The sequence below is a fragment of the Tabrizicola soli genome, assembly GCF_015999335.1.
In the GTDB taxonomy this organism is placed as follows: domain Bacteria; phylum Pseudomonadota; class Alphaproteobacteria; order Rhodobacterales; family Rhodobacteraceae; genus Tabrizicola; species Tabrizicola soli.
The window spans coordinates 115,343-168,978 of record NZ_JAEACP010000004.1 but is presented as its reverse complement, the minus strand read 5'-3'; the positions used below and the strand labels follow the sequence as shown (position 1 = coordinate 168,978).

Genomic DNA, 53,636 nt, shown 5'->3' with positions numbered 1-53,636 from the left:
CCGGCATCCCGCTGACCCGCCGCCAGCATGCGCAGCGCGTCCAGTTCATCACCGCCGCCGACGTGACCGGAGAATTGCCGCCCGGCCTGAACATGGCAGCCCTCGCCGATCCCGGCGTAACCACCGTGATCTACATGGGCAAGCGCACCTTTCCCGCACTGGCCGCGGCGCTGGTCGCCCATGGCCTGCCGCCCGAGACCCCCGCTCTCCTCGCCGAATCCGTCAGCACGCCCGAGCAGATGCTGCATCGCTCCACTGTGGCCGAGCTTGCCCGGCGGCTGGAGGGGGACCGCTCGCCCCTGCCGGGCCTGATCCTCGTCGGTCGTCTGGCCGAGGGCGTCGCGGATTGATCGCCCCGCGTCGCCTTCCGCATTGACCGGGGGGCGGCGAAGGCGCAGACAGGGCGGGCAAGGTGTCCCATCAAGACGCAAAGCGTCGGGACTGAAACGGGAATGAGGAGCGGGCGAACCCCAGCGGGCGCCCGTGACATCAGCCGCCCCCGCGACTGTCAGCGGTGAGCGGGCCCATCTGCGCCACTGCCCCGAAGGGCGGGAAGGCAAGGGCCCGCCGCGATCCGCCAGCCAGGAGACCGGCCCTGCATGGACAGCAACCGCCGTCGGGTGTGACGGACAGGAGGACAACATGCATATCGAACCGGGCCTCGTCGACGGGGCCAAGATCGCGCTCAGCTACGCCACTGCCACCGCCGCGGGCGGCACCGCGCTTTACCACATCGCCCAGGCCAGCCGGCAAAGCGGCATCGCCTCGGTCGCGCTCCGCTCGCTGATCGCGACGGCGGGCGTCTTCACCTTCTTCGAGATCCTGCCGCATTTCCCGGTCGGCGTATCGGAGGTTCACTTCATCCTCGGCTCGACGCTGTTCCTGATCCTGGGCGCAGGCCCGGCCGCCATCGGCCTGGCGCTGGGCCTTCTGATCCAGGGCCTGTTCTTCGCGCCCTTCGACCTGCCGCAATACGGGATGAACCTGACGACGCTTCTCGTCCCGCTCTTCGCCCTGCACGAGGTCGCCAAGCGCGTCATCGCGCCCGGCACGGCCTATGTCGATCTGCAGTACAAGCAGGTCCTTGCCCTTTCGACCGTCTATCAGGGCGGGGTCGTCGCCTGGGTCGCTTTCTGGGCCGTCTACGGCGCCGGCTTCGGCGCGGCGAACCTGGCTGCGATCGGTACCTTCGGCGTGGCCTACATGGCCGTCGTCCTGTTCGAGCCGCTGGCCGATCTTGCCATCCTCGGCCTTGCCAAGTCGCTGAAGGGCCAGGGCTCGGCCCTTGTCACCCCGCGGCTTTACGCCTGAACCCAAGGGGCGCGGCCTTGCACAGGGCCGCGCCACTACCTAAAGCCCAAGGCATGATCACGCTTTCCCTCATCGGCATCGGCACCGGCAACCCCGACCATGTTACCGGCCAGGCCATCCGCGCGCTGAACGCCGCCGACCTCATCCTGATCCCGAGGAAGGGAGAGGCGAAGTCCGACCTTGCCGACCTCCGCCGCCAGATCCTGTCCCAGGTCCTGACCGCCCCGGTCCCGGTCGCCGACTACGACGTGCCGCAGCGTGCCGATCAGGACGACTACCTCGGCGCCGTGAACGACTGGCACGACGCCATCGCGCAGACCTGGGCCGAGACCATCGCAGCCCACCGCCCCGACGCGGCCAATGTCGCGCTGATGGTCTGGGGCGATCCCTCGCTCTACGACAGCACGCTGCGCATCGCCGCCCGCCTGCCGGGCCTGGGCGTCAGGGTCATCCCCGGCATCACCAGCCTTCAGGCCCTCACGGCCGCCCATGCCATCCCGCTGAACACCCTCGCCGCGCCCGTCACCATCACCACCGGCCGCCAGTTGCGCGACCACGGCTGGCCCGAGGGCGCGACGACCCTGGCCGTGATGCTGGACAAGGGCGGGGCCTTCACCAGCATCGCCGCCGAAGATACGGAAATCTGGTGGGGCGCCTATGTCGGCATGCCCGAGGAAACCCTGATCCACGGCCCGCTCGCCGAAGTCTCCGGCCATATCCTCGCCACCCGCGCCCGGCTGCGCAAGGAACATGGCTGGATCATGGACATCTACCTGTTGCGGCGCGGGGGCGATGTCTGACCTTTTGCGCCGCGCGCTCCCGGTTTACGGTCTGCCCGAGGACACGCCGCTCACCCTCCTCAACCGATCCGAGAACGAGACCTGGCGCGCCGGCCCGCTGGTCCTGCGGCTGCATCGCCAGGGCTACCACCGGCCCGAGGAAATCGCCTCGGAACTCGCTTGGCTGACCGCCTTGCAAGACCTCCCCGGCCTGAACGCCGTCCGCCCGGTCCCCGGCGCCGAGGGCTTGGTGACAGAACGCGACGGCCGTTATCTCGTTGCCTTCGCTCCGATCCCCGGGCAGGAGTTGCAGCCCGGCGACGACCTCCCCCGCTGGTTCGCGCCGCTCGGGGAGATCACCGCCCGGCTGCACCTGCAATCCCGGCAATGGACCCCGCCGTCGGGCTTCAACCGCAAGCGGTGGGATGTGGAGACGATCCTTGGCCCCGCGCCGCACTGGGGCCACTGGCGCCAGGCGCAGGGCCTCGACCGCGACGGCGAGGCCCTGCTGGCCCGCGCGACCCAGGGCCTTGCCGAAGGGCTGCACGCCTATGGCACCGGGCCCGAGACCTTCGGCCTGATCCATGCCGACCTGCGGCTGGCCAACCTGATGACCGATGGCGAGAGCCTGACCGCCATCGACTTCGACGATTGCGGCTTCGGCTGGTGGGTCTATGACCTTGCTGCCGCGCTCAGCTTCATCGAGACCGACCCGAGGCTTCCCGACCTCATCGCCCGCTGGTGCGACGGCTATGCGCGGGTCGCCCCGCTGCGCGCCGAAGACCGGGCGATGATCCCGGCGCTGATCTTCCTGCGCCGGGTGCTGCTGACCGCCTGGCTGGCGACCCGTGCCGACAGCGACACCGCGCAGGCGCTGGGCGGGGCGGGCTATACCGGGGGCACGCTGGACCTTGCCGAGGGTTTCCTTCTCGACGGGCTGGCACGGTTCCGCCCCTGACCCCTCCTCGTTCGACTTCGTCTCCTCGTCGGAGAACCCGGCGAGAAGGGACGAAGTCACCGACGAGCGTCCCCCTCACTCCTTCAGAAGCATTCCCAGCGCCAGCGCGGTCAGGGCCACCCCGGCCAGCACCAGCCCCGGCGGCACCGCGCCATGCAACGCGATCTCCCACAGGATCACCCAGCTGGGCACCAGGTAGGTATAGGCCATCACCTTCGCCGCCGGCAGCCGCAGCGTCGCGTATTGCAGCAGGACGAAGGTCATCGCGCTGGCCGCCACCGCAACATAGACCAGCGCGACCCAAACGATCCGGGGCAGGGCGGCCCAGTCCGTCGCCACGACCTCGGGCCAGGCGTAAAGCAGCAGCAACCCCGTCCCCGCCACCATCATTCCGAAACTGAAGACCACCGCGGGCTCGCCCCGGTTCAGCTTGCGCACCAGCGGCGTATAGGCGGCATGGGCGACGCAGCCCGCGAAATAGATCGCCTCGCCGCGCCCGATCTCCAGCGCCATCAGCGCGGCGAGGTTTCCCCGGAAGATCACCCACAGCGCCCCCACCGCCCCGATCGCCAGCGCGGCGGCCATCCGCGCGCCGAGGCGCTGGCGCAGGAATAGCCAGCCGAAGCCCGCCGCCATCACCGGCGTCAGGGTGAAGACCGCGGCGGTCGGGACCGGAGCAGCGGTGCGCAGCCCCTCGAACATCAGGACGAAATAGGCCGCCATCAGCGCGCCCAGCACCAGATAGCGCCAGGGTGCCCGCCAGGCGCTGCGCGGGATGCCCGTCGTCGCCAGAGCCGCCACGCCGACCAGCGCCCCGGCCAGAAGGAAGCGCAGGACGGTCAGCGCCGCCGGATCGACATGCGGCGCGGCCAGCGCCCCCAGCGAGAAGGACCCCGCCACCAGCGCCGAAAAGGCCAGCATCGCAAGGTGGCCGCGCTGGCCCTGACTCAGCGCCACGCCGTCACCCGCAGCATTTCCAGTCCTTCGCCGCCTCTTTCAGATGCGTGAGGAAGGCCTGCACCTTCCGCGTGCGGTGCAGGTCCACATGGGTCACGATCCGCAGCGGCGCCTCCCATTCGGGGCGCGAGGGCAGGATCTCGACCAGGTCGGGGTCGCCTGCCGCCCGGAAGGAGGAGACGAAGCCCAGCCCCGCACCCCCGCGCACCGCCTGTTCCAGCGCGGCGGGCTCGGTGGCGGTATAGACGATCTGGTCGGGCCGGACCGTCGTGCGCAGCCATTTGTGAAACGGCGCCCGGGTGGTCTCGCTGTCCGAGCAGACAAAGCGGTGCGAGGTGAAATCCGCCTCGCTTTCGGGCTGGCCGAAGCGCGCGATATAAGAGCGCGCCGCGTAAAGCCCGGTCATCATTCGCACCAGCGGCTGCACCACATTGTCCGGCTCCTCCGGCGCGGCCCCGGCGCGGATCGCGACATGCGCCTCGCCATAGTCCAGCCGGAACACCCGCATGTCGGTCAGGAAGCGCACCCGCACCTCGGGCCAGAGTTCCTGGAACGAGACCATCACCGGGGTCAGCAGGTCCGCCATTCCCGCGATCGAGGTCACCACCAGCTCGCCCGAGACGGTCTCGCCCTGGCCCTTGATCCGGCTGGCGAGATGGGCGAACTGCTCTTCGGTGGTCTGCGCCACCGCGAGAAGGTCGCGCCCTGATTCCGTCGGCGTATAGCCCCGGGCATGCCGCTGGAAGAGCTTGACCCCCAGCCGCTTCTCCAGCGCGTCGATATGGCGGATCACCGTCGCGTGGTGAACCCCGAGCACCTCGGCCGCGCCCGAGACCGTGCCCAGCCGTGCGACCTGGAAAGCGGTGCGGATCTCGTCCCAGTTTTCCATCTCTCGGCCACATCCCTTGTGCATTCATGCACAGGGAACGCCAAGCCGCCGCCGGGTGCAAGCCCCCACGGCTCTTGTTGACTCTGCAGCGCCGAAGGCGTATCCGCGACTGGAATTCCCGGAGGCCGCAATGCTTCCGGTCCCTTGGGCATTGCCCGGGATCGCCATCCGTCAGCGCGTTTGCGCCCACGGGTGCCATTCCGCTTTGCCGCCGGGGCCGGATTGCCGCAAGACTCCGGCCGCTCCATATCGGGGCAAAGCAACGAAAGGGTGACGCGATGTTCGAAAGCCTCTCCGAACGCCTTGGCGGCGTGTTCGACCGTCTCACCAAGGCCGGCGCGCTGACCGAGTCCGATGTCGTCACCGCGCTGCGCGAGGTCCGCACCGCGCTCCTCGAGGCCGACGTCTCGCTGCCCGTCGCCCGCGACTTCATCAAGCGCGTCACCGAAAAGGCCACCGGCTCGGCTGTCACCAAGTCGATCACCCCCGGCCAGATGGTCGTGAAGATCGTCCATGACGAGCTGATCCGCGTGCTGGCGGGCGATGGCCCCGCCGAGGCGCTGAAGATCGACAACCCGCCCGCGACGATCCTGATGGTGGGCCTCCAGGGCTCGGGCAAGACCACCACCACCGCCAAGCTCGCCAAGCGCCTGAAGGAGCGGAACGGCAAGAAGGTTCTCCTCGCCTCGCTCGACACCAACCGCCCGGCCGCCATGGAGCAGCTGGCGATCCTCGGGACGCAGATCGGCGTGGACTCGCTGCCCATCGTCAAGGGCGAAACCGCCGTCCAGATCGCCAAACGGGCGAAGACCCAGGCGAACCTCGGCGGCTATGACGTCGTCTTCCTGGATACGGCCGGGCGTCTGCATATCGACGAAGTCCTGATGGACGAGGTGCAAGCGGTGCGCGACATCGCCCAGCCGCGCGAGACGCTGCTGGTGGTAGACGGCCTCACCGGCCAGGACGCGGTGAACGTCGCGACCGAATTCGACGGCAAGGTCGGCATCTCGGGCGTGGTCCTCACCCGGATGGACGGCGACGGCCGCGGTGGCGCGGCGCTGTCGATGCGCGCGATCACCGGCAAGCCGATCCGCTTCGTCGGCCTCGGCGAGAAGATGGACGCGATCGAGCCCTTCGAGGCCGAGCGCGTCGCGGGCCGCATCCTGGGCATGGGCGACATCGTCGCACTCGTGGAAAAGGCGCAGGAGACCTTCGAGGCCGAACAGGCCGAACGCATGGCCAAGCGCTTCGCCAAGGGCCTGTTCAACATGAACGACCTAAGGATGCAGCTCGACCAGATGCTGAAGATGGGCGGGATGCAGGGCCTGATGGGCATGATGCCCGGCATGGGCAAGATGTCCGCCCAGGCCGAGGCTGCGGGCCTGAACGACAGGATGCTGCACCACCAGATCGCGCTGATCAACTCGATGACCAAGAAGGAACGCGCGAATCCCGATCTCTTGCAGGCCAGCCGCAAGAAGCGCATCGCCGCCGGTGCGGGTCTGGACGTGGCCGATCTCAACCGCCTCTTGAAGCAGCACAAGCAGATGGCCGACATGATGAAGAAGATGGGCAAGGGCGGGATGATGAAGCAGATGATCCGCCAGTTCATGGGCAAGGGCGGCATGCCGGACCCGTCCAAGATGTCGCCCGAGCAGCTTTCCGAACTGGCCAAGGGCGTCCAGCAGGGCGCGGGCGGCATGGGCGGCGCGCTGCCGCCGGGCCTTGGCCTGCCGCGCGGCATCACCCTGCCGGCGGGCCTTTCGGGCCTGATGCGGAAGAAGTGATGACCCGCCCCGCGCACCAGATCAGCCTTGCGATCCCGGTCCTCGAGACCGAGCGGCTGGTCCTGCGCGAACCGCGCGAGGCCGACCTTCCCGCCATGCTCGCCTTCAACTCCGGCCCCCGCTCCTCCTTCATCGGCGGCGGAATGCAGCGCCAGCAGGTCTGGCGCGGGCTTCTGGCCAATATCGGCCACTGGGTGCTGCGCGGCTATGGCTTTTACTCGGTGGACACGCTTCAGGGCGAGTTCATCGGCCGCGTCGGCGTGATCTTCCACGACGGCTGGGACGAACCCGAGCTTGCCTGGCACCTCTACGACGGGTTCGAGGGCCAGGGCTATGCCGCCGAGGCCGCCCGTGCAGCCCGCACGGATTATCACGCCCGGATCACCTCGCGCCCGCCGATCAGCTACATCGACCCGGCCAACACCCGGTCCGAGGCGCTGGCGCTGCGCCTTGGCGCGGTGCTGGAACGCACCCTCCACGACGACCGGGGCAGCCACCACGTCTACCGCCACCCGCAGCCACGCCCTCCAGCCGCAGAGACCCCCGCATGACCGACGCCGCCGCCCGCGCCGCCGCGCTTCTGAAGGACCATCGCGAGTCGATCGACCGGCTGGACGCGATTCTGGTCTTCACCCTGGCCGAACGCTTCAAGCGCACCCAGGCGGTGGGGCGGCTCAAGGCCGAACACGCGCTGCCGCCCTCGGACCCGGCGCGCGAGGCACGGCAGATCGACCGGCTGCAGCGTCTGGCCGAGGAGGCCGACCTCGACCCGGAATTCGCCCGGAAATTCCTGAACTTCATCATTTCCGAAGTCATCAGGCACCACGAAACCTTCCAGAAATGACCGGGATCCCCCCGGCACCCAGCCATCCAAAGGAGTAACATCATGGCTATGAAGATCCGTCTTGCGCGCGGTGGTTCCAAGAAGCGCCCGTTCTATTCCATCGTCGCCTCCGACTCGCGCATGCCGCGCGACGGCCGCTTCCTGGAGAAGCTCGGCACCTACAACCCGCTCCTCGCCAAGGACGACGAAAAGCGCGTCGTCATGAACATGGAGCGCGTGCAGCACTGGCTGAGCCAGGGCGCCCAGCCGACCGACCGCGTCGCCCGCTTCCTGGAAGCCGCCGGCGCGCGTCCGAAGACCGTTCGCAACAACCCGAAATCCGCCCAGCCCGGCAAGGCCATGGCCGAGCGCGCCGCCAAGAAGGCCGCCCGCGCCGCCGAACCGGCTGCCGAGTGACCCGGTGACCGGCCAGTTCAGCCCTGCCTTCCGGGAAGAGCTGGCCGCTCTCATGCGGTGGCGGCGCGACGTGCGCCGCTTCCGCGCCGACCCCGTGCCCGAGGATAGCCTCGCGCGCGCCCTGCAGGTCTTTGCGCTGGCTCCCTCGGTGGGCCTTTCCGAACCCTGGCGCCTCCTGCGGGTCGAAAGCCCCGCCCGTCGCGCCGCCTGCCTTGCCAATTTCCGCGACTGCAACGCCCGGGCCCTGGACGGCTTCGACGGCGACCGCGCCGCGACCTACAGCCGCCTCAAGCTCTCGGGCATGGCCGAGGCCCCGATCCAGCTTGCCGTCTTCTGCGACGACACCACGACCAAGGGCGCGGGCCTCGGCGCCGCGACCATGCCGGAGACCCGCGCCTATTCCGTCGTCGGGGCCATCATCCACCTCTGGCTCGCGCTCAGGGCCGAGGGGCTGGGTCTTGGCTGGATCTCGATCCTCGATCCCCTCCGGCTGGCGACGGAGCTTGACGTTCCCGACGGCTGGCGTTTCATCGGCTATCTCTGCATCGGTTGGCCCGAGGAGGACGACATCGTGCCCGAACTGGAACGCGCCGGCTGGGAAAGCCGTTCGCCCGCCCTGCATATGGAGAGGCGCTGATGTCCGACCGCATCTGCATCGGCGCCATCGCCGGGGCCTTCGGCGTCGGCGGCGAGGTGCGGCTGAAAAGCTTCTGCGCCGAGCCTTCCGACATCGCCACCTATGGCCCGCTGACCTCCGAGGACGGCAGCCGCGCCTTCCAGATCGCCCTGACCCGCCCCGTCGCGGGCGGTTTCGGCGCCCGGATCCAGGGCATCGCCACCCGCGAGGAGGCCGAAGCCCTGCGCGGCACCAGCCTTTACGTCACCCGCGACCGCCTGCCCAGTCTGCCGGATGACGAGTTCTACCATGCCGACCTGATCGGCCTTTCCGCCTTCGACACCGGCGGGGTGCTTCTGGGCAAGGTCACGGCGGTGCATAATCACGGCGCGGGGGATATCGTCGAAATATCTCCACCCGGTCACAAATCGGCCCTGCTTTTGCCCTTTACCAAGGCAATCGTGCCCAATGTCGATCTTTCGGCCGGTCGATTGATCGTCGACCTGCCCGAGGATGTTGAATAGCTCGGCCCGCCATGGCCAGGTGGTGCGGCAAGGGGGATCAGGATGCCCAATCGCATGCGGCTTCTGAAAGGGGCAACGGCGCTTCTCTACATCGGCCCGCTTTTCGCGGGGATGTGCGGCTTCGGCTGGGGCCTCGTGCTGCCCTTTTCGGCGATCTTCGTGGTCTGGCTGATGATCCTGCGCCCCGAGCAATGGCCCGCCTCACCGGAGGAATGGCTGACGGGCAGCGCCTGGCTTGCCGCGCTGGCGCAGGTCCTGTCGCAGGTCGCGCTGGTCGCAGTCCTTTTCGGCATCGGCCGGGGCATCGGTGCCGTCGCCGGGGTCTTGCCGGTGGTGAACCCGGTGCTGCCGCTCTCGGTCTCCTTCCTCGCCATCCCGATCTGCCGCATGCTCTGGGACGCGCGCGAGGCCGCCGACCAGGGCATCTTCCTGGATGACGAGGCCGCCGCCGCCCATCTTCCCCGCGTCGCGGCCGAGGCCGGCAATGCCGTCACCCCGCTGCTGAACCTGCCCGACGATGCCCCGGACTCCCAGATCTCCGAGGCCGTCGCCCGCATCCTGGGCGGGACGGGCGGCGATGTCCGGCTCAAGGCGCTGGCCGCCGCGCTGTCCAATCCCGCCCGCAGCCATGCCGCCTTGCGCCGTGCGCTGGTGATGTGGGCGACCGAGCCCGAGATCATCGCGCCCGGCCGCGTCCCCCATGCCGCCGCTTCCGCCTTCGCCATCGCCGAAGGCAATCCCGATCTTTTGCGCCTCTTCGTGCCGCGCGCGCTGGCGCTGGTCGCGGCCTTCCCCTTCCGCGCCCAGGGGTTCCCCACCGCCGCCCGCCTGCGCCAGGCCGCCGCCGCCGGGATGAGCGCCGATCCGAACGCCGACCTTCCGGCGCATCTGCGCGACGACCTGCGCGACGGGTTGCGCGCGCTGGCCCGCGCGGTCGAGGCCGCCCTTCAGGACGCGCCCGAGCCCCCTGCCGCAGAACCCGTCCGCGCCTCCACCGCCCGGCACGCCTGATCCCTTTCCCGGCGCAGGGTTTCGCGCTAAAGCCGGGCCATGTCCGACGATCCGCCCAAAAGCCACGGCCGCCTGTCGATCCGCGCCAGCCTGCAACCCCGCGACCTGATGGAGGAACCGCGGCTGGTGAAAGGTGCCTGGATCGCCAGGGTCATCACCCTCTTCCCCGAGGCTTTCCCCGGCACGCTGGGCCTGTCGCTGACCGGCAAGGCGCTGGACATGGGCCGCTGGCGGCTGGAGACGATCGACCTGCGCCCCTTCGGCGAAGGCCGGCACCGTAACGTCGACGACACGCCCGCCGGCGGCGGCGCGGGCATGGTGCTGCGCGCCGATGTGGTGGATGCGGCCTTCCGTGCCGCCGGCGAAGGCACGCCCGCCGACCGCGCCCGCTGGCCGGTCGTCTATCTCTCGCCGCGGGGGCGGCCTTTCGACCAGGCCACCGCCCGCCGTCTTGCCGCCTGCGACGGCGTGACCCTCCTCTGCGGCCGGTTCGAGGGGGTGGACCAGCGCGTTCTCGACCGTCACCGGGTCGAGGAGATCAGCCTCGGCGATTTCGTCCTGACCGGCGGCGAGATCGCGGCCCAGGCGCTGCTGGACGCGACCGTGCGCCTTCTTCCCGGCGTCCTCGGCAATGCCGCCTCGACCGAGGAGGAAAGCTTTTCCGACGGCCTGCTGGAACATCCGCAATACACCCGTCCCGCCGTCTGGGAAGGGCAGGAGATCCCCGCCGTCCTGCAATCGGGCAACCATGCCGAGATCGCGAAATGGCGCCGCGCCCAGGCCGAGGAACTGACCCGCGCCCGCAGGCCGGACCTCTGGAACAAGCGTAGGGTGCGCTAAAGCGCACCTTCCGGCCCCCTTGACCGGACCCCGCCTTCCTCCTATACGCGGCCGGTCCGGGGCGGAATGCCCGTCGGACCCGATTCCCCTTGCCTGCCTGCCTTCTTCCGCAGGGTCGCCGCAGGGGGGCGGACCACACCAAGCAGGCGCCACCTGCGGCGGGCTCCCTGGCCTTCAGGGGGGACCCGGACGAAGACCGAAAGCTCTGGCGCGGCATCACCTCTGCGGCACACCGCAGGCAAAACGGAGACAGCGCATGAACCTCATCGCGCAGATCGAGGCGGAGCAGATCGCCGCCCTCGGCAAGACCATCCCAGATTTCAAGGCCGGCGACACGGTTCGCGTCGGCTACAAGGTGACCGAAGGCTCGCGCAGCCGCGTTCAGGCCTATGAAGGCGTCTGCATCGGCCGCAAGGGCGGCGCGACCCTGTCCGCCTCGTTCACCGTCCGCAAGATCTCCTTCGGCGAAGGCGTGGAGCGCGTGTTCCCGCTCTACTCGACCAACATCGACTCGATCGAGGTCGTCCGTCGCGGCAAGGTCCGCCGCGCCAAGCTGTATTACCTGCGTTCGCGCCGCGGCAAATCCGCCCGGATCGCCGAAGACGCGACCTACAAAGCCAAAGCCGAATAAGGAGCGGGACGATGAAAGCCGAGATTCACCCCGATTACCACACGATCACCGTCAAGATGACCGACGGCTCGACCTACCAGACCCGTTCGACCTGGGGCAAGGACGGCGACACCATGTCGCTCGACATCGACCCCTTGGCGCATCCGGCCTGGACCGGCCAGCAGGCCAAGCTGATGGACACCGGCGGCCGCGTGTCGAAGTTCAAGAACAAATACGCCGGCCTGGGCTTCTGATCCCGCCGGCGTTTCGGAAAAAGGGGCGCGTGGCGACACGCGCCCCTTTGCGTTTGCGCCGCTGAAATCGCCCGGCCGACCCCACCTATCCACAGCTTCCCGCTTCCGTCCACCATCCCTTGCGCATATGACGACATCCGGGAAGCATGGGAAGCGGTATGGCGCATATCATCGTCGTCGGGAACGAGAAGGGCGGCTCGGGCAAGTCCACCACCTGCATGCATGTCGCCACCGCTCTTGCGCGGCTGGGGCAGCGCGTCGGCGCGGTCGATCTTGACCTGCGGCAACGCTCCTTCGCCCGCTACCTCGAGAACCGCCGCGCCTATCTGGACCGGGCCGGTCTCGATCTGCCCACCCCCGAATACCGCGACCTGCCCGAGGGCGAGGTCCAGGATGCCCGCCTGACCCAGGCGGTCGAGGAGCTGGACGCGCGCTGCGAGTTCATCGTGATCGACTGCCCCGGCAGCCATACCCGGCTGTCGCAGCTGGCGCATACGATGGCCGACACGCTGATCACGCCGCTGAACGACAGTTTCGTGGATTTCGACCTGCTTGCCCGCGTCGATCCCACCACGGGCAGGGTCAAGGGCCCTTCGATCTATGCCGAGATGGTCTGGGGCGCGCGGCAGATGCGCGCCGAGGCGGGGCTGAAGCCGATCGACTGGATCGTGGTGCGCAACCGGCTGGGCACCCAGGCCATGCACAACAAGAAGAAGGTCGGCGCCGCGCTGGAGGAACTGTCCCGCCGCATCGGCTTTCGCGTCCTGCCCGGCTTTTCCGAGCGCGTGATCTTCCGCGAGCTGTTCCCTCGCGGCCTGACGCTGCTCGACCTCAAGGATACCGGGATCGACCAGCTGAGCCTGTCGAACATCGCCGCCCGGCAGGAATTGCGCGACCTGATGGCCGGGCTCAGGCTTCCGGGTCCGATGGGCGGCTTCTGAACACCGGCCCGCCAAGGCCCGCCTGGTTCACCACCCGCGCCCGGTTCACCATCTTCAGGCGCTTGTCGAAGATGCTCAGTTCCTCCTCCGCGGGCTTCTCCTTCTTCAGACCGATCTTCCGCAGCAGGGTCAGGGCCTTTTCCATCATCGCGTCCTCTTGCCGTTGCCCCCCATATCCTGCGCAAGCAGGGCAGGACTGTGGCAAGCCGTGGCTGGTTCTGGGACATGTCTGCAGCAGACAGAAACGGATTGTTTCGTCTGGTATTCAGAGCCCGTCGTCCGGCTCCGGCTGTAACTCCACCGCAAGGAACCGCTCGAAGGCGTCCAGGTCCAGCGGCTCGAACTGGCCGAAACCGCGCATCCAGACCGAGGCCGCCCGCAGCGCGTCCGGCTCCAGCTTGCACCAGATCACCCGGCCCCGTTTCTCGCGGCTGATCAGCCCGGCCTCGGCCAACACCGCCAGATGTTTCGAGATCGCGGCAAGGCTGACCCGGAACGGCTCGGCGACATCGGTGACGGCCATGTCGTCCTCCAGCAGCATGGCCAGGATCGCCCGCCGGGTCGGGTCGGCCAAGGCAGAGAAGACGGCATCCAGACGGTCGCTCATCGCGCGACTATCCGCCGCCCGCGGCGGATCGTCAACCTCGCGGTTGAATATGCCAGGGCCGCCCCGCCGGACTGCCGCCAGAAAAGACAGCACGTTTTCAAAGGCTTGCCTCGCGACCTGCCCGCTTGACTCTGCGCCCTCCGGCCCCTAGTTTCCGCCGCGACCGTAAAGGGCCTGCCCATGGAGTCTGAACCCGATCCCGACCGGCTGCGCGCGCTTGAGGCGCGGCTGGAACAGGCGAAGGAAAAGCCCGGGGTGGAAAGGTCCGCCACGGGCAAGGGTTTCTCGCAGGGCGAGGTGGCCTGGAGGATGGTGATCGAGCTGGCGACCGGCATCATGCTGGGGGCCGCCATCGGTTACGGGATCGACGCTCTCGCGGGCACGCTTCCCATCTTCCTGATCATCTTCTCGCTCTTCGGCTTCGCCGCGGGCATCAAGACGATGCTGGGCACGGCGAGGGAACTGGGACGAAAGGCCGGCAAGGCCGGGAACGACGAAGGGAACTGACGATGGCGACGGAAGAGCACGGCAGCGGGCTGCAGATCCACCCGATGGATCAGTTCGTGGTCAAGCCGCTGTTCGGCGACGGTCCGGTCGAGTGGTATACCCCGACCAACGTCACCCTCTGGATGGGCATCGCCATCCTGGCCGTGGTGGCGCTTCTGGTCCTGTCCACCCGCCGCCGCGCCATCGTCCCCTCGCGCGGGCAATCGGTGGCCGAGCTGTTCTACGGCTTCATCCACAAGATGGTGGAAGACGTCACCGGCCATGAAGGGCTGAAGTACTTCCCCTATGTCATGACCCTCTTCATGTTCGTCTTCCTGTCGAACATGCTGGGCCTGATCCCGATGTCCTTCACCACCACCTCGCATATCGCGGTGACCGCGGTGCTGGCGCTGCTGGTGTTCCTGACCGTCACCCTGGTCGGCTTCTACCGCAAGGGCATCGGCTTCCTGGCGATGTTCTGGGTCTCCTCGGCGCCCCTGGCGCTGCGCCCCGTCCTCGCGCTGATCGAACTGATCTCCTATTTCGTGCGTCCGGTCTCGCACTCCATCCGTCTTGGCGGCAACCTGATGGCCGGTCACGCCGTGATCAAGGTCTTCGCGGGCTTCGCCGGCGTGATGGGCGTGGCCTCGATCGTCCCGATCGCCGGGATCGCCGCGATCTACGGGCTGGAAATCCTCGTCGCGGCCGTCCAGGCCTATGTCTTCACCATTCTGACCTGCGTGTATCTGCGTGACGCCGTCGGCGACGCGCACCACTAGGCCCGAACCCCAACCATCAACATTCCATTCCATAGGAGATACATCATGGAAGGCGAACTCGCGCTCCTCGGCAAATACATCGGTGCCGGCCTGGCCACCATCGGTCTCGGCGGCGCCGGCATCGGCGTGGGCCATGTCGCCGGCAACTTCCTGGCCGGCGCCCTGCGCAACCCCTCGGCCGCTGCCGGTCAGACCGCGACCCTCTTCGTCGGCATCGCCTTCGCGGAAGCTCTCGGGATCTTCTCGTTCCTGATCGCTCTGCTGCTGATGTTCGCCGTCTGATCTTTCCCGCCTGATTTCCGGGCCAGTCCGCGGGCTGGCCCTGGTTCCAAGGGTTCAGGAGAGACGAGATGGCAACCGAAGCAACTGCCGAGGCGGGAAAGGCAGTGGGCATGCCCCAGCTGGATTTCTCGACCTGGCCGAACCAGATCTTCTGGCTTCTGGTCACGCTGGTCGTGATCTACCTCGTGCTGTCCAAGGTCGCCCTGCCGCGCATCGGCGCGGTGCTGGCGGATCGGAAAAGCACGATCACCAACGATCTCGCTGCGGCGGAAGAGCTGAAGCAGAAGGCGGTCGCGGCCGAGAAGGCCTATAACGACGCGCTGGCCAATGCCCGTACCGAAGCGGCCAAGATCATCGCGGCCGCGAAGGCCGAGATCCAGAAGGACCTCGACGCCGCAACCGCGAAAGCGGATGCCGAGATTTCGGCCAAGGCCGCCGAGTCCGAGAAATCCATCGCCGCGATCCGCGACGGCGCCGCTGCGGCGGTCGCCGAAGTGGCCCGCGACACGGCGGCGGAGCTGGTGGCGGCGCTTGGCGGCTCGGCCGATGCGGCGGCCGTCGGCGCGGCGGTCACCGAACGGCTGAAAGGGTAAGACGATGAAACGGCTTTCCATCCTCTTCGCCCTGCTCGCCAGCCCCGCGCTGGCGGCCTCGGGCCCGTTCTTCTCGCTGCAGAACTCGAACTTCGTGGTTCTGGTGGCGTTCATTGCCTTCGTGGCGCTTCTGGTCTACGTCAAGGTTCCCTCGCGGCTGACCGGAATGCTCGATGCCCGCGCGGCGGTGATCAAGTCCGAACTGGACGAGGCGCGCAGCCTGCGGGAAGAAGCAAAGACGATCCTCGCGACCTATGAGCGTCGCCAGAAAGAGGTTCAGGAACAGGCCGAGCGCATCGTCGCCCAGGCCCGGGACGAGGCTCTGTCGGCGGCCGAACAGGCCAAGGCGGACCTCAAGGCCTCGATCGCCCGTCGGCTGGCTGCGGCGACCGAACAGATCGCCTCTGCCGAGGCCGGCGCCATCCGCCAGGTCCGCGAACAGGCGGTTTCGGTTGCCGTCGCGGCGGCCGGGGACGTGTTGGCCAAGCAGATGACCGCCGATGCGGCTTCGGCTTCGATCGACGCGGCCATCGCCCAGGTCGAAGCCCGCCTGCACTGACGGCCGAAGACAATATCCTTGAAGCGGCGGCCTCCGCAAAGGGCCGCCGTTTTCATATGGAGCGGCAAATCTTTTCGAAAAGATTTGCAAAATCCTTCGAAGGATTTTGGCCCCCCGGCCCTAGCGCCGCGCCTCATGGTCCAGCCGCTGCCGCGCAATCGCCTCGTGCTTTTCCGCGCGCAGCTGTTCGGCGAAGGCCTGCTCGACATAGGCAAGATGCGCCTCGACCGCCGCCCGCGCCGCCGCCGGGTCGCGCGCCTGCAGCGCCGTGTTCATCGCCCGGTGCTGGTCCAGAAGCTGGTCGCGCGTCATCCGGTTGCGGAACAGCATCTGCCGGTTGTAGAATACTCCCTGCCGCAGAAGGTCGAACATCGACCGCAGCATGTGCAGCATGATGACATTGTGGCTCGCCTCGATGATCGCCATGTGGAACTCGGCGTCCAGCTGCGCCTCGTCCGAAGGATCGCGCTTCTGGTGCGCGGCCTCCATCTTGCGGAAGATCGTGTCGATCACGCGCAGGTCGGTCTCCGAGCCCAGCTTCGCCGCCCGCTCTGCCGCCAGGCCCTCGATGTCGCGGCGGAAGGCGATGTAGTCCGACACCGCCTCGTCATGGGAGGCGAAGAGCTGGATCAGCGCCGGCGAGAAGGCCGAGCCCAGCACATCCGCGACGAACACGCCCGAGCCTGCCCGGCTGACCAGCAACCCCCGCTCCGACAGATCCGCCAGCGCATCGCGCAGCGAGGGACGCGAGACGCCCAGCTCCTCTGCCAGGTCACGTTCCGAGGGCAGGCGCTCCCCCGGCCGCAAGATGCCGCGCAGGATCAGTTGCTCGATCTGCCGCACGACGGTCTGCGACAGCTTCTCGGGGGTCACTTTTACGAAGGGCATGGCGCAATCCGGCTGATTGGTTTGAAATTATGACCAAAACGCGGGATGCACAACGGAAAAGGGGCCGGCCAGCCGGCCGGCCCCTTCTCGGTGTAAGGCCGCCGATCAGCGCGTCGGGCGGATGATGATCTCGACCCGGCGGTTCTTGGCGCGACCGTCCGGCGTCAGGTTCGACGCGATCGGCTGGTCCTCGCCCCGGCCATAGGCCGCGATCCGCGCGCCCGGCACGCCGCTTTCGCGCAGTACGCCCGCCACCGCCACGGCGCGGCGCTGTGACAGGTCCTGGTTATAGGCGGCCGACCCGGTGTTGTCGGTATGGCCGATCACCTCGATCCGGCTGTTGGGATATTTCATCAGGCTCGACGCCACGGTGTAGAGGTCCGAGCGCAGGTCCGGCCGGACCGAGGCGCTGTCGACCGCGAACAGCAGATCCTGCGGCATCTGCACGACCAGATAATCGCCATGGTTGATCACGCTGATGTTCGAGTTGAGCGAGCCGCGCAGTTCCGCCGCCTGGCGGTCCAGGTCCGCGCCGATCAGCGCCCCGGTCCCCGCGCCGAGCGCCCCGCCGATGATCGCGCCCTTCAGCCTGTCGTCATCGCTCGAGACCGCGGCCCCGGAGACCGCACCCACGATGCCGCCGATAACCGCGCCGCTGCGCTGGCGGGCGTTCGGATCGTCGGGATAGGCATTCGGATCGACGCAGGCGGTCAGGAACAGGGTTCCGGCCGCAGCCAGGATCAGGGGGGTCTTCATCATCATTCTCGCTCTCGCCTCGATGTTGCCGTCGGGCCGGTTCGCCGGTCCCGCGCCATATTACATGAACGCCCGCCGGACGAAGCCGGTTCCCTGCGATTTCGGCAGGGTTCCGCGCATCACAAACCCGTGCGCGCGGCCTCCCAGGCCAGCATCGCGCGCTTGCGCGGCAGACCCCAGTGATAGCCGCCCAGCCCCCCGTCACGGCGCAGCGCCCGGTGGCAGGGAATCAGGAAGCTGATCGGGTTTCGTCCCACGGCAGTCCCCACGGCCCGGTGCGCCTGCGGATGGCCGATCGCGCCCGCGATGTCGGCATAGGTCGTCACATGGCCCGAGGGGATCGACAAGAGCGCCTCCCAGACCTTGATCTGGAACGGCCCGCCCAGAAGATGCAGCCGCGTCGCCTCGCCCCGGAAGGCCGCCTCCACCATCGGGCGGATCGCATCGGGGTCCTCGACGAATTCCGCCCCCGGCCAGCGCCGCATCATGTCCTCCAGCGCGGCCGGATCGCCGATTTCATCGGCAAAGCCCATGCCGCAGATGCCCCGGTCTGTCGCCATGGCAAGGGCCGGGCCGAAGGGGCTCTCGAACCAGCCCCAGCGGATCACCAGCCCCGCGCCGCCCCGCGCGTACTCGCCCGGCGACATCGCCTCCCAGGTCAGGAACAGGTCGTGCAGGCGGCCCGGCCCGGAAAGTCCAGCCGCCAACGCCGTTCCCAGCATCGTATGGCGCTCCGCCAGCAGGCGGCGGGCATGGCCCAGCACCAGATATTGCTGATACCGCTTCGGGCTGACCCCGACCCACTGGCTGAACAGCCGCTGGAAATGCGCGGGACTCATCTGCATCCTTGCGGCCAGATCCTCAAGGCCGAGCGACGGCCCTTCGGCGTCGATCACCTGCAGGGCGCGGCCGATCACCTGGTAGTGGTAGGAGGGGGAAAGGTCGTTCATGGCTTTTGTCCGGCTGGGGGGCTGCTCCTCGTTCGACTTCGTCTCCTCCTCGCGCGGGGTCCCCTGCGAGGAGTGCACAAAGTGCTCGACGAGCCTCCTGCAATCTAGCCCCTCGCCTTGCCCGCCGCGACCCGTTTCCTGCGCCTTGTCCGGCGCCGCGTTTCATGCTGCAAGGGGCGCATGACCCCACAGCTTCCTTATGCCACGCTGAAACAGATCTTCGCCCGCTTCGCCGAGGCCGAGCCGCACCCGAAGGGCGAGCTGGAGCACACCAACGCCTTCACCCTGCTGGTCGCCGTGGCGCTTTCGGCCCAGGCCACCGATGCCGGCGTGAACAAGGCCACCCGCAAGCTTTTCCAGATCGCCGACACGCCGGAAAAGATGCTGGCCCTTGGCGAGGAGGGGCTGATCGAGCACATCAGAACCATCGGCCTCTACCGCAACAAGGCGAAGAACGTCATCAGGCTCTCGCGCCTGCTGATCGAGAATTTCGGTGGCGAGGTGCCAAGCTCCCGCGCCGCGCTCACCACCCTGCCGGGGGTGGGGCGCAAGACCGCGAATGTGGTGCTGAACATGTGGTTCCACCACCCGGCCCAGGCGGTCGACACCCATATCTTCCGCGTCGGCAACCGCACCGGCATCGCGCCGGGCAAGGACGAGGCCGCCGTCGAGCGCGCGATCGAGGACAATGTCCCCGCCGAATACCAGGGCCACGCGCATCACTGGCTTATCCTGCACGGCCGGTATATCTGCACTGCGCGCAACCCAAAATGCGGCATCTGCCCGATCCGGGACTGGTGCCTTTACCCGGAGAAGACCGCATGAAGTCCTACCAGGTCGTCGGCATCGGCAATGCCATCGTCGATGTGTTCTCCTCGGCCGACGACAGCTTCCTCGACCTGATGGGCATCCAGAAGGGCATCATGCAGCTGGTCGAGCGCGAGCGGGGCGAGCTTCTGTACAGCGCGATGACCAACCGCCAGCAGGCGCCCGGCGGGTCGGTGGCGAACACGCTGGCGGGACTGGGCAACCTCGGCCTGACCACCGCCTTCATCGGCCGCGTCCATGACGACGCGCTGGGGCGGTTCTACGCGCAGACCATGGCGCAGGAAGGCACCGATTTCGTCAATCCGCCGGTTCGGGGAGGGGAGCTTCCCACCTCGCGCAGCATGATCTTCGTCGCGCCCGATGGCGAGCGGTCGATGAACACCTACCTCGGGATTTCGTCCGAGCTTGGCCCCGACGACGTGTCGGATTCGGTGGCGGGCAAGGCCGAGATCCTGTTCCTCGAGGGCTATCTCTACGACAAGCCCAAGGGCAAGCAGGCTTTCGAGCGCGCGGTCGAGCTTTGCCACCGCGCCGGAGGCAAGGCCGGGATCGCGCTCAGCGACCCGTTCTGCGTCGATCGCCACCGCGACGACTTCCGCCGCCTGGTGAAGTCGCTGGACTATGTGATCGGCAACGAGCACGAGTGGTCCTCGCTCTACCAGACCGACCTTTCCGGCGCGCTGGAGCAGGCGGCGCGCGATTCGGGCCTCGTGGTCTGCACCCGGTCGGGCCATGACGTGATCGTCGTGCGCGGGGCGGAAGAGGCGGTGGTCCCGGTCCGCCGCGTGGTGCCGGTGGATGCCACCGGGGCAGGGGACCAGTTCGCTGCCGGGTTCCTCTATGGCCTGGCGACCGGCCAGCCGCTTGCCACGGCGGGCCGGATGGGCTGCGTCGCGGCGGCCGAGGTGATCAGCCATTTCGGTGCAAGGCCCGAGACCGACCTGAAGGCGCTGTTCCGCAAGGAAGGGCTGATCTGACGATCCCTGGGTGGGTGAATCACCCACCCTACAGGTCCGCCCATCTTACTCGCCAAGACAGGACGCGATCGTCCCGGCCATCCCGGTCAGCAGCGCCGCATAGGCCCCCGGTCCCGGCTCCAGCGACGAGCCGACCGGATCCAGCGCCCCGCCGATCTTCACCCCCGTCCCCTCGGCCATCCGCTCGATCAGCGCCGGGTCATGCTGCGCCTCGGGGAAGATGCAGGGGACCTCGCCCGCCTCCAGCACCGCCCGCAGGTCCTGCAACCGTGCCGCGCCGGGCGCGGCCGCATCGCCAAGCGCCACGCTGCCCGCGACATCCAGCCCGTAATGCGCGGCGAAATAGCCATAGGCGTCGTGGAAGGTGACCAGCGGCTTGCCCTTGACCGCAGCCAACCGTGCCGCGATCCCGGCATCCAGCTCCTTCAGCTGCCCCGCCGCCTGCGCCGCATTGGCCGCATAGGCTCCGGCATTCTCCGGGTCCAGCCGCGCCAGTTCCGCCGCGATCAGGTCCAGCCAGACCAGGCCGTTGCCTGGGTCCAGCCAGGCATGCGGATCCATTCCGGCGTGATCGTGGCCTTCATGCTCCCCCCCATGCGCTGCGTCCGCGCCATATTCCCGCAGCGCGGTCCCTTCCGCATCCAGCAGCCCCAGCGCCGCCGCGCCCTCGGGCCGTGTCTTCAGTGCGCTGGCCAGCCAGGGCGTCAGTTCCGGCCCGATCCAGACCACCAGATCCGCATCCGCCACCGCCCCCGCCTGGCTGGGCCGCAGTTGAAAGTCATGCTCGTCCGCGCCCCTGGCCAGCAGAAGGTCCGGTTGCCCCAGATCCCCCATCACCTGCGCCACCAGCGCATGGACCGGCGGGATGTCGGTCACCACGCGCGGGACCTCGGCCATGGCAGGGGCGCTGGTCAACAGCAGAGTTATGATATAACGCATGGCGGAGCCTTCCATCTGGTTCGGGGAAGGTCTATGTATGTAATATCATAACAGGTCAAGCCCCGATGCCCCAGACCCATCCCCCCGACTGTCCCGGTTGCGCTGCGCCGGATCTCGCCTTCGCGGCGCATGACCATGCCCATTGCGCCGCCGATGCCCTGGCCCGGGCCGAGGCCGTCACCGCGGCGAACAACAGCCGCCTCACCCCCGTCCGCCGCCGCGTGCTGGAGATCCTGCTGGAAGATCACCGCGCGCTGGGGGCCTATGACGTGCTCGCCCGCCTGGCGGCCGACGGCTTCGGCAACCAGCCCCCCGTCGCATATCGCGCGCTGGAATTCCTTGTCGAACAAGGCCTTGCCCACCGCATCCAGCGCCTGAACGCCTTTACCGCCTGCGCCCATCCCGGCGAGGCGCACGCCCCCGCCTTCCTGATCTGCCGTGCCTGCCATTCCGTCGCCGAGGCCGAGGCCGCCCCGGCTCGCGAGGCCCTTGACCGTGAGGCCGGCCGCCTGGGCTTTGCCATCGAACGCACCACGCTCGAGGCCCTCGGCCTCTGCCCCAGCTGCAAGGCTGCCGCATGAGTCTCGTCACCGCCAGCCACATCTGCGTCCGCTTCGGTGCCGAGGAGGTCCTGCACGACGTCAGCCTGTCCCTCGCCCCGGGCGAGATCGTGACCATCCTCGGCCCGAACGGCTCCGGCAAGTCCACGCTCCTGCGCGCGCTTCTCGGCATCGTCCCGGTGGCCGAGGGCAGCGTCACCCGCGCGCCAGGCCTGCGGCTGGCCTATGTGCCGCAGCGCCTGATGATCGACCGGACCATGCCTATCACCGTGCGTCGCTTCCTGTCGCTTCCCGTCCGCACCACCGACACGGCGGCGGCCGAGGCGCTGGCCCGCGTCGGCATGGCGGGGCGCGAGGCCGACCAGATGACCCAGCTGTCCGGCGGCCAGCTTCAGCGAGTCCTTCTGGCGCGGGCGCTTCTGGGCCAGCCGCAGGTCCTGATGCTGGACGAACCCACCCAGGGGTTGGACCAGCCCGGCGAGGCCGCCTTCTACCGCCTGATCGAGGAGGTCCGCCACGACACCGGCGCCGCGATCCTGATGGTCAGCCACGACCTGCATGTCGTTATGGCGGCATCGGACCGGGTGATCTGCCTGAACGGCCATATCTGCTGCGAGGGAACACCCCGCGTCGTCTCGACCGCGCCGGAATACCGCGCGCTCTTCGGCCTGGGGACGCAAGGCGCGCTGGCGCTCTACCGGCACGAGCACGACCACGACCACCCGGCCGACGAGCCGCATCCCCACCACCATCACCACGACCACCACCATGCTTGACGACTTCCTGACCCGCGCCGCCCTGGCCGCGACCGGCCTCAGCCTCGCGACCGGACCCCTGGGCTCCTTCGTCGTGTGGCGGCGGATGGCCTATTTCGGCGATGCCACTGCCCATGCCGCCATCCTCGGCGTCGCGCTGGCGCTGGCCACCGACCTGCCCATCGGCCTTGGCACCCTTGTCGTGGCGCTGGCCATGGCCGTCACCGTCGCCGCGCTTTCGTCGCGGGGCTGGGCGATGGACACCACGCTTGGCGTCCTTGCCCATTCCGCGCTGGCCTTCGGGCTGGTGGCGGTCAGCTTCTTCCCCACCGTCCGCACCGATCTTTCCGCCTGGCTCTTCGGCGACATCCTCGCTGTCAGCCGCACCGATCTTGCCGTGATCTGGGGCGGCGCGCTGCTGGTCCTGGCGCTTCTGGCCTGGCGCTGGCAGGCGCTCCTCACCGCCACGCTGAGCGAGGATCTCGCCCATGCCGCCGGCATCCGCCCGGATCGCGAGCGTCTGGTGCTGGTGATCGCACTCGCCCTGGTCGTCGCGCTGGCGCTCAAGATCGTCGGTGCGCTGCTGATCGCCGCCATGCTGATCATTCCCGCCGCCGCCGCGCGCGCCCTCGCCCGCACGCCCGAGGCGATGGCGCTCGGCGCGGTGGTGATCGGCATGGTCGCGGGGCTGGGCGGGCTTGGCCTCTCGCTCTGGCAGGACACGCCGGCCGGGCCGTCGATCATCGTCGTGGCCTCCGGCCTCTTCGCCCTGACCGCGCTGCGGCAGAGGGGATAAGACGGGCAGGGCGGCAAATTGCCCGCCCTCTGCCCGAAGCTTGCCAGAATTCGCCGCCAAGCCTTTGAAAGACAACCTGGGAACGTACCGCCTTGTTGCGCCTGATCCGTATCGTGGTTTTCCTTGTCCTGGGGGTGAGCGGCTTTCTCGCCCTCGACTACTCCCTGTCCGGCCGCTGGACCGGGCGCGCGGTCGAGGGGCTGACCTTCGCCGAATACCTGCGCGCCATGATGCCCCTGCCGCGCGGGGCGGACCGCCCGCAGGGCCTTCAGGCGATGCTGCCGAAGCCGCCCGAAGGCTGGACCGTCCATCCGACCGAACCCGGCGATCTCGACGCTTTCCTGCCTGCAGACCGCACCTCCCTGCCGGACGAGGTGCTGGCCCTGCTTGAGGCCGGCGCCGCCCCGAATCCCGGCAGCGGCGTCCAGACCGCGATCCTCACCTACAAGCGGGGAGGGCGGCAGGTGATCGTCCAGGCCATCCGCCATCCCGCCCCGCCCCTGGCGCAGATGCCCCTTTCCGACGCCATCCCCCTGACGCCCGCCATGACCGTCCGCGGCCTTGACCTGGCCGAGGCCGCCTTGCCCGGATCCGCCCGCGCCCGGCTGTTCCTGGCCGATATCGGCGGGCAGATCCGGCTCAACCTCCTGGTCTCCGCGCGGATGAAGGACCGGGATCTGGTTCCCTTCCTCCAGACGCTCGATGTCGCGGCGTTGAATGACAGCGTCTTCGACCGGCGGCCGGGCCTGGGCCAGGTGCCGATGATTGTCCTCGCCTCGGCCCTGGGCAAGGAGGCCCGCGCCGCGTTCGAGGCCGACGTCGCCGCGCGTGCGGCCGCGCGCCCGACGGCAGAGCCTGCGACGGCAGCCGCCCCCCGCGACCGGGGCGGCAGTCTCTTCGGTACGATCTTCGGCTGGGACGGGGCCGAGGCCGCCGCGCGGTAGCCCCCGGCTGTCCACGCCGATTGGGTCCTAGAAACGCAGCCCCGAAAAGCGCGACGGCGCCTGCGGCACGCCCGGCAGGACGCAGAGCATCTCGTACAAGAGGTTCGCCCCGATCAGCGCCGTATTGCCCGACGGATCCCAGGGCGGCGAGACCTCGACCAGATCGCCGCCGACGATCTTCAGCCCGGCGCAGCCCCGGATGATCTCCAGCGCCTGCCAGGTGGTCAGCCCGCCCGGCTCCACCGTGCCCGTGCCCGGCGCGAAGGCCGAATCCAGGCTGTCGATGTCATAGCTGAGATAGACCGGCGCATCCCCGATCCTTTGCCGGACGATCTCCATCAGCCCGGTCAGCGACTTCCACCAGCATTCCTCGGCCTGGACCACCGTCCAGCCCTGGCCGCGCGCCCAGTCGAAATCCTCGGGCGCATAGCCGGTGCCGCGCAGCCCGATCTGGAACACCTTGTCATTCTGCAGGCAGCCCTCTTCCCAGGCCCGGCGGAAGGGGCAGCCATGCGCGGCCGTCTCTCCGAACATGGTCTCGTTGATGTCGGCATGGGCGTCGACATGGATCAGCGCGACCGGCCCGTGCCGTTCCTTCATCGCGCGCAGGATCGGCCAGGTCAGCGTGTGGTCGCCGCCCAGGGTCAGCGGGATCGCGCCCTGCGCCAGCACCTGCCGGTAGTGGTCGGCGATGATCTCGACCGATTTCTTCAGGTCGAAGGTGTTGATCGCCACATCGCCCAGGTCCGCCACCTGCAGATGGTCGAAGGGCGCCGCCCCGGTCGCCATGTTGTAGGGCCGCAGCATCCGGGACTCGTCCCGGATCTGGCGCGGCCCCAGCCGCGTGCCCGGCCGGTTGCTGGTGCCATGGTCCATCGGAATCCCGATGAAGGCCACGTCCAGCCCCTCGGCGGTGGCGGCGGCAGGCAGCCGCATCATCGTCGCGGGCCCGCCGAAGCGCGGCATCTCGTTGCCGCCGAGCGGCTGGTTGAACTGGCTCATGTCTCTCCTCCTGTCGGCCCGGGCTGCGGCCCGGCGGTGAGGATAGCCTGCACATCGGCATCCTCAAGCTGCGGAAAGCTGGCGTAATGCCGCCCGACCGCCGTGAACCCCGCCGGCGCCCGCAGGCAGACCACCCGGTCCGCCAGCCGCCCCAGCGCCTCCAGCGTGTCGGGGGCCGCGACCGGAGCCGCCACGATCACCTCGGCCGGACCATCGGCCCGCACCGCCCCGATGGCGGCCCGCATCGTGGCCCCGGTGGCGATCCCGTCATCCACCAGGATCACCCGCTTGGCCCGCAGCGCCCCCGGCTGCAGGCGCGAGCCCCAGAGCGCGCGGCGGCGCCGCAGTTCCGCCCGCTGCGGGGCCGCGCGCGCCTCGATCCCGGCCCGGTCGAGGCCGCAGAGGCGGACCAGTTCGTCGTTCAGAACCATGGTCCTGCCCTCCGGCCCGGCAATCGCCCCCAGCGCCAGCTCGGGGTTTCCCGGCATGCCGATCTTGCGCACCAGGACGATGTCCAGCGCCGCCCCCAGCGCCCGCGCCACCTCATCCGCCACCGGCAGCCCCCCGCGCGGCAGGCCCAGCACCACCGTATCCGTCCCCCCGAAGGCAACCAGCCGCTCGGCAAGCGCGCGCCCCGCAGCGCGGCGGTCGGCAAATGGCTCCATCTCCTCCTCCTCCCGGCCCCTCCTCGTTCGACTTCGTCTCCTCGTCGGCGCGCCGCGAGGAGTGACGAAGTCATCGACGAGCGAATCCCGGCGCCCACCGGACAACCTCAGCCAGCACGGCTCTTGCGCCGGAATCAGGTTACCCTCCCGCTCCGTCCTCTCAAGCCGGCAAAGCCCGCCCTTCGCGGAAAGGCATGTCGTTTTCTGACGCCAAATGTCGGGCAGACTTGCCCGGTTTGCCGCGCCTCTGTCAGATAGGGGCAAACCATTGCGGGGAGTCCCAGAATGAAAACCCACGTGAAAGCCCTTGTCGTCGGCGGCGGCGCAGTCGGCACCGGGATCGCCTATCACCTGGCCAAGGCCGGCTGGGACACCATGCTGGTCGAACGCGACGAGCTGACCTCCGGCTCCACCTGGCACGCCGCCGGTCTCCTGCCGCTCTTCAACATGAGCTATGCGACGACCCATATCCACAAGTATTCGGTCGACTTCTACAAGGGGCTGGAGGCCGAGACCGGCCTCAACGCCGGTTTCTACGTCGTCGGCAACCTGCGGATGGCGCAGCACCAGCAGCGGATGGACGAGTACATGCTCTACTCCTCCGTCGCCGAAACCGCCGGGGTCTACCACGAATTCCTGACGCCGAAGGAGATCAAGGAGCGCTGGCCGCTGGTACGCACCGAGGACCTGATCGGCGCGCTCTACCACCCGCAGGACGGCTACATCAACCCGGCCGACGTGACGCAAGCCATGGCCAAGGGCGCCCGCCAGCACGGCGCGACCATCGAACGCAAGGTCCAGGTCGACGGCTACCGCTGGACCGGCAGCGAATGGATCGTCTCCTGCACCCGGCTTGAAGAACGCGGCGGCAACCTCGTCGCCACCGACGACAAGTTCGACATCACCGCCGAACATGTCGTCACCGCCACCGGCAACCACGCCCAGCGCACCGCCAAGCTCCTCGGCATCAAGACCCCCGCCGTCGTGGTCGAGCACCAGTATATCGTGACCGAGCCCGACCCCGCCCTTGTCGAATGGCGCAAGACCAACCCGCAGCATCCGGTCCTGCGCGACGCCGACGCCAAATGGTATGTGCGCGAGGAACGCGGCGGCTGGATCCTTGGCCCCTACGAAAAGGGCGCCCCCGCCCGCTTCCAGTACGGCGTCCCCGACAGCTTCCGCGCCGACCTGTTCCCGCTCGACCTCGAACGGATCGAGCAGGAATACATGTCCTTCATCCACCGGATTCCGTCCTCGGAAACCGTGGGCCTCAAGGACGATTACAACGGCCCGATCTGCTATACCCCTGACGGCAACCCGCTGGTCGGCCCCGCCCCGGGCCTGCGCAACATGTGGCTGGCCGAGGGCTTCTCCTTCGGCATCACCGCCGCGGGCGGCACCGGCTACTACCTCGCCCAGCTGATGACCCAGGGCGAGGCCGAGATCGACATGGCCTCTCTCGACCCCAAGCGCTTCGGCGGCTGGATGACCACGGAATACGCCTCGCGCAAGAACGAAGAGTGCTACGACCACGTCTTCATCCTGCACCACCCGGACGAAGAGCGTGAAGCCTGCCGCCCGCTGCGCACCGCCCCGGCCTATGACCGCCAGAAGGAGATGGGCGCGCAGTTCGGCCAGGTGAACGGCTGGGAACGCCCGAACTACTACGGGCCGAAGGACGCCCCCGCTGACTTCGACCACAATAGCCGCAGCTTCCGCCGCGGCGCCTGGTGGCAATACGCCAAGGCCGAGGCCGAAGCGGTGAGGAACACGGTGGGCATCATAGACGCCTCGGCCTTCACCAAGCACCTTGTCCGGGGTCCGGGTGCCACCGCCTTCCTCGACCACTTCACCTGCAACAAGCTGCCGAACGTGGGCCGGATCAACCTGACCTATGCCCTGACCGACCACGGCACGACGCGGATCGAATACACCATCGTCCGCCTGAAACAGGACGAATACTACCTGATCTCCGCCGGGGCCTGGACCGCCTATGACTACGACTTCCTGCAGAAATCCGCCGACGACTGGATGGCCGCTGGCAAGGGCGCCATCGACATCCATGACGTGACGACGCAATGGGGCGTCTATGCGCTGGCCGGCCCGAACGCCCGCGCCCTTCTCAAGGACATCGTCAAGGACGCCGACCCCGACACCGTCCTTGGCAACAAGCGCTTCCCCTGGCTGTCCTACCGCGACATCGAACTGGGCATGTGCCCCGTCCGCGCCGTCCGCGTGGCCTATACGGGCGAGCTTGGCTGGGAGTTGCACTACCCGATCGAATTCGGCCGCTACCTCTGGGACCTGCTCTGGTCGGTCGGCGCCAAGCACGGCCTGAAGGGCGTCGGCGCCCGCGCCCAGAACTGGTTGCGGCAGGAAAAGAGCTACCGCGCCTTCGGCAACGAGCTTGGCCGCGACGCCACGCCCCTGGAAGCCGCGCTCGACCGCTTCGTGGACCTGACCAAGGACTTCCGCGGCAAGCAGAAGATGCTGGACACCGGCATCCGGTCGAAATGCGTGACGCTGCTGATCGACGGCCCGTCGGATGCCGACCCCTGGGGTAAGGAAGCCCTCATCCATGACGGCATCAAGGTCGGCCGCCTGACCTCCGGCGGCTACTCGGTCGCCTTCGGCAAGCAGATCGGCATGGGCTATGTTCCGGCCGAACTGGCGGAACCGGGTCAGAAGCTGAAGGTGAAGATCCAGCTCAAGGAATGGGACGCCGTCGTCACCGAGGACAGCCCCTTCGACCCGACGAACGCGCGGATCCGCGTGGACGCTTAACCGTTCTGCTCCCTGAGCGGCCAGACTTCCACCACCCCATGCGCCACAGCGCATGGGGTTTCGCTTACCAGGGCGATGGCCTCCTCCAGGCTCTCCGCCTCGATCAGCCCGAAGCCCGCGACCGGCAGGGCCGAGGCCAGGAAGGCCCCCTCGGTCACTTCCACCCCCGAGCTTTCCGGATTGCGCACCTGCACCGGCGCGCCCGCGATCCCCGTCACCGCGCCCCGCGCCACCAGCCGGGCATCCGCCGCATGGGCCGCCGCGCGCAGGTTCTCCGGCGTGCGGTCATAGCCCGCACGCGTGCCGTATCCGATGGTCAGAAACCGCGCCATGGCCGCGTCCTCCTCGGGGTTTCAACCCTTCGGCTCCGCTTCGGTTCCCGTCTTGAAGCCGTGCCCCGCAACCTCCATCTCTTGCCCTCGGGAGGAATCATGGGCCCACGCGAACGCAGGTTTCAACGGCAGTTCGACGCGCTGGAGCGGATGGTCCCCGTCCTGCGCGGCCCGATGTCCACATTGCGCCGCGACAGCTGGTTTCCGATCCGCTTCCCGCTCGCCCTGATCCTGATCGCCGGCGGCTTCTTCGCCTTCATGCCCGTGCTCGGCGTCTGGATGCTGCCCCTCGGCCTTCTGCTTCTGGCCGTGGACCTGCCGATCCTGCGCGGGCCGATCTCGGTCCTGATGATCCGCTGCCGCCGCCGGGGCAGGGCCCTGCTGCGCCGCTGGCGCAACCGCTAAAGCGCGCGTGCGCCCAGCCAGCGCGCCCAGTTCGCCTTGGACCCGGCGAAGACGTTGATGTCCACCTTGCCCGCGATCCCCGGCACCACCCCGGTCGAGGTATACTGCCAGAAGCTCCAGTCCTTGCCGCCATAGACCTCGCCCGGATGCCCCGCGACCGAGCGCAGCCAGAACTCGGCCCCGCCCAGCCGCCAGAGCTCGGTATCCTCGTAGAAATCCACCGTCGTATAGATGATCGGCCGCTGGCCGTAATGCCGCGCCACGATCTCCATGAAGATCCGCGCCTCTTCGCGGATCGTGGCCCCGTCGCGGCGGATGGTGCAGGTCGGGCTGGTGGGCGTCCATTCCATGTCCAGGACCGGGGGCAGGGCGCCCGGCACCTTGGGCACATGCCGGATGAACCACCGCGCCTGCTCGGCCGCCGGGCGGCAATGGTAGAAGAAATGGTAGGCCCCGCGCTTCACCCCCGCCCGTCCGGCCGTGCGCCAGTGCGACTCGAACATCGGGTCCAGCATGTCCCCGCCTTCCGTGGCCTTGATGAAGGCGAAGTTCACCCCGTTGGCCCGCGCCGTGGTCCAGTCCACCTGGGTCTGGAACCGCGACAGGTCCACCCCATGCACCGGATAGCGGTCCGGGGACCGGCCCGTCCAGTCGGTCGGATCGGCGTCGCTGAAGTTCGAGGAGGTGACGGTGATCGTCTCCTCCTGCGCCTGGCGTGAGGTGCCGCCGCAGGCGGCAAGCAGCAGGACGAGAAGCAGGGGAAGGGTGCGCATGGCGCAGATGCTGCCGCGCCGCGCGCCGCCTGTCACGCGGGATTTTCGCCCCTCGGCGGAAACCCCGTCACGCCGCCCTGGCCGCCAGCTCGTCCCAGCAGGCCAGCGCGTGCCCGGCATACATCAGCCCCGGCCCGCCGCCCATCTGCACCGCCATCGCCAGCACGTCGCCCAGCTCCTCGCGCGTGGCGCCCGCCTTCATCAGCGCCTCGACGTGAAAGTTGATGCAGGGCTCGCAGCGCAGCACGACCGACATGCCAAGCGCCACATATTCCTTCTCCTTCACGCCCAGCGGCCCGTTGTCCTTGACCGCCTTCGAGAGCTGGGCAAAGCCCTTCGCCGTCTCGGGCATCAGCGCGTTCAGGGCGCGCAACTCCTTGCGCATCCCGCTGATCTTTTCCTGATAGCTCACATCGCTCATCGCGGCCTCCTTTGTCGCGCCCAATTGGCACGGGCGGCGGAGGCCGCGCCTTGACCTGCCTCAACCGAAGCGCGACGGCGACAGCTGCGCGACCAGATCCGGCTCCAGCTCGGGCGCGCGGCCCCCGATCAGATCCGCCGCCAGCCGGCTGGCCGCCGGGCAGGTCTGGAAGCCATAGCCGCCCTGGCCCGCCAGCCAGAAGAACGCGGGCTCGCGCGCATCCGGTCCGATCACCAGCACCCGGTCGGGCGAGAAGGTGCGCAGACCCGCCCAACTGGCCAGCAGCCGCGTGACCGGCTCGGTCACCATCTCCTCATAGCGCGCCAGCCCCTCGGCCAGGACCATGTCGTCGGCCCAGGCGTCATGCGGCTCCATCAGGTCCTCCTCGGCGGGCGAGACGATCAGCGCCCCCGCGTCCGGCTTGGCATACCAGTCCTCGCCCGGCCCGAACATCATCGGCCATTTGCCCACATCATGCCCGCCCGGCGCCGGGATCCGCGCCATCGACCTGCGGTAGGGGGTGAAACCCAGCGGCCGCACCCCCGCCAGCGCCGCCACCTGGTCCACCCAGGCCCCGGCCGCGTTCACCACCATCCGCGCGGTGAACTCCCCCGCGGCCGAGGACACCCGCCATCCAGCGCCGTCCTTCGCAATCGCCGTCACCTTCGCCTTGGTCAGCACCTGCGCTCCCCGCCCCCTGGCCTCACGGGCGAAGCCCTGGACCAGAAGGTCGGTATCCACATCCTCGGCATGGGCGGCATAGCCCGCCAGCGCCACGGTCTCGGGATTCAGGATCGGCACGATCCGCCGCGCCTCCTCGACGCTGATCGGGTCGAAGGCCATCGCTTTCAGGTCATGTCCGAAGGCCTCCCCCGCCCCGGCCTTTCCCACCAGCAACAGCCCGCGCGGCGAAAGCACCCCCGGCAACGCCCGGAAATGCGCCTCCGAGGCCATCGACAACCCCACCACCGCAGGCGCGCCATAGCGCGGCTCGTACAGCGCCGCCGAGCGGCTGCTGGCATGATGCGCCAGCCCGTCCTCCGCTTCCAGCAGGATCACCCGCCCCAACTCCGACAACCGCGCCGCCGCCGAGATCCCGGCGATCCCGCCGCCGACGATCAGAAAATCCGCGTCCATCCCGTCCCTCCCGATACGGAAAGGGGCACGGGAAACCCCATGCCCCTTCCTCTTGGCTCAAATACTCAAAGATGTGGGGGGCCGAAACCCCCGTCGGTCACTGCGGAATGTCGCCGGTGATCCCTTCGACGTAGAACCCCATCCCCAAAAGGTCGCCATCCGGCGCGGTCGCGCCTTCCGCCAGCCAGGGCGAGCCGTCCTGCTTGTTGATCGGCCCGGTGAACGGGTGAAGCGTGCCCGCCCCGATCGCATCGCGCAGGGCTTCCGCCTCGGCCTTGACCTCGGCCGGGATCGCCTCGGTGATCTCGCCGATCTGCACCTCGCCGCCGCCGATGCCGGCCCAGGTGTCCTTCTGCTCGTAGGTCCCGTCCAGCAGCGCGCCGACCCGCTCGACGTAATAGGGCGCCCAGTTGTCGATGATCGAGGTGACGCGCGGCGTCGGCATGTATTCCGGCACCGCCATGTCCGAGGCCTGACCGAAGCCGATCACCTTGCCGCCGGTCTTGGCGGCCTCGGCCAGGGGCGCGGTCGAATCGGTGTGGCTGGCGATCACGTCGACGCCCTGGTCGATCAGCGCCTTGGCGGAATCGGCCTCCTTGGCCGGGTCGAACCAGGTGAAGGCCCAGACCACCGACAGCTGGACGTCCGGGTTCACCTTCTTGGCGGCCAGGTAATAGCTGTTGATCCCCATGATCACCTCGGGGATCGGGAAGGACCCGATATAGCCGATCTTGTTCGACTTGGTCATCCGCCCCGCGATCAGGCCTTCCACCGCGCGGCCCTCGTAGAAGCGCGCGTTGTAGGTCGAGACGTTCGGATGCTCGCGCTTGAAGCCGGTGGCATGTTCGAACTTCACGTCGGGGAACTTGGCGGCCACGGCGTTCGTCGCATCCATGTAGCCGAACGAGGTGGTGAAGATGATGTTGCAGCCGCCCAGCGCCATCTGGGTCAGCACCCGCTCGGCATCGGCGCCCTCGGGCACGTTCTCCTGATACTGGATCTCGACCTTGTCGCCGAACTTCTCCTGCACCGCCAGCGCGCCCTGATGGTGCTGGTAGGTCCAGCCGCCATCGCCGATCGGGCCGACATAGACGAAGCAGGCCTTCACCTTGTCCATGCCTTGCGCGAAGGCGCCCGAGGCCAGCATCAGCCCCATCGCCGCGCTTGCCAGCAGAGTTCTCCGTTTCATCTTCTTCTCCCCTTGGTGGCGGAACCCTCCGGCCCCGCGGTATCTGCCTCAGCGCGAGGCGTGAAAATTCTGTCCCAGCGCGGCGGGCGCGCCATTGGCCTTGCCCCGCCGCCCGGCCGACATGACGACCAGCACGAGGATGGTTATCAGATAGGGGGCCATGGACAAGTACTCGACCGGGATGCCGGACCCGGCGACCTGCAGGTTCAGCTGCAGCACGGTGATGCCGCCGAACAGCCAGGCCCCCAGCAGCACCCGCCAGGGCCGCCAGCTGGCGAAGACCACGATCGCCAGCGCGATCCAGCCCGCGCCCGAGGTGATCCCGTCCACCCATTGCGGCACCCGCGCCAGGCTGACATAGGCCCCGCCGATCCCCGCCATCGCCCCGCCGAAGGCGATGCACATCAGCCGGATCCGGTTCACCTTGTAGCCCAGCGCATGGGCGGCCTCATGGCTTTCGCCCACCGCCCGGATGACCAGCCCGACGCGCGTCGCCTTCAGCACCCACCACAGCACCGCCGTCATCGCGATGCTGAAATAGACCACCCAGTCATGGCCGAAGAGGATCGGCCCCACCACCGGCAGGTCCGCCAGCGCATCCGGCAGCAGCTGCCCGGTCGCAGGCGGCTTGATCCCGTTGTAGCCCTGCCCGCCCAAGGAGGAGACCCCCAGCCCGAACAGCGTCAACGCCAGCCCCGTCGCCACCTGGTTCGCCAGGAAGACCTGCGTCAGGGCCGCGAAGATCAGGCTCAGCGCCGCCCCCGCCACCGCCCCGCCGATGAAGCCCAGCACCGGGCTTCCTGTCTGGACCGCCACGACGAAGCCGCCGAGCGCGCCGATGATCATCATCCCCTCGACGCCCAGGTTCAGCACGCCCGAGCGCTCGACCACCGTCTCGCCCAGCGCCGCCAGCAGGATCGGCACCGCCGAGGCCATCAGGGTCGCGATCAGGATGACCGGATTGATCCCACCGAAATCCATCACAGCGCTCCCACAGCCAGCCGGAACCGATAATTCGTCAGCACATCCACCCCGAGAAGGAAGAACAGCAGCATTCCCTGGAACACCTGGATCGCCGCATCCGGCAGGCCCAGGTTGGTCGAGGCCATCTCGCCGCCGACATAGGTCAGCGCCATCAGGAACCCGGCCAGCACGATCCCCAAGGGGTTCAGCCGCCCCAGGAAGGCCACGATGATCGCCGTGAACCCGTAGCCGGTGTTGAAGTCGATGCTGATCTGCCCCGCCGGTCCCGTCACCTCGAACATCCCCGCCAGCCCCGCCAGCGCGCCCGAGATCCCCATGCACAGGACCACCAGCCGCGCGGGCGAGACGCCATGGAACCGCGCCGCCCTCGGGGCCTGCCCGGCCAGCCGGATCTGGAACCCCGCCTGGTGCCGCGTCAGCAGCACCCAGGCCAGAACCCCCGTCACCAGCGCCGCGACCCCGCCCCAATGCAGGCCCAGCGGCTCATACAGGAAGGCGTTCTGCGCGGCAGGATAGCCCGAGAAATTGCGGCTCCCCGGAAATCCCATCCCCTCGGGGTTCTTCAGGAACCCGGTCGAGGCCTTGGCCAGGATCGTCTCGGCCACATAGACCAGCATCAGGCTGACAAGGATCTCGTTGGTGTTGAACCGCGTCTTCAGGATCGCCGGGATCATCGCCCAGAGCCAGCCGCCGAAGGCCCCCGCGACGATCATCACCGGAAAGATCCAGCGGCTTTCCGTCGGGAATACCGCCAGCCCCACCGAGGCGCCGAAGATCGCGCCCATGATGTACTGGCCCTCGGCCCCGATGTTCCAGATCCCGGCCCGGAATCCCAGCGCCAGGCCGATCGCGATCAGGATCAGCGGCCCCGCCTTCACCAGAAGCTGCCCGCGCAGGTAGAAGGCGAATTCGCCGAACATCGGGTCCCAGAAGATCGTGCGGATCACCTCGACCGGGTTCTTCCCCATCGCCGCGAACAGGATTCCGCCCGCGATCATGGTCAGGATCACCGCAACGGGAGGGGTCGCGTAAAGCCAGAACCTGCTCGGGGTAGGGCGCTTCTCAAGCCTCAGCACGACCGGCCCCCATTTTCTGTCCACGAATATCCCGGGGGGCTTGGGGGGCTGGCCCCCCATTCCGGCGGCTCGGCAGTCGCGCCGCCGCGCGTTCGCACCTGACGCCGCAACCCGCACCTCCCCTCCCCCTCCGTGGGGAGGGGCCGGGGGTGGGGGGCATCCGGCCCGTGACCAATTCAGCCCGCATGATGCGCGACCTCCATCCCATGCGCCCCGCCCATCATCAGGCCGATCTCGTCCATCGTCAGCCCCTCGGTCGGCCGGGGCTTCGTCAGCCGCCCCTCGTTCAGCACCGCAAAGCTGTCCGACACTTCCAGCAGCTCATCCAGATCCTGGCTGATCACCACCACCGCCGCGCCTTCGCCCGCCCGGTCCAGGATGCTCTGCCGGATCGAGGCCGCCGCCGCCGCGTCCACCCCCCAGGTCGGCTGGTTGATCACGATCACGCCCGCCCCCTGCATCAACTCGCGCCCCATGAGGAACTTCTGCAGATTCCCCCCGGACAGCGCCCGCGCCGCCACATCCGGCCCCGGCGTGCGCACGTCATAGGCCGCGATGATCTCCTCGGCAAAGGCCCGCGTGCCTGCCCAGTCGACGAATCCGTTCCGTGTCAGCTCCTTGCGTACCCCCGCCGTCAGGAAGGCATTCTCCACCAGGCTCATGTCCGGCGCCGCCGCATGGCCATAGCGATCCTCCGGCGCCGCCACGAGGCCCGCGCGCCGCCGCTCCACCGGCCCCAGGTCGCCCACCGGCCGCCCCGCGACCCGCACCTTGTCCGCTGCCGCCTTCAACTCGCCCGAAAGCGCCAGCAAAAGCTCGTCCTGCCCGTTGCCCGCAACGCCCGCGATCCCCAGCACCTCGCCCTTCGCCACCGTGAAGCTGATCCCTTTCAGGCTGGTCCCGAAGGCGATCGGAGAGTCCACCGACAGGTCCGAGACCCCCAGCGCCACCTCGCCCTTCGCCGCCACCCGCCGCTCCGGCGTCTTCAGGCTGGCACCCACCATCAGCTCCGCCATCTCCCGCGCCGTGCGCTCGCGCGGGGTGCAACTCGCCACCACCTTGCCGCGGCGCAGGATCGTCGCCTCGTCGCAGAGGCTCCGGATCTCCTCCAGCTTGTGGCTGATATACAGGATCGCCGTCCCCTCGCTGCTGAGCTGCCGCAGCGTCTTGAACAGGATCTCCACCTCCTGCGGCGTCAGCACCGAGGTCGGCTCGTCCATGATCAGAAGCTTCGGATCCTGCAACAGGCAGCGGATGATCTCCACCCGCTGCCGCTCGCCAGCCGACAGGTCGCCGACCATCCGCGAAGGGTCCAGCGGCAGCCCGTATTCCTCGGACACCGCCCGGATCCGCGCCGCCAGCTCGCGCATCGGCGGCGGGCTCTCCATCCCCAGGGCCACGTTCTCCGCCACGTTCAGCGCCTCGAACAGCGAGAAATGCTGGAACACCATCGCCACGCCCAGCCGCCGCGCCTCGGCCGGCTTCGTGGGCGCATAACCCGCCCCGCGCAGCGTCATGGTCCCGCTGTCCGGCCGGATCAGACCATAGATCATCTTGACCATGGTCGACTTCCCCGCCCCGTTCTCGCCAAGGAGGGCATGGATCTCCCCCTCGCCGATCGAGAACGACACGTCCGAATTCGCCACCACCCCCGGATAGGCCTTGGTGATCCCCTCGACCCGCAACAACTCCGGCCGCGTCATGCCCGCTTCTCCCCCACCGCCACCTTGGGCGCGCGGAGCATCTCCGCCACCACGCCAATCGCAATCGCCTGCGGATGCTTGCCCAGCGCCGGATCGCCGATCGGACAGCGGATCCGCCCCACCGCCCGCGCCTCATGCCCCAGCGCCTTCAGCCGCGACCGGAACCGCCCCCATTTCGTCGCCGAGCCGATCAGCCCCAGCCCCCGGAATCCCCGGCCCAGCAACCGATGGCACAGCTCCAGATCCAGTGCATGGGAAAACGTCAGCACCAGATGCTCCGCGTCCGGCGGGGCGTGATCCGCCACCAGAGCCGGATCACCGGCCGGAATCACCGTCACCCCCTCCGGCACCATATCCGGAAACCGCTCGGCGCTCACATCTACCCAGGTCACCGCAATCCCCGGCAGGGGCGCCAGCACGCTGACCAAGGCCCGCCCCACATGCCCCGCGCCCCAGATCCAGACCTGCCGCTCCGCCTCCATCACCGGCTCCACCAGCCAGCCGCCAACCAGGCCGGGCGCGGGCCGCAGGCCCTGCCCCCGCGCCGCCGCCAGGATGCGCTTCACGGCCAGCGGCATCTGCCCCGGCCCGCGCAGGACGACGCCCGCCACCGCTTCCGGAGGCGTGTCGAAGATCTCGGTCCACAGCACCACCGCCCCGCCGCAGCATTGGCCAAGGTTCGGGCCGAGCGCGACCCGCTCGATGCGGGCCCCCCCACCCCATCCCTCCCCCGCGCGGGGGGAGGGAGGCGCCTCCATGGCAGCGCCGCGCTCGATGAGAGGCGCAACAGACCCCCTCCCCCCTCCATGTGGGAGGGATGGGATGGGGGGGCTCGCCATCGGACGCTCGCCCCCGGTCGCCGAAAGCGCCTCGCCACTTCCCGCGCAGGACAACGGGCTCGACGCCAGCATCCCGCGCGCCTTCGCCGCCGCCTCGAACTCCAGCGCCCCGCCGCCGATGGTCCCCGACTGGCCCCGATCCCAGACCAGCATCGACGCCCCGACCTCGCGCGGAGACGACCCCTCCACGCCCGCGATCACCACCCGGGCCACGCGCCCATGCGCCTGCAAGGCCGCCGACAATGACCCAAGGTCAAACACCCTCGACCCTCCGCACCGCCATCAGCACCCGCTCCGCCGTCGCCGGGGCATCCAGCGCCGGATAGACGCCGCCATCCCCGCAGGCCGCCACCGCATCCGACAGCGCATACAGCGCCGAGATGCCCAGCATGAACGGCGGTTCGCCCACCGCCTTCGACTTGCCGACCGAGTCCTCGCGGTTGGGCTTGCCCCAGAGCTTCACCCGGAAATCCCGCGGCCGGTCGGAGCAGGCCGGGATCTTGTAGGTCGAGGGCGCATGCGTCGCCAGCCGCCCCTTGCCGTCCCAGACCAGTTCCTCGGTCGTCAGCCAGCCCACGCCCTGCACATAGGCGCCCTCGATCTGGCCAATGTCGATCGCCGGGTTCAGGCTGGTCCCCGTGTCATGCAGAAGATCCGCCCGCAGCACCCGGTTCTCGCCGGTCAGCCGGTCGATCACCACCTCGGTCACCGCCGCGCTATAGGCGAAATAGAAGAACGGCCGCCCGGTGCCCTTGACCCGGTCCCAGACGATCTTCGGCGTGGCGTAATAGCCGGTCGAGGACAGGCTGACGCGCGCCTGATAGGCCCAGGCCACCACCTTCTCCCACTCGTAGACCGCGTCCGCGACCCTCACCGTCCCGTCGACGAAGGTCACGGCAGAGGGCTCCGCCTGATGCTTCTCGGCGATGAACTCCGCCAGCCGCGCCCGGATCGTCTCCGCCGCCGCCTTCGCCGCCATCCCGTTCAGGTCCGACCCCGACGACGCCGCGGTCGCCGAGGTGTTCGGCACCTTCCCGGTATCCGTCGCGGTGATCTTCACCTTGCCCACGTCGAGGCCGAAGACCGAAGCCGTCACCTGCGCGACCTTCTGGAACAGCCCCTGTCCCATCTCGGTCCCGCCATGGTTCAGCGCGATGGAGCCGTCCTGGTAGACATGCACCAAGGCGCCCGCCTGGTTCAGCCAGGTCAGCGTGAAGGAAATCCCGAACTTCACCGGCGTCAGCGCGATCCCCCGCTTCAACACGGGCGAGCCCGCATTCCACGCCGCGATCTCCGCCTTCCGCGCCCGGTAATCCGAGGTCCGCTCCAGCTCCGCCACCAGCTCATGCCCGATGAAATCCTCCACCGGCATGTGGTAGGGCGTCGTCTGCACCGCCCCATCCGCCGGCAGGTCATGCGACCCCACCGGCAGCGCCGCGCCCCGGGAGGTCAGGTCCACCTCCTCACTCCCGCCTTTCATCTTTGCGGAAATATCCTCTGGGGGTCCGGGGGGCGAAGCGCCCCCGGGGGCAGCCATCCCGCGATAGAAGTTGGCCCTGCGCACCTCCAAGGGTTCCCGCCCCACCACAAAGGCCACGTGATCCAGAACCCGCTCGATCCCCACCATCCCCTGCGGTCCGCCGAAGCCGCGATAGGCCGTTGCGCTGCAGGTGTTGGTCTTCAGCCGGTGGCTCTCGATCCGCACATGCGGCAGGTGATAGCAGTTGTCCGCATGCAGCATCGCCCGGTCCGCCACCGGCAGCGACAGGTCCTGCGACCAGCCGCAGCGGAAAAGATGGGTGAACTCCAGCCCGAGAATCCGCCCCTGCTCATCCACCCCCGCCCGGTAGAGTATGCGCAGGTCGTGCCGCTTCCCGGTGATGACCATGTCGTCATCGCGGTCGTACCGCATCCGGCAGGGCCGCCCGGTCCGCCGTGCCGCGACCGCACAGGCGATGGCCAGCGCATTCCCCTGGCTTTCCTTGCCGCCGAAGCCGCCGCCCATCCGGCGGACCTCCACCCGGACCGCGCTCATCGGCAGGTGCAGCGCATGGGCCACCTTGTGCTGCACCTCGGTCGGGTGCTGGGTCGAGGAATGCACCACCATGTCCCCGCCTTCCTGCGGGATGGCGGCGGCGACCTGGCCCTCCAGGTAGAAATGCTCCTGCCCGCCGACCTCGAACGACCCCTCGACCACCTGGGGCGCTGCCGAGATCGCCCCAGCCGCATCGCCCTTGGCCCAGATCACCGGCCCGCCCTCGAAGCGGCTGTCCGCCGCCAGCGCCTCGTCCACCGTCAGCAGCGCCGGCAGCTCGCGATAAGAAATCTTCCCCAGCCGCGCCGCCTTCCGCGCCGCGAGGTGGCTATCGGCGATGACCAGGAACACCGGCTGGCCGACGTAATGCACCCTCCCCACCGCCAAGAGCGGCTCATCCTCGGCCGAGGGCGAGCAATCCGGCATCTCCGGCAGATCCTCCGCCGACAGCACCGCCACGACGCCCGGCGCGGCCCGCACCGCCGACAGGTCGATCCCGGTGATCTCGCCATGCGCCACCGTCGACAGCCCGAAGGCCAGATGCAGCGCATTGGCCACGGACAGGTCGTCGATATACCGCGCCTGCCCCGTCACATGCAGCGGCGCCGCGTCATGCGGCAGGGCTTTCCCCATGCTCATGGTAACACCTCCAGCACCGACACGCCCACTCCGTTCAGCTCATGGAAATAGCGCCGCAGCAGGTTCTGCGCCGTCAGCATCCGGTAGCCCGCACTCGCCCGCATGTCCGACAGGGGCGTGAAATCCCCCGCCATCGCCGCCGCCGCCGCCTCGACCGTCGCCTCGGACCAGGCCATGCCGAGCAAAGCCGCCTCGGCCGCAAGGGCCCGCTTCGGCACCCCCGCCATGCCCCCGAACGCGATCCGGGCCGCCGTCGCCACGCCCCCCTCGACTGTCACGTTGAAACACCCGCAGACCGCCGAGATATCCTGGTCGAACCGCTTCGACACCTTGTAACACCGCAGGGCAGGGGCCTGTTCCGGGAAGGACACTCCCGCCACGAACTCGCCCGTCCGCCGGTCCTGCTTGCGATACTCCAGGAAGAAGTCCTCCAGCGGGATCGACCGCATCTCGTCGCCCCGCCGCAGGTGCAGCGTCGCGCCCAAAGCGATCAGCGCCGGCGGCCCGTCCCCGATCGGAGAGCCATTGGCGATGTTCCCCCCGATCGTCGCCGCGTTGCGCACCTGCGCCGAGGCAAAGCGCCGCAACATCTCGCCGAACGAGGGGATGCGCTCCTTCACCGCCTCGCGCAGGGCGGCAATCGTCACGCCTGTCCCCACATGCAGCTGCCCGCCCTGCACCTCGATCGCCTGCAGGTCCTTCACGCCGCCCAGGAACGCCACCGGCGCCAGCTCGCGCAGCTGCTTGGTCACCCAAAGCCCCACATCCGTCGCCCCGGCCACCAGCACGGCCTCGGGATGCGCCAGATACCACTCCGCCAGTTCGTCCGAGCCCTCGGGCCGGAACGCCCCCGCCTCCCCGGCCGCGAAAGCCGCCACCGCCGCCCGGTCCGTCCGCATCCACTCGGGCACCGGCTCTCCGGCCGCCACTTCCGCCGCCCGCACGATCGGCGCATAGCCGGTGCAGCGGCACAGGTTCCCCGCCAGCGCATCGTCATGCACCCGGTCGCCGTTCAGATGCGCCACCGCCATGCTCACGACAAATCCGGGAGTGCAGAATCCGCACTGGCTGCCATGCTGCGACACCATCGCCGCCTGCACCGGATGCATCTCGCCCGAGGGCCCCGCGATCCCCTCGACCGTCCGCACCGCCTTGCCATGCAACTGCGGCAGGAACAGGATGCAGGCGTTCAGCGCCCGCGATCCCTCCGCATCGGTCACCATCACCGTGCAGGCGCCGCAATCGCCCTCGTTGCAGCCCTCCTTGGTGCCGCTCAGGCCCCGGTCCTCGCGCAGGAACTCCAGCAGGGTCCGCGTCGGAGCTTCCCCCGCGACACGAACCGGCGTTCCGTTCAACAGAAACGCTACGCTCATCCGTCTGTCCGCCGCCTTCTCCCCGTTCTGGGCATTCTGCGTGGCCGCCCGATGCGGCGTAAAGCGGGCCACGCGCCCATTGTTCTTGCCTCCATCAAGCAACCCGGCCCGAGTCAAGGCAAGCTCAAACTATCTGCCAAAAGACGAAGCTGCTATCCGCATTTGCCGAAAGTCCGCGCGAACGCGCCGGATGACGCGGGGTAAGGCATACCTTACTCGCGCTAACATTCACCCGGCTCTATGCGAAGCGCATTATTTGCACAGGAATGGATTTCTCCCCATGGACTACCTTTCGCTCTTGAAATTCGCACATGTCATCGCCGCCGTCCTCTGGGTCGGCGGCGGTTTTACCATCATCCTCGCCAGCACCCTCCTCGCCCGCCGCAGCCCGGCCGAGGCGCAGCTGGCCGTCGTCCGCGCCACCACGCTGCTTGCGCCACGCCTCTTCATCCCGGCCAGCGTCTTCACCCTCGCCTCCGGGGTGGCGCTGCTCTTCCTCGCCGGCTGGGGCTGGCAGCCCTTCACCACCCTCGGCCTTGCCGGCGTGCTCTTCACCTCCACCTTCGGCGCCACGGTCCTCGGCCCGTCCTGCGAGGCCGCGCTGAAGACCGCCGACACCCGGGGGGCCGAGGCCGCGATCCCCGCGCTGCGCCGCGTCCGGCGGCTGGCGGTGATGGACTATGCGGTCCAGTTCGCCATCGTCTTCCTGATGGTGGTGAAACCCGGCTGGCAGGACATCGCGATCTTCGCAGGCCTCGCCGCCGTGATCGCCGTGGCCAGCCTCGCCGCCCTGCGACCGATGCCGCGCCTGGCCTGACGACCCTTCACACGACGCGCCGGGCCGGGTAACCCTTCACCCATGCCCGGCGCCTCTCCTCGATTCATCCACCTTCGCACCCACACCGAACACTCGCTCCTCGAAGGCGCGGTGCCGGTGAAAAAGCTCGTCGGCCTCTGCACCGCGCAGGCCATGCCCGCCGTGGCCGTGACCGACACGAACAACATGTTCGCCGCGCTGGAGTTCTCCGTCACCGCCATGGGGGCAGGGGTCCAGCCCATCCTCGGCTGCCAGATCTCCATCGCCCACGATCCCGCCCAGCCGGGCGAGAAGCCCCGTTCCCCAGCGCCCATCGTCCTCCTCGCCCAGACCGAGCAGGGCTACATGAACCTGATGCGGCTCAACACGCGGCTTTACATCGACGGCGCGATGACCGGCTCTGCCAACCTGCCGCAGGTGACGCTGGACGAACTGGCCCAGAACGCCGAGGGGCTGATCTGCCTGACGGGTGGCCCCGAAGGCCCGCTCGGCCGCTTCCACGCAACCGGCCAGCAGGCCAAGGCCCGCGCCATCCTGGAACGGCTGGCACACATCTACCCCAAACGTCTCTACGTCGAACTCCAGCGCCACCCCGGCCCCGGCGGCGCCCTGCCCGAGAACGAAGCCCTCGCCGAACGTGGCGCCATCGACCTCGCCTACGAACTCGACCTGCCGATCGTCGCCACCAACGACGTCTACTTCCCCAAGACCGAGATGTACGAGGCGCACGATGCCCTGATCTGCATCGCCGAGGGCGCCTATGTCGACCAGCAGCAGCCCCGCCGCCGTCTGACCCCGCAGCACTATTTCAAGTCCGAGGCGGAGATGGTCGCCCTCTTCGCCGACCTGCCCGAGGCCCTGGAAAACACGGTCGAGATCGCCAGACGCTGCGCCTATGCGGCCCAGAAGCGCAAGCCGATCCTGCCGCGCTTCGCCGACGACGAGGTGCAGGAACTGCGCCGTCAGGCCAACGAGGGGCTGCAGGCCCGGCTCAAGGTCATCCCCCATTCCGCCACGCCCGAGGAATATCAGGCCCGCCTCGATTTCGAACTCGGGATCATCGAGAAGATGGGGTTCCCGGGCTATTTCCTGATCGTGTCGGACTTCATCAAATGGGCCAAGGACCACAACATTCCCGTCGGTCCCGGCCGGGGCTCTGGCGCCGGCAGCCTCGTCGCCTATGCCCTCACCATCACCGACCTCGACCCTCTGCGCTATGCGCTGCTGTTCGAGCGTTTCCTGAACCCCGAACGCGTCTCGATGCCTGACTTCGACATCGACTTCTGCATGGACCGCCGGGAAGAGGTGATCTCCTACGTCCAGGGGAAATACGGCCGCGACAAGGTGGCCCAGATCATCACGTTCGGTGCCTTGCTCTCAAAGGCCGCCGTCCGCGACGTGGGCCGGGTGCTGCAACTCTCCTACGGCCACGTCGACAAGCTTTCCAAGATGATCCCCGTGGAAGGCGTGAAGCCCGTCAGCATCACCAAGGCGCTGGCGGATGAGCCCCGCCTGCGCGAGGCCGCGAAAGAGGAAGTCGTCGGCCGCCTCCTCGACTACGCCGCCAAGATCGAAGGCCTCTACCGCAACGCCTCGACCCACGCCGCCGGTGTCGTGATCGGCGACCGCCCCTTGGACCGGCTGGTGCCGCTCTACCGCGACCCGCGCTCGGACATGCCCGCGACCCAGTTCAACATGAAATGGGTCGAGGCCGCGGGTCTGGTGAAATTCGACTTCCTCGGGTTGAAGACCCTGACCGTGATCCAGAACGCGATGGACCTTCTGGCCCTGCGCGGGATCAGCTTCGACATCAACCTGATCCCGCTGGACGACAAGCCCACCTACGACCTCTACGCCAGCGCCAAGACCGTCGCCGTCTTCCAGGTGGAAAGCTCCGGCATGATGGACGCGCTCCGCCGGATGAAGCCCACCTGCATCGAGGATATCGTCGCCCTCGTGGCCCTCTACCGCCCCGGCCCGATGGAGAACATCCCGACCTATTGCGAGGTCAAGAACGGCCTGCGCGACCTGGAATCCATCCACCCGACCATCGACCACATCCTCGCCGAGACCCAGGGCATCATCGTCTACCAGGAACAGGTGATGCAGATCGCCCAGGTCATGGCGGGTTATTCGCTGGGAGGCGCCGACCTCCTCCGCCGCGCGATGGGCAAGAAGATCGCCGAGGAGATGGCCAAGGAACGCCCGAAGTTCATCCAGGGCTGCAAGGCCACCCACAACATCGACGCCAAGAAGGCCGGCGAGGTCTTCGACCTCCTGGAAAAATTCGCCAACTACGGCTTCAACAAGTCCCACGCCGCCGCCTATGCGGTCGTCAGCTACCAGACCGGCTACCTCAAGGCCAACTACCCGGCCGAGTTCATGGCCGCCGTGATGAACTGCGACATCCACCTCACCGACAAGCTGGCGGTGTACAAGCGCGAGGTCGACAAGCTGGGGCTGAAGACCATCGCCCCCTGCGTCAACGCCTCGCTGGCCACCTTCACCGTCCGCGACGGCGCTTTGGTATACGGCCTCGGCGCGCTGAAGAACGTCGGCGTCGAGGCCATGCGCCTGATCACCGAGGCGCGGCAGGACAGGCCCTTCGCCACCCTTTTCGACTTCGCCCGCCGCGTGGACCTCAAACGCATCGGCAAGCGCCCCCTTGAAATGCTCGCCCGCGCCGGCGCCTTCGACGCGCTCGACCCCAACCGCGCCCGCGTCTTCGAATCGCTCGACGCCCTCGTCGCCTATTCCGCCGCCATCCACGAGGCCGCCGCCTCCGCCCAGGTCTCGCTCTTCGGCGCCGCCGGGGCCGACATCCCCGAACCCCGCCTGCCGTTCCGCGACGACTGGCTGCCCGTCGAACGCCTGTCCCAGGAACATCAGGCCATCGGCTTCTACCTCTCCGGCCACCCGCTCGACGACTACATGTCCACCCTGCGCAAGAAGGGCGTCGAGACCCTGGCGCAAGTCACGCAAAAGGCCGAACGCGGCCCCTGCATCGCCAAACTCGCCGGCTCCGTCTCCTCCCGCCAGGAACGCAAATCCGCCAAGGGCAACCGCTTCGCCTTCGTCCAGCTCTCCGACCCCACCGGCCTTTACGAGGTCACCTGCTTCTCCGAGGTCCTGGAGGCCTCCCGCGACCATCTCGACGCCGGGTCCAACGTCGTCCTCACCGTCAAGGCGGAACTCGAAGGCGACAGCCTCAAGCTCCTCGCCCAGTCCATCACCCCCGTCGACGCCGCCACCGCCACCGCCGGCGCGCAGGACCTCCGCATCCACCTCGTCCGCCCCGAGGCCGCCATTTCCCTCGCCTCCCTCCTGTCGAAAGTCGAAGGCCGCCAACGCGCCGCCATCACCCTCTGCGTCACCGACCCCGAGGGCCGCGAGATCGACATCGACCTCCCCGGCCAATACCCGGTCACCCCCCAGATCAAGGGCGCGATCAAGGCCATGCAGGGCGTCCTCGCCGTCGAGGAAATCTGACGCCACCCCGCGCTCCGTAGGTCGGGGCCTGCCCCGACTCCCCCCGCACGCCCCGCACACCCAACGCTAACCCAAACCGCGTCTCCTCCCGCCCAAAGGAGCACGCCATGGACCCCCTCCACCACCTCCCCCTGACCGAGATCGACCCCCACGCCCTCCTCCGCGACCGCAGCGCCCTCGACCCCGCCGCCCTCCACCAACTCCAGCACTCCATCCTGATCGAGGGTCTCCGCACCCCGGTCGAGGTCTGGACCCTCTCCACCCCGCGACCTTCCGAGAACGGGGAGGTCTACAAATACGGCCTCATCTCCGGCCTCCGCCGCCTCACCGCCGCCCGCGCGATCGGCCTCAAGACGATCCCCGCCTTCCTCCGCTCCCCGCAAACCCTCGCCCAGGCGCTCACCGCCATGGTGACCGAGAACGAACTGCGCGAACCCGTCTCGCCCTGGGAAAAAGCCACCCTCATCCTTGCGTCTGTCGAGGAAGGCCACTTCGACACCCCCGACGCCGCCATCGCCACCCTCTTCCCCTCGCTCCCCGGCGCCTCCCGCCGCCGCCTCCGCGCCCATTCCGCGGTGGTCGAGGCCCTCGGCCCCCTCCTGAGCCAGCCCGAAACCCTCGGCACCCGCCAGCTCGACACGCTGGCCGCCGCCATCACCGGCGGCCACGAGGACCTCCTCACCGCCACCCTCCAACCCCGCACGGGCGCGAGCGCAGAAACCCAATGGTCCGCCCTCCGCCCCGTCCTGCTGGATATCGCGCGAGAGCCCACGACCCCCACCACCCGCCGCCCCCGAAGGTTGCTGCGCCTCCGCCAGGGCCTGACGATCACGCGAGAGCCCACGCCCACCGGCTGGCTCCTCCGCTTCACCGGCCCCCAGGCGAGGTCCCCCGGCCTGATCGACGACGTGCTGGACAAGGTGGAGGAGTGGTTTGGCCAGACCTGACGCCCACCCCATCGTAGGGTGCGCTACAGCGCACCGCGCGTCCCCGTAGGTCGGGGCTTGCCCCGACTCTCCCCAACGCCTGCCATTGAGCCTCCCTCCCCCTCGTGGAAAGGGGTAGGGGAGGGGGCACGCCGCCGAACACCCCGCCCCATGGTAGTGCCGCACCCGCCCCAGTGCGGGCGCCGTAACATTCCGAGTGATTGGCTTTGTCCTTCCAGCCCGGCAGCTACGCAATTGCCCCGTTCACGGTCTCACCGGATTCTCGACAAACCGGAACGGAGTCTCGGAGCCCGCAGGCAGACATTCGACAAGGATCGGCGGCTGCATGTCGAGATCCTTGGATTCCGGTACGGTACTGTCCATCAACGCGATGTCTGTCAGCGGCCCGAACGTATCGTCGATGAATTCAAAATCTGAATCCCGAAACGCGAATGTGTCCAGGACACGCACATATTGCGGAAGGTCGTGTCGCCACGGGTATTCTATAGTCAGCAGGATGACGTCGACGCCGCAATCATACCTGTACTCAAGCAGGTAAGGTGCAGGATCATTCGCACCCTGCCCGTAAAATTCGTGGCGACGACTAAAGCCGGTTTCTTCGTCACGCAGCGTAATCGAAAATCGTGCATCATCATCAGCCGGCGCGAGGAGGATGGAAAATTCTCGAGTTTCAACGCGCTCCAGGTCATAAAGTGTCTGATGGTAGCCCAGATCTTCGGCGGATGCTCCGTTGTTGAGCCCGGTCAGGAGAAGTATGAAAAGCAACTGCCGGATCATTCCGCATCCTCGAATCTGGGCCGGGCAACTGAGAATTTGCAAATGTTGTCAAACTGCCCGCTGTCCCGAAACTCTTGCATGAATCTCTGACGCTCTTCACGACTTACTTCATCAGTGCGAGGATTGATTTGATCTGTGATGTCGTTAGTCGCCTCGTCGGTGAGTCCCGCATCTGCAAGTTCGGGCAGGTCATGGTCAAGCCGGAAATAGATCGCTGACAGGATCGTTCGGATTGACCGGCATACCGGCTTCGCTCAGCCCGGATGAAACCGCATCGCGCAATTCATCCCTGATCGGGGTCAGGTCGACTGTCGTGACGTCGATGCTGACACCCACGGGAAGATAGGCGTTCAATCGTGCGAGCTCGGTTGCGAGCGCGTCGTCGATGATACTGTCCAGAAGCCGTTCAGGCACGACCGAAAACTTGACCTCCGGCGCGAAAATATAGTTCAGCGGCACGATGAATGCGGAGTTTTCCCCTGATCTGATCCCGCTCGAAAACTTGCTTTCATGTCGCATGACGACCTCCCTCAGTCTGGGCTTGCGCATTAAGCGAGAAGGTTGAACAACGGATTAAGCCTGCGCATGCCGAACCTGTGTCGCGCCGCCAGATCGGCACCAGACAGTCGGAAATCCTGGTCTCACCCCCCTTAACAAACCCCTAACTCCAACATCTAACTAGTTGAAATAATTCATCCAACACGGGAGCGCCGCGCGCGGCGCGTTCACCAGTGCGGCGGGCGGACGTTCGCCTCGGGGGCCTCCCCCCGCAAGGCCTCTTCCTCCGCCGCCCGCTCCATCAGCAGCCGCACCCGCCGCTCCAGCCCGGCGATCTCCCCAGCCTGGCGGGCCACCACGTCCGACAGCTCCTCCACCGCCCGCATCAGGTGGGCCACCCTCTCCTCCAGCACCTCGACCCGGTCCATCCATCCCCCCGCTTGCTCGTCCGCCCCCCACGGGATACACGGACCTCGATCAAAAGCGAAGGTCCCGCCATGGCCGACAAACCCCGCCGCCCCCGCGCCGAGACCCCGAAGGGATTCCGGGATTATTTCGGGGCCGAGGTCACCGAACGGAAAGCCATGCTCGACCGCATCGCGGGGGTCTACCACAGGTATGGGTTCGACCCGCTGGAGACCTCGGCCGTCGAGACGGTCGAGGCCCTCGGCAAGTTCCTCCCCGACGTCGACCGCCCCAACGAGGGCGTCTTCGCCTGGCAGGACGAGGACGCCGACTGGCTGGCCCTGAGGTACGACCTCACCGCCCCCCTCGCGCGGGTGGCGGCGCAGTACCGCAACGACCTCCCCAGTCCCTACCGGAGGTACGCGATGGGTCCGGTCTGGCGGAACGAGAAACCCGGCCCCGGCCGCTTCCGGCAGTTCTACCAGTGCGACGCGGATACGGTGGGTTCGGGCTCGGTGGCGGCCGATGCCGAGATCTGCGCGATGCTGGCCGACTGCCTGGAAGAGGTCGGCATCCCCCGCGGCGACTATCTGGTGAAAGTCAACAACCGCAAGGTCCTGAACGGCGTGATGGAGGTCGCGGGGCTGGCGGGCGCGGACAAGCACGACGAGCGCGGCATCGTCCTGCGCGCCATCGACAAGATCGACCGGCTGGGGCCGGAGGGAGTCCGCGCCCTGCTGGGCGAGGGCCGCAAGGACGAGAGCGGGGATTTCACCAAGGGGGCGGGGCTGTCGGCGGAGCAGGCCGAGGTGGTGATGGGCTTCACCACCGCCAAGCGCGACACAGGCGCCGAGACGGTCGCCCGGCTGCGGAACCTGGTGGGCGGCTCGGTCGTCGGCGCGGAGGGGGTGGCGGAGCTGGAAGGCATTGCCGCGCTGCTGGAGGCGCAGGGCTACGGGCCGGACCGGATCGTGCTGGACCCTGGCGTGGTCCGGGGCCTCGGCTACTATACCGGGCCGGTCTATGAGGCGGAGCTGACCTTCGAGATCCTGGACGAGAAGGGCCGCAAGCGGCAGTTCGGCTCGGTTGCCGGAGGCGGGCGTTATGATGGTCTCGTGAAACGCTTCACCGGGCAGGACGTGCCGGCCACGGGGGTCTCCATCGGGGTGGACCGGCTGCTGGCGGCGCTGCGGGCCAAGGGGCGCGTGGAGGGCGCGGCGGCGGGGCCGGTGGTGGTCACCGTCATGGACCGCGACCGGATGGCGGATTACCTGTCGATGGTGGGCGAGCTGCGCCGGGCGGGCGTCCGGGCCGAGGTTTATCTGGGGAACCCGAAGAACTTCGGCAACCAGCTGAAATATGCGGACAAACGCGGCTCGCCGGTGGCGGTGATCCAGGGCGGGAACGAGGCCGAGAAGGGTGTCGTGATCCTGAAGGACCTGATCCTGGGCGCGAAGATCGCCGAGAGCGCGACGCTGGAGGAGTGGAAGGACCGCCCGGCCCAGGTCGAGGTGCCGCGTGGCGAGCTGGTCGCGGCGGTGAAGCGGATGCTGGGCCAATGACGGGTCGCGCCTGCCCCCCACCCCCATCCCCTCCCCACGGCGGGGGAGGGGAGGCGCTTCGTGGTCGGCGGCGGCTCGGGGCGGAGGCCGTGGCATGACCCCGAAGGCGGTGATCCGGGCCGAGGGCGAGCGGCTGCTGGCGGCCTTCATTCAGGCGGGCGCGGTGCCGGTCGAGGCCGATGTGCTGCAACCGGCTGGCACGCTTCTGGACCTTTATGGCGAGGATATCAGGGCGCGGGCCTATGTGACCGACGACCCGGTCAAGGGCGAGATGATGCTGCGCCCCGACTTCACCGTGCCGGTGGTGCAGGCGCATATGGCGCATGGGGCGGAGCCGGCGCGCTATGCCTATCTGGGCGAGGTCTTCCGCAAGCAGGCGCGCGGCTCGGGCCGGGCGTCGGAATATCTTCAGGTGGGCTATGAGGTCTTCGACCGCCAGGCGACGGAAGTCGCGGATGCCGAGGTCTTCGCGCTGTTCCGCGACCTGCTGTCGGGGCTGGACCTGCGGCCGGTGACCGGGGATATCGGCATCCTGATGGCCGCCGTCCGGGGGCTGGAGACCAGCGAGGGCCGCAAGGCGGCGCTGTTGCGGCATGTCTGGCGGCCCACGCGGTTCAAGGCGCTTCTGGACCGCTTCGCCGGGCGGGCCCCGGTTCCGGCCGGGCGGCTGGCCCTGCTGGAGCGGCTGCGCGCAGGCTCTCCCGCGCAGTTGATCGAGGAGGCGGGAAGCTTCGTCGGGCTGCGCTCCGCCGAGGAGATCGCGGCGCGGGCCGAGGCGCTGGTGGCGGATGCCGGGACGGCGCCGATCAGGGCGACCGAGGCGGCGCTGCTGTATGATCTGTTGTCGCTGGAAGCCCCGGCCGCGGCGGCCCTGAGCCACCTGCGCGGGATCGCCCCGATGCTGCCGGCGATCGGCCCGGCGGTGGACCGTTTCGCGGCCCGGCTGGAGGCGCTGGCGGCGAAGGGGGTGGACGTCTCGACGCTGGCCTTCGAGGCGAGCCATGGGCGGACGGCTCTGGAATATTACGACGGCTTCGTCTTCAGCTTCCTGAAGGACGGGATGCCGCCGGTCGCCAGCGGCGGGCGCTACGACGCGCTGACGGCGGTGCTGGGGTCGGGGGCCTTCATCCCGGCAGTCGGCGGCGTGATCCGGCCGGGGCTGGTGGCGCGGCTGAAGGGGGCGGTGGCATGATCCGGGTGGGCGTGCCGTCCAAGGGGCGGCTGATGCAGGACTGCTTCGACTGGTTCGGCGCGCGGGGCGTGGTGATGCGGCGCGCGGGCTCGGACCGGGAGTATTCCGGCGTGGTCGAGGGGGTCGAGGGCGTGGTGCCGGTGCTGCTCTCGGCGGGGGAGATCCCGCGTGAACTGGCGGCGGGGCGGATCCATCTGGGCGTCACGGGCTCGGACCTCGTGCGGGAACAGCTGGGCGCGGACGAGGTGGCCGAAGTGGCGAGGCTGGGCTTCGGGCAGGCCGACCTGGTGATCGCGGTGCCGAATGTCTGGATCGACGTCGAGACGGTGGACGACCTTGACGCCGCTGCGGCGGGGTTCCGCAAGGCGCATGGGCATCGGTTGCGGATCGCGACCAAGTATCACCGGCTGGTCCGGGATTTCCTGCAGGCGCAGGGGGTGGCGGATTACCAGCTGGTCGACAGCCAGGGCGCGACCGAGGGGACGGTGCTGAACGGAACGGCGGAGGCGATCGCCGACATCACCTCCTCGGGCGAGACGCTGCGGGCGAACCACCTGCGCATCCTGTCGGACGGGCTGATCCATTCCAGCCAGGCGGTGCTCTGGGCCAGCCGGATGGCGGAATGGTCGGCGGCGGATCTTGCGGCCTATGCGCGGCTTGCGGCGAAGCTGGGGGTTGCGGGCGTGCCCTTCTGACGGCCGCTCGTCGATGACTTCGTCACTCCTCGCAGGCGACGAGGAGACGAAGTCGAACGAGGAGCGGTCCTAGCGGCGGGCCAGGGCGACGCCGATCCCGGCCAGCGCCATGCCGGCCCAGGCGAGGGGCGGCATCGCCTCGCCCAGCATCGGCCAGGCGAAAAGCGCGGCGAGCGGCGGGACGAGGTAGAACAGCGCCGAGACGCGGGCGACCTCTCCGGCGCGGATCATCGCGAGGAGGAGGGTGATCGCGACCAGCGAATTGCCGAGCACCAGATAGGCGAGGGTGCCGAACAGCGCGGGTGTCCAGTCGGCCTGCATCCCCTCGGCCAGAAAGGCCAGCGGCAGGGTGAAGGCGGCGCCGACGGCATACTGGATCAGGTTCGCGGGCACCGGATGGCTGTCGGTCCCGAAGCGCTTTTCGTACAGCGTGGCGGCGGTGATGCCGACCAGGCCGCCGATGGCGGCGAGGAGGCCGAGCGGTGGTTCGTGCGAGATGCCGGATCGGGCGAGGATCACCGTGAGCGCCCCGGTCAGGCCGAGGGCGAGACCGAGCCAGCGGGCGGGGCTGACGCTTTCGCCGACCATCCGGGGCGCGATCAGGCTGACCAGGATCGGCTGCAGGCAGACGATGATCGCGACGCCTCCGGCCGAGACGCCGGATTTGAAGGCGATGTAGCACAGGCCGAAATAGGCGACCTGGATCAGGAAGCCGGTCACCGCGATGTGCCAGGCGGCGCGGCCTTTGGGGAATTGCGGTTTCAGGATCGGGAGAAGGGGAAGGAGGACGAGGACGGCGATGCCGTAGCGCAGGGCCAGAAGGGTGAAGGGTCCCGCATGCTGGACGCCGATCTTGGCGATCGGGAAGCCGACCGACCAGAGGAGCAGGAAGAGGGCGGGTGCGGCGAGGAGGAGCGGGCGGGGCATGGCGTCGGTTGTGGCGGGTTTCGCGCGGCAGGGCCAGAGGGCGGTCTTCGGGGCCGGCCGTGAAGATGAGTATTTGTGCCAAGAGGAAGCACAATTTTAGTCGAATTGTCCGGGTCGTTCAGTGCAGGCCGAGTTCCGCCAGGGCCCGGGCCAGGTCCGGCGGCAGCGGGTCGTCCTTGGCGCGGCCCTTGGGCAGGTCGCGCGGGCTGTCCTTCGGATCGAGGTAGCGCCAGCCCTGGAAGGGGCGGCGGGGGGCGGCCTCGGTGCGGATGACCTCCTGGTCGAGGACCAGGGCGCAGCGCGGGATGCCGTCGCCCAGGTTCACCTCCTGCAGGTCGGTGATGCGCTGGCGGGCCAGGATCACGCCCTTGATCACCCAGTAGAGCGAGCCGCCGTCCAGCACCTCGGCCTCGCGCCTGGGCCACATGCGGGTGACGTGGATCGCCTTGCCCTCGGGCCAGCGCGGGCGTTGCGCGCGCTGCCAGTCGAGCAGGTCCTCGACCGAGTCGGCGCCGACGCAGAGTTTGAGGATGTTGATCATGCGCCAAAGATAG

General features: G+C 68.6%; 60 protein-coding genes and 1 riboswitch (1 of these 61 cut by a window edge). Of the genes, 34 read left to right on the top strand and 26 right to left on the bottom strand.

Annotated elements, in window-relative coordinates:
* The 4 genes from cobA to I7S92_RS05005 all read left to right on the top strand — a co-directional run.
* Positions 1-350, top strand: the 3' portion of a protein-coding gene (cobA, locus tag I7S92_RS05020) for a uroporphyrinogen-III C-methyltransferase (protein ID WP_197642388.1). Its footprint begins 379 nt before the window's first position; only the last 350 of its 729 coding nucleotides appear in the window; the start codon falls outside the window, past its left edge; its stop codon occupies positions 348-350.
* Between the two features lie 43 nt (positions 351-393).
* Positions 394-612: riboswitch (cobalamin riboswitch) on the top strand.
* 30 nt (positions 613-642) lie between these two features.
* The gene (locus I7S92_RS05015; RefSeq protein ID WP_197642387.1) at positions 643-1,311 is read left to right on the top strand and encodes an energy-coupling factor ABC transporter permease; all 669 of its coding nucleotides are present in this window, start codon (positions 643-645) and stop codon (positions 1,309-1,311) included.
* A gap of 53 nt (positions 1,312-1,364) precedes the next feature.
* On the top strand, positions 1,365-2,111 hold the full coding sequence (cobF, locus tag I7S92_RS05010; protein WP_197642386.1) for a precorrin-6A synthase (deacetylating): 747 nt from the start codon (positions 1,365-1,367) through the stop codon (positions 2,109-2,111).
* Positions 2,104-3,048, top strand: coding sequence for a phosphotransferase enzyme family protein (locus I7S92_RS05005; RefSeq protein WP_197642385.1), 945 nt, complete (start codon positions 2,104-2,106; stop codon positions 3,046-3,048). The genes cobF and I7S92_RS05005 overlap by 8 nt, the downstream gene beginning before the upstream one ends.
* 75 nt (positions 3,049-3,123) lie before the next feature.
* Here I7S92_RS05005 and I7S92_RS05000 read toward each other — a convergent pair whose 3' ends face one another.
* Both I7S92_RS05000 and I7S92_RS04995 read right to left on the bottom strand, forming a co-directional pair.
* Positions 3,124-3,999 carry a DMT family transporter gene (locus I7S92_RS05000; protein WP_242070082.1) on the bottom strand — a complete coding sequence of 292 codons (876 nt, stop codon included), beginning with the start codon at positions 3,997-3,999 and terminating at the stop codon, positions 3,124-3,126.
* 10 nt (positions 4,000-4,009) lie between these two features.
* Positions 4,010-4,894, bottom strand: coding sequence for a LysR family transcriptional regulator (locus I7S92_RS04995; RefSeq protein ID WP_197642444.1), 885 nt, complete (start codon positions 4,892-4,894; stop codon positions 4,010-4,012).
* Positions 4,895-5,172: 278 nt separating this feature from the next.
* On the opposite strand from I7S92_RS04995, the gene ffh reads away from it, so the two are divergent.
* From ffh to I7S92_RS04940, 11 genes are all read left to right on the top strand, one after another.
* Positions 5,173-6,681: a signal recognition particle protein gene (gene ffh, locus I7S92_RS04990; protein WP_197642384.1), complete on the top strand. Its 1,509-nt coding sequence runs from the start codon at positions 5,173-5,175 to the stop codon at positions 6,679-6,681.
* Complete coding sequence (locus I7S92_RS04985) at positions 6,681-7,232, top strand: GNAT family N-acetyltransferase (RefSeq protein ID WP_197642383.1); 552 nt, start codon at positions 6,681-6,683, stop codon at positions 7,230-7,232. Before ffh ends, I7S92_RS04985 begins: the two co-directional genes overlap by 1 nt.
* Positions 7,229-7,525: a chorismate mutase gene (locus I7S92_RS04980; protein ID WP_197642382.1), complete on the top strand. Its 297-nt coding sequence runs from the start codon at positions 7,229-7,231 to the stop codon at positions 7,523-7,525. Before I7S92_RS04985 ends, I7S92_RS04980 begins: the two co-directional genes overlap by 4 nt.
* 42 nt (positions 7,526-7,567) lie before the next feature.
* Positions 7,568-7,921: a 30S ribosomal protein S16 gene (rpsP, locus tag I7S92_RS04975; protein WP_197642381.1), complete on the top strand. Its 354-nt coding sequence runs from the start codon at positions 7,568-7,570 to the stop codon at positions 7,919-7,921.
* Positions 7,922-7,973: 52 nt separating this feature from the next.
* Positions 7,974-8,558 carry a 5,6-dimethylbenzimidazole synthase gene (gene bluB, locus I7S92_RS04970; protein WP_242070081.1) on the top strand — a complete coding sequence of 195 codons (585 nt, stop codon included), beginning with the start codon at positions 7,974-7,976 and terminating at the stop codon, positions 8,556-8,558.
* Positions 8,558-9,061 carry a ribosome maturation factor RimM gene (rimM, locus tag I7S92_RS04965; RefSeq protein WP_197642379.1) on the top strand — a complete coding sequence of 168 codons (504 nt, stop codon included), beginning with the start codon at positions 8,558-8,560 and terminating at the stop codon, positions 9,059-9,061. The genes bluB and rimM overlap by 1 nt, the downstream gene beginning before the upstream one ends.
* A gap of 42 nt (positions 9,062-9,103) precedes the next feature.
* Positions 9,104-10,072, top strand: coding sequence for a hypothetical protein (locus I7S92_RS04960; RefSeq protein ID WP_197642378.1), 969 nt, complete (start codon positions 9,104-9,106; stop codon positions 10,070-10,072).
* Between the two features lie 39 nt (positions 10,073-10,111).
* Positions 10,112-10,912, top strand: a complete 801-nt coding sequence (gene trmD / locus I7S92_RS04955; protein WP_197642377.1) for a tRNA (guanosine(37)-N1)-methyltransferase TrmD — start codon at positions 10,112-10,114, stop codon at positions 10,910-10,912.
* A 256-nt stretch (positions 10,913-11,168) separates the two neighbouring features.
* Positions 11,169-11,543 (top strand): 50S ribosomal protein L19, encoded by a 375-nt coding sequence (rplS, locus tag I7S92_RS04950; protein ID WP_197642376.1) that lies wholly within the window; start codon positions 11,169-11,171, stop codon positions 11,541-11,543.
* A gap of 11 nt (positions 11,544-11,554) precedes the next feature.
* Positions 11,555-11,776 carry a 50S ribosomal protein L31 gene (gene rpmE, locus I7S92_RS04945; RefSeq protein WP_197642375.1) on the top strand — a complete coding sequence of 74 codons (222 nt, stop codon included), beginning with the start codon at positions 11,555-11,557 and terminating at the stop codon, positions 11,774-11,776.
* A 158-nt stretch (positions 11,777-11,934) separates the two neighbouring features.
* Positions 11,935-12,717 carry a division plane positioning ATPase MipZ gene (locus I7S92_RS04940; protein ID WP_197642443.1) on the top strand — a complete coding sequence of 261 codons (783 nt, stop codon included), beginning with the start codon at positions 11,935-11,937 and terminating at the stop codon, positions 12,715-12,717.
* Here I7S92_RS04940 and I7S92_RS04935 read toward each other — a convergent pair.
* Together I7S92_RS04935 and I7S92_RS04930 are read right to left on the bottom strand one after the other, a co-directional pair.
* Complete coding sequence (locus I7S92_RS04935; RefSeq protein WP_197642374.1) at positions 12,686-12,865, bottom strand: hypothetical protein; 180 nt, start codon at positions 12,863-12,865, stop codon at positions 12,686-12,688. The genes I7S92_RS04940 and I7S92_RS04935 overlap by 32 nt on opposite strands.
* A 117-nt stretch (positions 12,866-12,982) precedes the next feature.
* Positions 12,983-13,324 carry an ArsR/SmtB family transcription factor gene (locus tag I7S92_RS04930; protein WP_197642373.1) on the bottom strand — a complete coding sequence of 114 codons (342 nt, stop codon included), beginning with the start codon at positions 13,322-13,324 and terminating at the stop codon, positions 12,983-12,985.
* Positions 13,325-13,504: 180 nt separating this feature from the next.
* Here I7S92_RS04930 and I7S92_RS04925 point away from each other — a divergent pair, with 180 nt between their 5' ends.
* From I7S92_RS04925 to I7S92_RS04905, 5 genes are all read left to right on the top strand, one after another.
* Entirely contained in the window at positions 13,505-13,831 is a 327-nt protein-coding gene (locus I7S92_RS04925; protein ID WP_197642372.1) for an AtpZ/AtpI family protein, read from the top strand.
* 2 nt (positions 13,832-13,833) lie between these two features.
* On the top strand, positions 13,834-14,589 hold the full coding sequence (locus I7S92_RS04920; protein ID WP_197642371.1) for a F0F1 ATP synthase subunit A: 756 nt from the start codon (positions 13,834-13,836) through the stop codon (positions 14,587-14,589).
* Between the two features lie 45 nt (positions 14,590-14,634).
* Entirely contained in the window at positions 14,635-14,871 is a 237-nt protein-coding gene (locus I7S92_RS04915) for a F0F1 ATP synthase subunit C (RefSeq protein WP_197642370.1), read from the top strand.
* A gap of 68 nt (positions 14,872-14,939) precedes the next feature.
* On the top strand, positions 14,940-15,464 hold the full coding sequence (locus I7S92_RS04910) for a F0F1 ATP synthase subunit B' (protein ID WP_197642369.1): 525 nt from the start codon (positions 14,940-14,942) through the stop codon (positions 15,462-15,464).
* Between the two features lie 4 nt (positions 15,465-15,468).
* Positions 15,469-16,023: a F0F1 ATP synthase subunit B gene (locus I7S92_RS04905; RefSeq protein ID WP_197642368.1), complete on the top strand. Its 555-nt coding sequence runs from the start codon at positions 15,469-15,471 to the stop codon at positions 16,021-16,023.
* Positions 16,024-16,143: 120 nt separating this feature from the next.
* On the opposite strand, the gene I7S92_RS04900 is transcribed toward I7S92_RS04905, so the two are convergent.
* From I7S92_RS04900 to I7S92_RS04890, 3 genes are all read right to left on the bottom strand, one after another.
* Entirely contained in the window at positions 16,144-16,911 is a 768-nt protein-coding gene (locus tag I7S92_RS04900) for a FadR/GntR family transcriptional regulator (RefSeq protein WP_197642367.1), read from the bottom strand.
* A gap of 105 nt (positions 16,912-17,016) precedes the next feature.
* Entirely contained in the window at positions 17,017-17,673 is a 657-nt protein-coding gene (locus I7S92_RS04895; protein ID WP_197642366.1) for a YiaD family glycine zipper/OmpA-like lipoprotein, read from the bottom strand.
* A 113-nt stretch (positions 17,674-17,786) separates the two neighbouring features.
* A complete protein-coding gene (locus I7S92_RS04890; RefSeq protein WP_197642365.1) occupies positions 17,787-18,617 on the bottom strand; it encodes a methylated-DNA--[protein]-cysteine S-methyltransferase in 831 nt (276 codons plus the stop codon).
* A 180-nt stretch (positions 18,618-18,797) separates the two neighbouring features.
* On the opposite strand from I7S92_RS04890, the gene nth reads away from it, so the two are divergent.
* Both nth and I7S92_RS04880 read left to right on the top strand, forming a co-directional pair.
* On the top strand, positions 18,798-19,442 hold the full coding sequence (gene nth / locus I7S92_RS04885; RefSeq protein ID WP_197642364.1) for an endonuclease III: 645 nt from the start codon (positions 18,798-18,800) through the stop codon (positions 19,440-19,442).
* Positions 19,439-20,422 carry an adenosine kinase gene (locus I7S92_RS04880; RefSeq protein ID WP_197642363.1) on the top strand — a complete coding sequence of 328 codons (984 nt, stop codon included), beginning with the start codon at positions 19,439-19,441 and terminating at the stop codon, positions 20,420-20,422. The genes nth and I7S92_RS04880 overlap by 4 nt, the downstream gene beginning before the upstream one ends.
* A gap of 45 nt (positions 20,423-20,467) precedes the next feature.
* Here the strand turns inward: I7S92_RS04880 and I7S92_RS04875 are convergent, their stop codons facing one another.
* Positions 20,468-21,361 (bottom strand): zinc ABC transporter substrate-binding protein, encoded by an 894-nt coding sequence (locus I7S92_RS04875; RefSeq protein WP_197642362.1) that lies wholly within the window; start codon positions 21,359-21,361, stop codon positions 20,468-20,470.
* Positions 21,362-21,426: 65 nt separating this feature from the next.
* Here I7S92_RS04875 and I7S92_RS04870 point away from each other — a divergent pair, with 65 nt between their 5' ends.
* The 4 genes from I7S92_RS04870 to I7S92_RS04855 all read left to right on the top strand — a co-directional run bounded on the left by I7S92_RS04870 (position 21,427) and on the right by I7S92_RS04855 (position 24,416).
* Positions 21,427-21,942, top strand: coding sequence for a Fur family transcriptional regulator (locus I7S92_RS04870; protein ID WP_197642361.1), 516 nt, complete (start codon positions 21,427-21,429; stop codon positions 21,940-21,942).
* Positions 21,939-22,697 carry an ATP-binding cassette domain-containing protein gene (locus I7S92_RS04865; RefSeq protein WP_197642360.1) on the top strand — a complete coding sequence of 253 codons (759 nt, stop codon included), beginning with the start codon at positions 21,939-21,941 and terminating at the stop codon, positions 22,695-22,697. Before I7S92_RS04870 ends, I7S92_RS04865 begins: the two co-directional genes overlap by 4 nt.
* Positions 22,690-23,472 carry an iron chelate uptake ABC transporter family permease subunit gene (locus tag I7S92_RS04860; RefSeq protein ID WP_197642359.1) on the top strand — a complete coding sequence of 261 codons (783 nt, stop codon included), beginning with the start codon at positions 22,690-22,692 and terminating at the stop codon, positions 23,470-23,472. The genes I7S92_RS04865 and I7S92_RS04860 overlap by 8 nt, the downstream gene beginning before the upstream one ends.
* 92 nt (positions 23,473-23,564) lie before the next feature.
* Positions 23,565-24,416: a hypothetical protein gene (locus tag I7S92_RS04855; protein WP_197642358.1), complete on the top strand. Its 852-nt coding sequence runs from the start codon at positions 23,565-23,567 to the stop codon at positions 24,414-24,416.
* Between the two features lie 27 nt (positions 24,417-24,443).
* On the opposite strand, the gene speB is transcribed toward I7S92_RS04855, so the two are convergent.
* Together speB and I7S92_RS04845 are read right to left on the bottom strand one after the other, a co-directional pair.
* Positions 24,444-25,418, bottom strand: a complete 975-nt coding sequence (gene speB, locus I7S92_RS04850) for an agmatinase (protein ID WP_197642357.1) — start codon at positions 25,416-25,418, stop codon at positions 24,444-24,446.
* Positions 25,415-26,083 (bottom strand): phosphoribosyltransferase, encoded by a 669-nt coding sequence (locus I7S92_RS04845; RefSeq protein ID WP_197642356.1) that lies wholly within the window; start codon positions 26,081-26,083, stop codon positions 25,415-25,417. Before I7S92_RS04845 ends, speB begins: the two co-directional genes overlap by 4 nt.
* A 285-nt stretch (positions 26,084-26,368) precedes the next feature.
* On the opposite strand from I7S92_RS04845, the gene I7S92_RS04840 reads away from it, so the two are divergent.
* On the top strand, positions 26,369-28,867 hold the full coding sequence (locus tag I7S92_RS04840; RefSeq protein ID WP_197642355.1) for a GcvT family protein: 2,499 nt from the start codon (positions 26,369-26,371) through the stop codon (positions 28,865-28,867).
* On the opposite strand, the gene I7S92_RS04835 is transcribed toward I7S92_RS04840, so the two are convergent.
* Complete coding sequence (locus I7S92_RS04835) at positions 28,864-29,199, bottom strand: YciI family protein (RefSeq protein ID WP_197642354.1); 336 nt, start codon at positions 29,197-29,199, stop codon at positions 28,864-28,866. The two genes, I7S92_RS04840 and I7S92_RS04835, sit on opposite strands and share 4 nt — an antisense overlap.
* 99 nt (positions 29,200-29,298) lie before the next feature.
* Between I7S92_RS04835 and I7S92_RS04830 the strand changes: the two genes are divergently transcribed.
* Positions 29,299-29,604 carry a hypothetical protein gene (locus I7S92_RS04830; protein WP_197642353.1) on the top strand — a complete coding sequence of 102 codons (306 nt, stop codon included), beginning with the start codon at positions 29,299-29,301 and terminating at the stop codon, positions 29,602-29,604.
* On the opposite strand, the gene I7S92_RS04825 is transcribed toward I7S92_RS04830, so the two are convergent.
* From I7S92_RS04825 to xdhA, 10 genes are all read right to left on the bottom strand, one after another.
* The gene (locus I7S92_RS04825; protein ID WP_197642352.1) at positions 29,601-30,377 is read right to left on the bottom strand and encodes a glycoside hydrolase family 25 protein; all 777 of its coding nucleotides are present in this window, start codon (positions 30,375-30,377) and stop codon (positions 29,601-29,603) included. The two genes, I7S92_RS04830 and I7S92_RS04825, sit on opposite strands and share 4 nt — an antisense overlap.
* A gap of 67 nt (positions 30,378-30,444) precedes the next feature.
* Positions 30,445-30,789: a carboxymuconolactone decarboxylase family protein gene (locus I7S92_RS04820; protein ID WP_197642442.1), complete on the bottom strand. Its 345-nt coding sequence runs from the start codon at positions 30,787-30,789 to the stop codon at positions 30,445-30,447.
* Positions 30,790-30,858: 69 nt separating this feature from the next.
* Positions 30,859-31,935: an NAD(P)/FAD-dependent oxidoreductase gene (locus tag I7S92_RS04815; protein WP_197642351.1), complete on the bottom strand. Its 1,077-nt coding sequence runs from the start codon at positions 31,933-31,935 to the stop codon at positions 30,859-30,861.
* A gap of 97 nt (positions 31,936-32,032) precedes the next feature.
* Positions 32,033-33,124: a BMP family ABC transporter substrate-binding protein gene (locus I7S92_RS04810; RefSeq protein WP_197642350.1), complete on the bottom strand. Its 1,092-nt coding sequence runs from the start codon at positions 33,122-33,124 to the stop codon at positions 32,033-32,035.
* Between the two features lie 48 nt (positions 33,125-33,172).
* Positions 33,173-34,105: an ABC transporter permease gene (locus I7S92_RS04805; protein ID WP_197642349.1), complete on the bottom strand. Its 933-nt coding sequence runs from the start codon at positions 34,103-34,105 to the stop codon at positions 33,173-33,175.
* Positions 34,105-35,184, bottom strand: a complete 1,080-nt coding sequence (locus I7S92_RS04800) for an ABC transporter permease (RefSeq protein WP_197642348.1) — start codon at positions 35,182-35,184, stop codon at positions 34,105-34,107. Before I7S92_RS04800 ends, I7S92_RS04805 begins: the two co-directional genes overlap by 1 nt.
* Before the next feature lie 176 nt (positions 35,185-35,360).
* Positions 35,361-36,887, bottom strand: a complete 1,527-nt coding sequence (locus I7S92_RS04795; protein WP_197642347.1) for an ABC transporter ATP-binding protein — start codon at positions 36,885-36,887, stop codon at positions 35,361-35,363.
* Positions 36,884-37,987 carry a xanthine dehydrogenase accessory protein XdhC gene (gene xdhC / locus I7S92_RS04790; RefSeq protein ID WP_354001301.1) on the bottom strand — a complete coding sequence of 368 codons (1,104 nt, stop codon included), beginning with the start codon at positions 37,985-37,987 and terminating at the stop codon, positions 36,884-36,886. The genes I7S92_RS04795 and xdhC overlap by 4 nt, the downstream gene beginning before the upstream one ends.
* The gene (gene xdhB, locus I7S92_RS04780; protein WP_197642346.1) at positions 37,980-40,400 is read right to left on the bottom strand and encodes a xanthine dehydrogenase molybdopterin binding subunit; all 2,421 of its coding nucleotides are present in this window, start codon (positions 40,398-40,400) and stop codon (positions 37,980-37,982) included. Before xdhB ends, xdhC begins: the two co-directional genes overlap by 8 nt.
* Complete coding sequence (gene xdhA / locus I7S92_RS04775; RefSeq protein ID WP_197642345.1) at positions 40,397-41,773, bottom strand: xanthine dehydrogenase small subunit; 1,377 nt, start codon at positions 41,771-41,773, stop codon at positions 40,397-40,399. The genes xdhB and xdhA overlap by 4 nt, the downstream gene beginning before the upstream one ends.
* A gap of 280 nt (positions 41,774-42,053) precedes the next feature.
* Here xdhA and I7S92_RS04770 point away from each other — a divergent pair, with 280 nt between their 5' ends.
* The 3 genes from I7S92_RS04770 to I7S92_RS23320 all read left to right on the top strand — a co-directional run bounded on the left by I7S92_RS04770 (position 42,054) and on the right by I7S92_RS23320 (position 47,026).
* Positions 42,054-42,590, top strand: coding sequence for a DUF2269 family protein (locus I7S92_RS04770; RefSeq protein ID WP_197642344.1), 537 nt, complete (start codon positions 42,054-42,056; stop codon positions 42,588-42,590).
* A gap of 42 nt (positions 42,591-42,632) precedes the next feature.
* Positions 42,633-46,079, top strand: coding sequence for a DNA polymerase III subunit alpha (dnaE, locus tag I7S92_RS04765; protein ID WP_197642343.1), 3,447 nt, complete (start codon positions 42,633-42,635; stop codon positions 46,077-46,079).
* Between the two features lie 107 nt (positions 46,080-46,186).
* A complete protein-coding gene (locus I7S92_RS23320) occupies positions 46,187-47,026 on the top strand; it encodes a ParB/RepB/Spo0J family partition protein (RefSeq protein WP_197642342.1) in 840 nt (279 codons plus the stop codon).
* Between the two features lie 243 nt (positions 47,027-47,269).
* On the opposite strand, the gene I7S92_RS04755 is transcribed toward I7S92_RS23320, so the two are convergent.
* From I7S92_RS04755 to I7S92_RS04745, 3 genes are all read right to left on the bottom strand, one after another.
* A complete protein-coding gene (locus tag I7S92_RS04755; RefSeq protein ID WP_197642341.1) occupies positions 47,270-47,803 on the bottom strand; it encodes a hypothetical protein in 534 nt (177 codons plus the stop codon).
* A gap of 195 nt (positions 47,804-47,998) precedes the next feature.
* Positions 47,999-48,322 (bottom strand): hypothetical protein, encoded by a 324-nt coding sequence (locus tag I7S92_RS04750; RefSeq protein WP_197642340.1) that lies wholly within the window; start codon positions 48,320-48,322, stop codon positions 47,999-48,001.
* Positions 48,323-48,528: 206 nt separating this feature from the next.
* Positions 48,529-48,729, bottom strand: coding sequence for a SlyX family protein (locus I7S92_RS04745; protein WP_197642339.1), 201 nt, complete (start codon positions 48,727-48,729; stop codon positions 48,529-48,531).
* A gap of 69 nt (positions 48,730-48,798) precedes the next feature.
* Between I7S92_RS04745 and hisS the strand changes: the two genes are divergently transcribed.
* From hisS to hisG, 3 genes are all read left to right on the top strand, one after another.
* Positions 48,799-50,268: a histidine--tRNA ligase gene (hisS, locus tag I7S92_RS04740; RefSeq protein WP_197642338.1), complete on the top strand. Its 1,470-nt coding sequence runs from the start codon at positions 48,799-48,801 to the stop codon at positions 50,266-50,268.
* 94 nt (positions 50,269-50,362) lie between these two features.
* On the top strand, positions 50,363-51,460 hold the full coding sequence (locus I7S92_RS04735) for an ATP phosphoribosyltransferase regulatory subunit (RefSeq protein WP_197642337.1): 1,098 nt from the start codon (positions 50,363-50,365) through the stop codon (positions 51,458-51,460).
* Positions 51,457-52,155 carry an ATP phosphoribosyltransferase gene (hisG, locus tag I7S92_RS04730; RefSeq protein WP_197642336.1) on the top strand — a complete coding sequence of 233 codons (699 nt, stop codon included), beginning with the start codon at positions 51,457-51,459 and terminating at the stop codon, positions 52,153-52,155. Before I7S92_RS04735 ends, hisG begins: the two co-directional genes overlap by 4 nt.
* A gap of 69 nt (positions 52,156-52,224) precedes the next feature.
* On the opposite strand, the gene I7S92_RS04725 is transcribed toward hisG, so the two are convergent.
* Both I7S92_RS04725 and I7S92_RS04720 read right to left on the bottom strand, forming a co-directional pair.
* On the bottom strand, positions 52,225-53,082 hold the full coding sequence (locus I7S92_RS04725; RefSeq protein ID WP_197642335.1) for a DMT family transporter: 858 nt from the start codon (positions 53,080-53,082) through the stop codon (positions 52,225-52,227).
* Positions 53,083-53,200: 118 nt separating this feature from the next.
* On the bottom strand, positions 53,201-53,623 hold the full coding sequence (locus I7S92_RS04720; RefSeq protein ID WP_197642334.1) for a DUF1489 family protein: 423 nt from the start codon (positions 53,621-53,623) through the stop codon (positions 53,201-53,203).
* Positions 53,624-53,636: the final 13 nt, after the last annotated feature.

Excerpts from the sequence above, each read along its gene's own strand:
- I7S92_RS04835 (WP_197642354.1), bottom strand. The coding sequence starts at position 29,199 with ATGGCGCGGTTTCTGACCATCGGATACGGCACGCGTGCGGGCTATGAC.
- I7S92_RS05015 (WP_197642387.1), top strand. The coding sequence starts at position 643 with ATGCATATCGAACCGGGCCTCGTCGACGGGGCCAAGATCGCGCTCAGC.
- I7S92_RS04840 (WP_197642355.1), top strand. The coding sequence starts at position 26,369 with ATGAAAACCCACGTGAAAGCCCTTGTCGTCGGCGGCGGCGCAGTCGGC.
- I7S92_RS04810 (WP_197642350.1), bottom strand. The coding sequence starts at position 33,124 with ATGAAACGGAGAACTCTGCTGGCAAGCGCGGCGATGGGGCTGATGCTG.
- rimM (WP_197642379.1), top strand. The coding sequence starts at position 8,558 with ATGTCCGACCGCATCTGCATCGGCGCCATCGCCGGGGCCTTCGGCGTC.
- hisG (WP_197642336.1), top strand. The coding sequence starts at position 51,457 with ATGATCCGGGTGGGCGTGCCGTCCAAGGGGCGGCTGATGCAGGACTGC.
- I7S92_RS04745 (WP_197642339.1), bottom strand. The coding sequence starts at position 48,729 with ATGGACCGGGTCGAGGTGCTGGAGGAGAGGGTGGCCCACCTGATGCGG.
- I7S92_RS04830 (WP_197642353.1), top strand. The coding sequence starts at position 29,299 with ATGGGCCCACGCGAACGCAGGTTTCAACGGCAGTTCGACGCGCTGGAG.
- trmD (WP_197642377.1), top strand. The coding sequence starts at position 10,112 with ATGTCCGACGATCCGCCCAAAAGCCACGGCCGCCTGTCGATCCGCGCC.
- I7S92_RS23320 (WP_197642342.1), top strand. The coding sequence starts at position 46,187 with ATGGACCCCCTCCACCACCTCCCCCTGACCGAGATCGACCCCCACGCC.
- rplS (WP_197642376.1), top strand. The coding sequence starts at position 11,169 with ATGAACCTCATCGCGCAGATCGAGGCGGAGCAGATCGCCGCCCTCGGC.
- rpmE (WP_197642375.1), top strand. The coding sequence starts at position 11,555 with ATGAAAGCCGAGATTCACCCCGATTACCACACGATCACCGTCAAGATG.
- I7S92_RS04930 (WP_197642373.1), bottom strand. The coding sequence starts at position 13,324 with ATGAGCGACCGTCTGGATGCCGTCTTCTCTGCCTTGGCCGACCCGACC.
- I7S92_RS04910 (WP_197642369.1), top strand. The coding sequence starts at position 14,940 with ATGGCAACCGAAGCAACTGCCGAGGCGGGAAAGGCAGTGGGCATGCCC.
- speB (WP_197642357.1), bottom strand. The coding sequence starts at position 25,418 with ATGAGCCAGTTCAACCAGCCGCTCGGCGGCAACGAGATGCCGCGCTTC.
- I7S92_RS04875 (WP_197642362.1), bottom strand. The coding sequence starts at position 21,361 with ATGCGTTATATCATAACTCTGCTGTTGACCAGCGCCCCTGCCATGGCC.
- I7S92_RS04960 (WP_197642378.1), top strand. The coding sequence starts at position 9,104 with ATGCCCAATCGCATGCGGCTTCTGAAAGGGGCAACGGCGCTTCTCTAC.
- xdhB (WP_197642346.1), bottom strand. The coding sequence starts at position 40,400 with ATGAGCATGGGGAAAGCCCTGCCGCATGACGCGGCGCCGCTGCATGTG.
- I7S92_RS04770 (WP_197642344.1), top strand. The coding sequence starts at position 42,054 with ATGGACTACCTTTCGCTCTTGAAATTCGCACATGTCATCGCCGCCGTC.
- I7S92_RS04915 (WP_197642370.1), top strand. The coding sequence starts at position 14,635 with ATGGAAGGCGAACTCGCGCTCCTCGGCAAATACATCGGTGCCGGCCTG.
- nth (WP_197642364.1), top strand. The coding sequence starts at position 18,798 with ATGACCCCACAGCTTCCTTATGCCACGCTGAAACAGATCTTCGCCCGC.
- I7S92_RS04905 (WP_197642368.1), top strand. The coding sequence starts at position 15,469 with ATGAAACGGCTTTCCATCCTCTTCGCCCTGCTCGCCAGCCCCGCGCTG.
- cobF (WP_197642386.1), top strand. The coding sequence starts at position 1,365 with ATGATCACGCTTTCCCTCATCGGCATCGGCACCGGCAACCCCGACCAT.
- I7S92_RS04920 (WP_197642371.1), top strand. The coding sequence starts at position 13,834 with ATGGCGACGGAAGAGCACGGCAGCGGGCTGCAGATCCACCCGATGGAT.
- I7S92_RS04925 (WP_197642372.1), top strand. The coding sequence starts at position 13,505 with ATGGAGTCTGAACCCGATCCCGACCGGCTGCGCGCGCTTGAGGCGCGG.
- I7S92_RS04805 (WP_197642349.1), bottom strand. The coding sequence starts at position 34,105 with ATGGATTTCGGTGGGATCAATCCGGTCATCCTGATCGCGACCCTGATG.
- hisS (WP_197642338.1), top strand. The coding sequence starts at position 48,799 with ATGGCCGACAAACCCCGCCGCCCCCGCGCCGAGACCCCGAAGGGATTC.
- ffh (WP_197642384.1), top strand. The coding sequence starts at position 5,173 with ATGTTCGAAAGCCTCTCCGAACGCCTTGGCGGCGTGTTCGACCGTCTC.
- I7S92_RS04725 (WP_197642335.1), bottom strand. The coding sequence starts at position 53,082 with ATGCCCCGCCCGCTCCTCCTCGCCGCACCCGCCCTCTTCCTGCTCCTC.
- I7S92_RS04940 (WP_197642443.1), top strand. The coding sequence starts at position 11,935 with ATGGCGCATATCATCGTCGTCGGGAACGAGAAGGGCGGCTCGGGCAAG.
- I7S92_RS04995 (WP_197642444.1), bottom strand. The coding sequence starts at position 4,894 with ATGGAAAACTGGGACGAGATCCGCACCGCTTTCCAGGTCGCACGGCTG.
- I7S92_RS04985 (WP_197642383.1), top strand. The coding sequence starts at position 6,681 with ATGACCCGCCCCGCGCACCAGATCAGCCTTGCGATCCCGGTCCTCGAG.
- I7S92_RS04750 (WP_197642340.1), bottom strand. The coding sequence starts at position 48,322 with ATGCGACATGAAAGCAAGTTTTCGAGCGGGATCAGATCAGGGGAAAAC.
- I7S92_RS04890 (WP_197642365.1), bottom strand. The coding sequence starts at position 18,617 with ATGAACGACCTTTCCCCCTCCTACCACTACCAGGTGATCGGCCGCGCC.
- I7S92_RS04815 (WP_197642351.1), bottom strand. The coding sequence starts at position 31,935 with ATGGACGCGGATTTTCTGATCGTCGGCGGCGGGATCGCCGGGATCTCG.
- I7S92_RS04845 (WP_197642356.1), bottom strand. The coding sequence starts at position 26,083 with ATGGAGCCATTTGCCGACCGCCGCGCTGCGGGGCGCGCGCTTGCCGAG.
- I7S92_RS04735 (WP_197642337.1), top strand. The coding sequence starts at position 50,363 with ATGACCCCGAAGGCGGTGATCCGGGCCGAGGGCGAGCGGCTGCTGGCG.
- I7S92_RS04860 (WP_197642359.1), top strand. The coding sequence starts at position 22,690 with ATGCTTGACGACTTCCTGACCCGCGCCGCCCTGGCCGCGACCGGCCTC.
- I7S92_RS04825 (WP_197642352.1), bottom strand. The coding sequence starts at position 30,377 with ATGCGCACCCTTCCCCTGCTTCTCGTCCTGCTGCTTGCCGCCTGCGGC.
- I7S92_RS04935 (WP_197642374.1), bottom strand. The coding sequence starts at position 12,865 with ATGATGGAAAAGGCCCTGACCCTGCTGCGGAAGATCGGTCTGAAGAAG.
- I7S92_RS04870 (WP_197642361.1), top strand. The coding sequence starts at position 21,427 with ATGCCCCAGACCCATCCCCCCGACTGTCCCGGTTGCGCTGCGCCGGAT.
- I7S92_RS04895 (WP_197642366.1), bottom strand. The coding sequence starts at position 17,673 with ATGATGATGAAGACCCCCCTGATCCTGGCTGCGGCCGGAACCCTGTTC.
- I7S92_RS04900 (WP_197642367.1), bottom strand. The coding sequence starts at position 16,911 with ATGCCCTTCGTAAAAGTGACCCCCGAGAAGCTGTCGCAGACCGTCGTG.
- I7S92_RS04880 (WP_197642363.1), top strand. The coding sequence starts at position 19,439 with ATGAAGTCCTACCAGGTCGTCGGCATCGGCAATGCCATCGTCGATGTG.
- rpsP (WP_197642381.1), top strand. The coding sequence starts at position 7,568 with ATGGCTATGAAGATCCGTCTTGCGCGCGGTGGTTCCAAGAAGCGCCCG.
- I7S92_RS04795 (WP_197642347.1), bottom strand. The coding sequence starts at position 36,887 with ATGACGCGGCCGGAGTTGTTGCGGGTCGAGGGGATCACCAAGGCCTAT.
- I7S92_RS04865 (WP_197642360.1), top strand. The coding sequence starts at position 21,939 with ATGAGTCTCGTCACCGCCAGCCACATCTGCGTCCGCTTCGGTGCCGAG.
- xdhA (WP_197642345.1), bottom strand. The coding sequence starts at position 41,773 with ATGAGCGTAGCGTTTCTGTTGAACGGAACGCCGGTTCGTGTCGCGGGG.
- I7S92_RS04720 (WP_197642334.1), bottom strand. The coding sequence starts at position 53,623 with ATGATCAACATCCTCAAACTCTGCGTCGGCGCCGACTCGGTCGAGGAC.
- I7S92_RS04755 (WP_197642341.1), bottom strand. The coding sequence starts at position 47,803 with ATGATCCGGCAGTTGCTTTTCATACTTCTCCTGACCGGGCTCAACAAC.
- dnaE (WP_197642343.1), top strand. The coding sequence starts at position 42,633 with ATGCCCGGCGCCTCTCCTCGATTCATCCACCTTCGCACCCACACCGAA.
- bluB (WP_242070081.1), top strand. The coding sequence starts at position 7,974 with ATGCGGTGGCGGCGCGACGTGCGCCGCTTCCGCGCCGACCCCGTGCCC.
- I7S92_RS04980 (WP_197642382.1), top strand. The coding sequence starts at position 7,229 with ATGACCGACGCCGCCGCCCGCGCCGCCGCGCTTCTGAAGGACCATCGC.
- I7S92_RS05005 (WP_197642385.1), top strand. The coding sequence starts at position 2,104 with ATGTCTGACCTTTTGCGCCGCGCGCTCCCGGTTTACGGTCTGCCCGAG.